The organism is Cellvibrio sp. pealriver (genome assembly GCF_001183545.1).
Lineage (GTDB): Bacteria > Pseudomonadota > Gammaproteobacteria > Pseudomonadales > Cellvibrionaceae > Cellvibrio.
Window position 1 is genome coordinate 1 of sequence record NZ_KQ236688.1, and the last position, 57671, is coordinate 57671.

General features: G+C 46.7%; 49 protein-coding genes and 1 other RNA gene (1 of these 50 running past the window's edge). 32 read left to right on the forward strand and 18 right to left on the reverse strand.

Going from position 1 to position 57671, the window contains the following annotated elements; all coding sequences use genetic code 11:
* Positions 1–141: 141 nt before the first annotated feature.
* Complete coding sequence (locus VC28_RS00015; RefSeq protein ID WP_049628857.1) at positions 142–891, forward strand: hypothetical protein; 750 nt, start codon at positions 142–144, stop codon at positions 889–891.
* 36 nt (positions 892–927) lie between these two features.
* Complete coding sequence (rimI, locus tag VC28_RS00020) at positions 928–1410, forward strand: ribosomal protein S18-alanine N-acetyltransferase (RefSeq protein ID WP_049628858.1); 483 nt, start codon at positions 928–930, stop codon at positions 1408–1410.
* A gap of 15 nt (positions 1411–1425) precedes the next feature.
* Here rimI and VC28_RS00025 read toward each other — a convergent pair whose 3' ends face one another.
* Positions 1426–1965 (reverse strand): response regulator transcription factor, encoded by a 540-nt coding sequence (locus tag VC28_RS00025; protein ID WP_082191335.1) that lies wholly within the window; start codon positions 1963–1965, stop codon positions 1426–1428.
* Between the two features lie 27 nt (positions 1966–1992).
* Positions 1993–3279, reverse strand: coding sequence for an ATP-binding protein (locus tag VC28_RS00030; protein WP_049628860.1), 1287 nt, complete (start codon positions 3277–3279; stop codon positions 1993–1995).
* Positions 3280–3504: 225 nt separating this feature from the next.
* Here VC28_RS00030 and VC28_RS00035 point away from each other — a divergent pair, with 225 nt between their 5' ends.
* From VC28_RS00035 to VC28_RS00050, 4 genes are all read left to right on the forward strand, one after another.
* Complete coding sequence (locus tag VC28_RS00035) at positions 3505–4863, forward strand: MATE family efflux transporter (protein ID WP_049628861.1); 1359 nt, start codon at positions 3505–3507, stop codon at positions 4861–4863.
* Between the two features lie 99 nt (positions 4864–4962).
* Positions 4963–6540, forward strand: coding sequence for a peptide chain release factor 3 (locus VC28_RS00040; protein WP_369799003.1), 1578 nt, complete (start codon positions 4963–4965; stop codon positions 6538–6540).
* 2 nt (positions 6541–6542) lie between these two features.
* Entirely contained in the window at positions 6543–6872 is a 330-nt protein-coding gene (locus VC28_RS00045; protein WP_049628863.1) for a hypothetical protein, read from the forward strand.
* Between the two features lie 71 nt (positions 6873–6943).
* Positions 6944–7504 (forward strand): hypothetical protein, encoded by a 561-nt coding sequence (locus VC28_RS00050; RefSeq protein ID WP_049628864.1) that lies wholly within the window; start codon positions 6944–6946, stop codon positions 7502–7504.
* A 77-nt stretch (positions 7505–7581) separates the two neighbouring features.
* Here VC28_RS00050 and VC28_RS00055 read toward each other — a convergent pair whose 3' ends face one another.
* On the reverse strand, positions 7582–8754 hold the full coding sequence (locus VC28_RS00055) for a TonB family protein (protein ID WP_049628865.1): 1173 nt from the start codon (positions 8752–8754) through the stop codon (positions 7582–7584).
* Between the two features lie 258 nt (positions 8755–9012).
* Here VC28_RS00055 and VC28_RS00060 point away from each other — a divergent pair, with 258 nt between their 5' ends.
* Both VC28_RS00060 and VC28_RS00065 read left to right on the forward strand, forming a co-directional pair.
* On the forward strand, positions 9013–9717 hold the full coding sequence (locus tag VC28_RS00060) for a cyclic nucleotide-binding domain-containing protein (protein WP_049628866.1): 705 nt from the start codon (positions 9013–9015) through the stop codon (positions 9715–9717).
* A 75-nt stretch (positions 9718–9792) separates the two neighbouring features.
* Positions 9793–10467: a flagellar brake protein gene (locus VC28_RS00065; protein ID WP_049628867.1), complete on the forward strand. Its 675-nt coding sequence runs from the start codon at positions 9793–9795 to the stop codon at positions 10465–10467.
* Between the two features lie 45 nt (positions 10468–10512).
* On the opposite strand, the gene VC28_RS19385 is transcribed toward VC28_RS00065, so the two are convergent.
* Together VC28_RS19385 and VC28_RS00080 are read right to left on the reverse strand one after the other, a co-directional pair.
* Positions 10513–11720, reverse strand: a protein-coding gene (locus VC28_RS19385; RefSeq protein ID WP_156184249.1) for an IS3 family transposase whose coding sequence is annotated in 2 segments (ribosomal slippage) — positions 10513–11378 and positions 11378–11720 — 1209 coding nt in all. Because the reading frame shifts where the segments join, the coding sequence is not laid out codon by codon here.
* Positions 11721–11825: 105 nt separating this feature from the next.
* Positions 11826–12716: a hypothetical protein gene (locus VC28_RS00080; protein WP_049628870.1), complete on the reverse strand. Its 891-nt coding sequence runs from the start codon at positions 12714–12716 to the stop codon at positions 11826–11828.
* Between the two features lie 1518 nt (positions 12717–14234).
* Here VC28_RS00080 and VC28_RS00085 point away from each other — a divergent pair.
* Complete coding sequence (locus tag VC28_RS00085; RefSeq protein WP_049628871.1) at positions 14235–14657, forward strand: ExbD/TolR family protein; 423 nt, start codon at positions 14235–14237, stop codon at positions 14655–14657.
* An 81-nt stretch (positions 14658–14738) separates the two neighbouring features.
* Here VC28_RS00085 and VC28_RS00090 read toward each other — a convergent pair whose 3' ends face one another.
* The 8 genes from VC28_RS00090 to VC28_RS00125 form a co-directional block, all read right to left on the reverse strand.
* Complete coding sequence (locus VC28_RS00090) at positions 14739–15263, reverse strand: aminoacyl-tRNA deacylase (protein WP_049628872.1); 525 nt, start codon at positions 15261–15263, stop codon at positions 14739–14741.
* 280 nt (positions 15264–15543) lie between these two features.
* On the reverse strand, positions 15544–16827 hold the full coding sequence (locus VC28_RS00095) for an aspartate aminotransferase type Ic (protein WP_049628873.1): 1284 nt from the start codon (positions 16825–16827) through the stop codon (positions 15544–15546).
* A 127-nt stretch (positions 16828–16954) separates the two neighbouring features.
* Positions 16955–18886 (reverse strand): M48 family metallopeptidase, encoded by a 1932-nt coding sequence (locus VC28_RS00100; protein ID WP_049628874.1) that lies wholly within the window; start codon positions 18884–18886, stop codon positions 16955–16957.
* Positions 18887–18963: 77 nt separating this feature from the next.
* Positions 18964–19557, reverse strand: coding sequence for a LemA family protein (locus VC28_RS00105; RefSeq protein ID WP_049628875.1), 594 nt, complete (start codon positions 19555–19557; stop codon positions 18964–18966).
* A 92-nt stretch (positions 19558–19649) separates the two neighbouring features.
* Positions 19650–20243 carry a BON domain-containing protein gene (locus tag VC28_RS00110; RefSeq protein WP_049628876.1) on the reverse strand — a complete coding sequence of 198 codons (594 nt, stop codon included), beginning with the start codon at positions 20241–20243 and terminating at the stop codon, positions 19650–19652.
* The gene (locus VC28_RS00115) at positions 20244–20828 is read right to left on the reverse strand and encodes an SIS domain-containing protein (RefSeq protein ID WP_049628877.1); all 585 of its coding nucleotides are present in this window, start codon (positions 20826–20828) and stop codon (positions 20244–20246) included. It lies immediately after the preceding gene.
* A gap of 49 nt (positions 20829–20877) precedes the next feature.
* Entirely contained in the window at positions 20878–21288 is a 411-nt protein-coding gene (locus tag VC28_RS00120; protein WP_049628878.1) for a YraN family protein, read from the reverse strand.
* 52 nt (positions 21289–21340) lie between these two features.
* On the reverse strand, positions 21341–23230 hold the full coding sequence (locus tag VC28_RS00125) for a penicillin-binding protein activator (RefSeq protein WP_082191336.1): 1890 nt from the start codon (positions 23228–23230) through the stop codon (positions 21341–21343).
* An 84-nt stretch (positions 23231–23314) separates the two neighbouring features.
* Here VC28_RS00125 and rsmI point away from each other — a divergent pair, with 84 nt between their 5' ends.
* On the forward strand, positions 23315–24172 hold the full coding sequence (rsmI, locus tag VC28_RS00130) for a 16S rRNA (cytidine(1402)-2'-O)-methyltransferase (protein ID WP_049628879.1): 858 nt from the start codon (positions 23315–23317) through the stop codon (positions 24170–24172).
* 181 nt (positions 24173–24353) lie between these two features.
* Positions 24354–26480, forward strand: coding sequence for a TonB-dependent receptor family protein (locus VC28_RS00135; protein WP_049628880.1), 2127 nt, complete (start codon positions 24354–24356; stop codon positions 26478–26480).
* A gap of 137 nt (positions 26481–26617) precedes the next feature.
* Here VC28_RS00135 and VC28_RS00140 read toward each other — a convergent pair whose 3' ends face one another.
* Both VC28_RS00140 and VC28_RS00145 read right to left on the reverse strand, forming a co-directional pair.
* A complete protein-coding gene (locus VC28_RS00140; RefSeq protein ID WP_231591603.1) occupies positions 26618–27535 on the reverse strand; it encodes a DMT family transporter in 918 nt (305 codons plus the stop codon).
* Positions 27536–27684: 149 nt separating this feature from the next.
* A complete protein-coding gene (locus tag VC28_RS00145; RefSeq protein ID WP_049628881.1) occupies positions 27685–30084 on the reverse strand; it encodes a TonB-dependent receptor in 2400 nt (799 codons plus the stop codon).
* 224 nt (positions 30085–30308) lie between these two features.
* On the opposite strand from VC28_RS00145, the gene rnpB reads away from it, so the two are divergent.
* The 21 genes from rnpB (at position 30309) to VC28_RS00245 (ending at position 56306) form a co-directional block, all read left to right on the forward strand.
* Positions 30309–30722: RNase P RNA component class A (gene rnpB, locus VC28_RS19380), an RNA gene on the forward strand.
* A 518-nt stretch (positions 30723–31240) separates the two neighbouring features.
* Positions 31241–31687, forward strand: a complete 447-nt coding sequence (mraZ, locus tag VC28_RS00150; protein WP_082191337.1) for a division/cell wall cluster transcriptional repressor MraZ — start codon at positions 31241–31243, stop codon at positions 31685–31687.
* A gap of 8 nt (positions 31688–31695) precedes the next feature.
* Complete coding sequence (gene rsmH / locus VC28_RS00155; protein ID WP_049628882.1) at positions 31696–32625, forward strand: 16S rRNA (cytosine(1402)-N(4))-methyltransferase RsmH; 930 nt, start codon at positions 31696–31698, stop codon at positions 32623–32625.
* 81 nt (positions 32626–32706) lie between these two features.
* Positions 32707–33066, forward strand: coding sequence for a cell division protein FtsL (gene ftsL, locus VC28_RS00160; RefSeq protein WP_049628883.1), 360 nt, complete (start codon positions 32707–32709; stop codon positions 33064–33066).
* Positions 33063–34904 (forward strand): peptidoglycan D,D-transpeptidase FtsI family protein, encoded by a 1842-nt coding sequence (locus tag VC28_RS00165; RefSeq protein ID WP_049628884.1) that lies wholly within the window; start codon positions 33063–33065, stop codon positions 34902–34904. Before ftsL ends, VC28_RS00165 begins: the two co-directional genes overlap by 4 nt.
* Positions 34904–36487, forward strand: a complete 1584-nt coding sequence (locus VC28_RS00170) for a UDP-N-acetylmuramoyl-L-alanyl-D-glutamate--2,6-diaminopimelate ligase (RefSeq protein ID WP_049628885.1) — start codon at positions 34904–34906, stop codon at positions 36485–36487. Before VC28_RS00165 ends, VC28_RS00170 begins: the two co-directional genes overlap by 1 nt.
* Positions 36484–37887, forward strand: a complete 1404-nt coding sequence (murF, locus tag VC28_RS00175) for a UDP-N-acetylmuramoyl-tripeptide--D-alanyl-D-alanine ligase (RefSeq protein ID WP_049628886.1) — start codon at positions 36484–36486, stop codon at positions 37885–37887. Before VC28_RS00170 ends, murF begins: the two co-directional genes overlap by 4 nt.
* Positions 37887–38969: a phospho-N-acetylmuramoyl-pentapeptide-transferase gene (gene mraY / locus VC28_RS00180; protein WP_049628887.1), complete on the forward strand. Its 1083-nt coding sequence runs from the start codon at positions 37887–37889 to the stop codon at positions 38967–38969. Before murF ends, mraY begins: the two co-directional genes overlap by 1 nt.
* A gap of 128 nt (positions 38970–39097) precedes the next feature.
* Positions 39098–40435, forward strand: coding sequence for a UDP-N-acetylmuramoyl-L-alanine--D-glutamate ligase (gene murD, locus VC28_RS00185; RefSeq protein ID WP_049628888.1), 1338 nt, complete (start codon positions 39098–39100; stop codon positions 40433–40435).
* Positions 40432–41652 (forward strand): putative lipid II flippase FtsW, encoded by a 1221-nt coding sequence (gene ftsW, locus VC28_RS00190; protein ID WP_049628889.1) that lies wholly within the window; start codon positions 40432–40434, stop codon positions 41650–41652. Before murD ends, ftsW begins: the two co-directional genes overlap by 4 nt.
* A complete protein-coding gene (murG, locus tag VC28_RS00195) occupies positions 41649–42752 on the forward strand; it encodes an undecaprenyldiphospho-muramoylpentapeptide beta-N-acetylglucosaminyltransferase (protein ID WP_156184250.1) in 1104 nt (367 codons plus the stop codon). The genes ftsW and murG overlap by 4 nt, the downstream gene beginning before the upstream one ends.
* 52 nt (positions 42753–42804) lie before the next feature.
* Positions 42805–44193 (forward strand): UDP-N-acetylmuramate--L-alanine ligase, encoded by a 1389-nt coding sequence (gene murC / locus VC28_RS00200; RefSeq protein WP_049632046.1) that lies wholly within the window; start codon positions 42805–42807, stop codon positions 44191–44193.
* 14 nt (positions 44194–44207) lie between these two features.
* Positions 44208–45179 carry a D-alanine--D-alanine ligase gene (locus VC28_RS00205; protein WP_049628890.1) on the forward strand — a complete coding sequence of 324 codons (972 nt, stop codon included), beginning with the start codon at positions 44208–44210 and terminating at the stop codon, positions 45177–45179.
* A gap of 18 nt (positions 45180–45197) precedes the next feature.
* On the forward strand, positions 45198–46304 hold the full coding sequence (locus tag VC28_RS00210; protein ID WP_049628891.1) for a cell division protein FtsQ/DivIB: 1107 nt from the start codon (positions 45198–45200) through the stop codon (positions 46302–46304).
* 62 nt (positions 46305–46366) lie between these two features.
* Positions 46367–47605, forward strand: a complete 1239-nt coding sequence (ftsA, locus tag VC28_RS00215; RefSeq protein ID WP_049628892.1) for a cell division protein FtsA — start codon at positions 46367–46369, stop codon at positions 47603–47605.
* Between the two features lie 50 nt (positions 47606–47655).
* The gene (gene ftsZ, locus VC28_RS00220) at positions 47656–48837 is read left to right on the forward strand and encodes a cell division protein FtsZ (protein WP_049628893.1); all 1182 of its coding nucleotides are present in this window, start codon (positions 47656–47658) and stop codon (positions 48835–48837) included.
* 102 nt (positions 48838–48939) lie between these two features.
* On the forward strand, positions 48940–49851 hold the full coding sequence (gene lpxC, locus VC28_RS00225; RefSeq protein WP_049628894.1) for a UDP-3-O-acyl-N-acetylglucosamine deacetylase: 912 nt from the start codon (positions 48940–48942) through the stop codon (positions 49849–49851).
* Between the two features lie 338 nt (positions 49852–50189).
* Positions 50190–51119, forward strand: a complete 930-nt coding sequence (locus VC28_RS00230) for a M23 family metallopeptidase (protein WP_049628895.1) — start codon at positions 50190–50192, stop codon at positions 51117–51119.
* Between the two features lie 161 nt (positions 51120–51280).
* Positions 51281–54019 carry a preprotein translocase subunit SecA gene (gene secA, locus VC28_RS00235; protein ID WP_049628896.1) on the forward strand — a complete coding sequence of 913 codons (2739 nt, stop codon included), beginning with the start codon at positions 51281–51283 and terminating at the stop codon, positions 54017–54019.
* Between the two features lie 100 nt (positions 54020–54119).
* Positions 54120–55340: a bifunctional glutamate N-acetyltransferase/amino-acid acetyltransferase ArgJ gene (gene argJ, locus VC28_RS00240; protein ID WP_049628897.1), complete on the forward strand. Its 1221-nt coding sequence runs from the start codon at positions 54120–54122 to the stop codon at positions 55338–55340.
* Positions 55341–55355: 15 nt separating this feature from the next.
* Positions 55356–56306 carry a Nudix family hydrolase gene (locus tag VC28_RS00245; RefSeq protein ID WP_197085459.1) on the forward strand — a complete coding sequence of 317 codons (951 nt, stop codon included), beginning with the start codon at positions 55356–55358 and terminating at the stop codon, positions 56304–56306.
* A gap of 65 nt (positions 56307–56371) precedes the next feature.
* Here VC28_RS00245 and yacG read toward each other — a convergent pair whose 3' ends face one another.
* The 3 genes in view from yacG to VC28_RS00255 are tightly spaced (at most 24 nt apart) and all read right to left on the reverse strand, a layout consistent with a single transcriptional unit that may run on beyond the window.
* Positions 56372–56584, reverse strand: coding sequence for a DNA gyrase inhibitor YacG (yacG, locus tag VC28_RS19390; protein ID WP_082191340.1), 213 nt, complete (start codon positions 56582–56584; stop codon positions 56372–56374).
* 24 nt (positions 56585–56608) lie between these two features.
* Positions 56609–57214, reverse strand: coding sequence for a dephospho-CoA kinase (coaE, locus tag VC28_RS00250; protein WP_082191634.1), 606 nt, complete (start codon positions 57212–57214; stop codon positions 56609–56611).
* A 4-nt stretch (positions 57215–57218) separates the two neighbouring features.
* Positions 57219–57671: the 3' portion of a prepilin peptidase gene (locus VC28_RS00255; protein ID WP_369799005.1), read on the reverse strand. 447 nt of this gene lie beyond the right edge of the window; the window shows 453 of its 900 coding nt (coding positions 448–900); its start codon lies off the right edge, out of view; the stop codon is at positions 57219–57221.

A 57671-nucleotide genomic window follows, 5' to 3' on the forward strand; every position in this document is an offset into this window, starting at 1 on the left:
TAATACAAAATCCCTGTCAGACCTCTGACAGGGATTTTTTATTTCTGTTTTTTCCCAGCTGCATTAATCCAAACTTGTTTCATTCTGCTTTTTTATCTCTTCAGACGTTATACTGTCATTCAGATCAGAGTGATTTAGACCATGAATGAACTGCAACGACAGACCTATTTATCTTTGCTTGGGATTGAGAGTTATATGCCGCGCTGGCATCTGCCCTCAGCGCAAATGTCCACTGCTTGTGTGTTGCCGGTTGCGGAGGTTTCAGCGGTATGCCCAGATGTTGGACTAGTATTTGATACTGTTGCAGATCTACCAAAAAACGTAACCATCTCACCGTCTTTGCTGGACTCGCTAATCAAATCTGACAAACCAGTAAGTTCTGCTCCCTCAGCGGTTAATACGGCATCTATCCTTCAGCAATTAGAGGAAAAGAAGGCATCGGTTATTAAGCCTTTTTCTCTGAGCCTTTGGCGGCCCGTGCCTGGTTTTTTAATTGTGGATGCACGTAATTCGCAATTGGCCTTACCCACAGAGTTATTGCTGGGAAATATTTTGCGCACTTATTTAGGCGCGGTATCTTTTACTCTGAATGAAGAAGTGATGCACTGGCCGATGATTGAAAATCGCTTTGTTTCGCATACTGAAGATGATGCGAGAAATGAATTGCAGACTTGGTTGGCTGTTGAAAATGAATTACGCCCTCTAAATAAACTCTGGTTAATGGGAGAGAATTCTGCCAATTATTTTTTACCAAAAGATGCTGCTTGGATTAATTGTTGTTGGAAAACGGTTGACCTTGATAATTTATCTATTCGGGCTTTGATTCTTCCTAATTTAATTAGCTTGCTACAGCAGCCGCAGCAAAAAGCTAGGTTATGGGCTAGTTTGTAGTGATTTTCTTGATGGCAGCACTTTCTTAGTAACAAAATGATTAATTCTCCTGCCTTATCTGATGTAACTGATTCAGGTTTATATCTGCACTATCGTTTACTTGATGAAAGCGACATTCCGCAAATAATGACACTGGAGCGAAGTGCTCATTCCCATCCTTGGCGTCAATCTAGTTTCGAGGATTGCTTAAATGGGCGGCAGAAATGTTGGCTGGCTGAGCATAAAGGTGTTTTGGTTGGTTACGTCGTTGTGACTCACGGCGGCGGTGACGCGGAGCTGTTAAATATTTCAGTTTCGCCTGCGTTTCAACGTAAAGGAATAGGACGGTGTTTGTTAAAGCTTGCTGTTGAATGTGTAAAAGAAAAAGCGGATATGCTATTTTTAGAAGTGAGAGTATCTAATCGTAAGGCTATTGCTCTTTATGAGAAGGAAGATTTTTTTGAGGTTGGTCAGCGGAAAAATTATTATCCGACTGTTAATGGCCATGAGGATGCGCTACTGATGGCTCGTCAGCTCTAATTGATAATATTGATTTTATTGTTTTACAGGGCGTTTTTGTAACTTTCGTTGTAATGTTCGTCTATGCATGCCAAGTACTCGCGCAGTAGCAGAAATGTTCCCTCCCTGCTCTTGTAGCACTTTCTGGATATGTTCCCATTCGAGGCGATCAACAGATATTGGCGTATAACTTTCAGCAGTTAATGGTGTTGTATTGTGCGATCCAAATGCCGCAAGAATGTCATCGATATCTGCCGGCTTGCACAAATAATTTACTGCTCCAGATTTTACGGCTTCCACTGCAGTTGAAATACTGGAATAGCCAGTTAGCATAACAATAGCTAATTTGGGCTGGCGTATAACCAACTCCTTTATTAATACCAAACCTGAATCTTTTCCCAGCTTTAAATCCACAATCGCTTTGGAAAACAAAGTGTCGCCTGTTAGCTGTAATGCTTGCGCACTATCACTTGCAATACGACAGGTGAATCCACGGCGATGCAAAACTCGCGCAAGCATTTCCGCTAGTGTGGGATCATCGTCTACGATTAGAAAGTCGATTAGCGTTTCATTCATAAGCATCATGTTTTGATGAGATCTTGGTTATTTGGGTTGACTAAAAGGAATTTCTAAATAGGTGCGAGTGCCTTTTTCTTTGCGATTTTTTAATTCAACTGTTCCTCCATAACGGTTGATAGTTGCTTGTGTTAATAATAAACCTATTCCCAATCCCTTGGTTTTTGTTGAAATAAATGATTTGCCAATGTGTGCGGTAATTTCCGCTGCTACGCCTGGTCCATTATCATCAATAATCCAATTTATTTTTTGTGCATCCCAGAAAATATGAATGCCAATATTGTCAGGGCTTGCATCAGCTGCGTTGTTTAGAAGGTTTATGATGGCTTGCGCAATTGTTGGATGAAACTGTCCATTAATACTTGGCAGTTGATCAGAAATAGAAATGGTTGCAGTGACATCTGGTCGCATGATTTGCCAGCGCTCAAGCAATGTGAGGCAATAGCTCCGTATATCCTGATCATGTAATTTTCCCTCCTTTCCCTGTTCCGCTGTGGCAACCAGCTCATGCAATGTTGCGGCACACTGATTGACTTGATCTTGTAAAATTTTTAAATCGTTCTGTAGTGCGGGCACATGAGCATAGTCTGTTTTTAGTTCACTCAGTAGCAGCTTCATGGTTGATAGTGGCGTTCCTAGTTCATGCGCTGTTCCTGCTGCCAGTGTGGCAACTGCCATAACTTGTTCATCTCGCAATTGATCTTCTCGCCAGCGATTCAATTGTGCTTCTTGTGCACGTAAATCACGCGCCATTTTTACAATAAAATAAGTAATCAAGCAGGCACTGATAAAAAAATTCAACCACATACCCAGCACGTGCAGGTTAAGTGAGTTATCGGCCTGATGGTGATGAGGCGAAAGAATCGGTAACGGAATATGAAAAAAAAGTAAGAGTGAATAGCTGACGACTCCCAGTATTGTAATCACCAATGCGTAGCGGCCATTTAGTGTTGCCGCACATATACAAATTGGGACAAGAAAATAAGAAACAAAAGGATTGTTCGCTCCACCACTGTAATAAAACACCACACTGAGGGCGATTAAATCCATCAGCAAGTGAATGAAAAACTCCATCTGCGTCACAGGTAAAGGGTTTTTCAAGCGGACAAAGGTGAGCAGGTTGATGCCCGTTAACACGATAAGCGCGGTCAGAATTTCTGAAAAAGGCAGATTTATAGTGCCATTCAATAAGAAAATAACAATTGCAGCTCCAAGACAAATCAAAATGAGTGTCCGGATAATGACCCAGTAGCCTAAATGCTGCGCATGACCGGCAAGCGTAAGTGAAGCAGAAAGAGTGGTGTTGTGGGACATGTGAGCCAAATAGGGAATAAGGTCAGGGATGGACGGATTATAGCGGACTCAGGTTTGATCGCGGCCGCCATATGAGTGATTATCCTGCGACACTTTGTCGCGGGATTAACGGCATCGTCCGGGGTAAAAGGCTCGACTGGTGTATACTGCTCGCCATTTTTTGATCTGGGTACGGCCCGGTTTCTCTGGATCGCTTCATTCGAACCACAACAATCGGCAGTGTTTATGGCAACCCCCTTACAAGCAACCCTTACAGAAGGACGGGTTTCTGAACAGCTGAAAAATCTGGCATTGCCTTTGGTGTGGGGCCTGATGGCGACTATGTCGCTCAATGCCATAGAGACATTTTTCATCGCCCAATTAGGGCGTGAGCCTCTGGCGGCGCTAAGCTTTACCTTTCCGATTATCATGGTACTAACTAGTCTGGGAATCGGTCTTGGAGCCGGTACGTCGTCTGCTGTTGCCAGAGCAATAGGAGAGGGTGATTCCGGCAAGGCACGTAGGCTCGCTACTGATGCGATGAGTCTGACCTTCATTATATCTGCGAGTGTGTGCTTGCTTGGCTGGTTTACTCTTGAACCTCTTTTCCTGGCGTTGGGTGCTACGCCCGATTTGATTCCCCTCATCCGATCCTACATGTCCATTTGGTATTTCAGTGCACCTTGCTTGATGGTGCCGATGGTATGTCTGTCTGCATTGCGTGCAATGGGCATGAGCCAGGTGCAAGGCTATTTGATGGGCGGTGCGGCACTGCTAAACGTAGTGCTGGATCCCATCCTGATTTTTGGATTATTGGGGATGCCCGCCCTTGGGTTACAGGGTGCTGCTGTCGCTACCTTGATTACCAGAGTCCTGATGCTGATAGTGGCACTGTATATTTTGCATGCCCGTGTACACATGTTGGTTAGTCCATTTTTACCTTGGCAAAAGTTAAAGCACTCCTGGCAAGCAATTATTGAGGTGGGCATTCCGGCGATGGTTGCGAATGTGATCATTCCATTTGCCAGCGCTATTGTTGTCGCTATGGTTGCTGCCTATGGCACAGATGCAGTTGCTGCCTTGGGTATTGTGATGCGCATCGAGCCTTTGGCTCTTATTGTTTTTTATGCATTATCCGGTGTTGTTGGTCCATTTTTTGGACAAAATTTTGGTGCAGGAAAGTTAGTCAGGCTTAACGAAGCATTGCGGGTTTTAACGGTGTTTTGTTTAGCTTTTGGGATCCTTCTTGCGCTGATTCTCGGCTTTTTTGGTGCGGAAATCGCCGGTCTTTTTGGTGATCATGGTGAAGTTGTCACTATTGCCGCAACCTATTTGATGATTGTGCCTGTGAGCTATGGTGCTTATGGCTTGGTCATGTCAGTTAATGCGGCGTTTAATGGATTGGGCCGGCCTTGGCCTGCGATGCTGTTATCGGCAGGGCGCGTTTTGTATATTTACTTGCCTCTCGCGTGGCTGGGGCAATATTGGTGGGGGATGACAGGGCTTTTTATCGCGACTGCGCTTGCCAATATTACGCTTGGACTCTGGGCATGGTTGTGGCTGAAAAGACATATCCATCTTCAGGCCGTATCTGCAGAGCCATAGCCTGTTAATTTGCATTGCCTGCCTTCAATTCACTCCGAAAATAAATACCGGAGTATAATTCCGCCAACTTTTTCTTCTTTTATATAGCGCGATATTTCTATGAGTAATTTGACTACTGAACTAGCCAAACGCCGTACCTTTGCGATTATTTCCCACCCTGACGCCGGTAAAACTACCGTCACAGAAAAACTGCTGTTGTGGGGTAATGCCATTCAATTAGCGGGGTCGGTAAAAGGTAAGCGCGGTCCACATGCCAAGTCCGACTGGATGACAATGGAGCAAGAGCGCGGAATCTCTGTAACATCGTCAGTAATGCAATTTCCTTATAAAGACCGAGTTGTGAATTTGCTCGATACTCCTGGTCACGAAGACTTCTCTGAAGATACCTATCGTACGCTGACGGCCGTTGACTCTGTATTGATGATGATCGATGGCGCTAAAGGTGTTGAAGATCGAACCATTAAATTGATGGAAGTTTGCCGTTTGCGCGATACGCCTATTCTGACATTCATCAACAAAATGGATCGCGAAAGCCGTGATGCAGTTGAGTTATTGGATGAAATTGAAAACGTATTAAAAATTACCGCCGCACCTATAAATTGGCCGTTGGGGAGTGGTAAGGAATTTCTCGGTGTTTATAATTTTTACACTGATGTAATTCATGTATATGAGCAAGGATTCGGCCATACCATTCCCGATGATGTTCAAATCAAAGGGTTGGATAGTGCTGAAGCTACCGAATTTATGGGCGCTTACGCGGATGATTATCGAGAGCAAATTGATTTTGTCCGCGGAGCAACCCATCAATTTGATCTGGAAGAGTATCTTGCTGGAAGAATGACCCCAGTATTTTTTGGAACAGCTTTAGGCAATTTCGGTGTGCGTGAAATGCTGGATGGTTTTGTTGAATGGGCACCGACTCCGCGTGCACGCGCTACGCATGAGCGTATCGTAGAACCGGGTGAAGATAAATTCAGCGGATTTATTTTTAAAATCCAGGCCAACATGGATCCTAAACATCGCGACCGTATTGCGTTCATGCGTATTTGTTCCGGAACCTATTCGCAGGGCATGAAAATGAAACATGTGCGTTTGGGTAAAGATATTAAGATTGCCGACGCAGTGACGTTTATGGCGGGTGATCGCAGTGCAGTTGATGAAGCGATAGCAGGCGATATTATCGGTTTACATAACCACGGTACTATCCAAATTGGTGATACTTTCACAGAAGGCGAAAGTTTAAAATTTACCGGTATTCCACATTTTGCACCCGAGCTTTTCCGCCGTATCCGTTTGAAAGATCCGCTTAAAATGAAACAGCTCCAAAAAGGGTTGCAACAGCTATCCGAGGAGGGTTCAACACAAGTGTTTTTCCCCATAAACAATAACGATATTGTTGTTGGTGCAGTGGGTGTGTTGCAATTTGAAGTGGTCGCCTATCGCCTTAAGGATGAATACAAAGTGGAGGCGATTTACGAACCTGTCAGTGTTAATACTGCGCGTTGGTGTGAGTGCGATGATGCGAAAAAACTGGAAGAGTTCAAGCGTAAATGCGCTGAAAATCTCGCGCTTGATGGCGGCGGCCATCTGACTTATCTGGCTCCGTCGCGGGTAAATTTATCCCTAACCCAAGAGCGGCACCCAGAGGTTGTCTTCCGCGCAACGCGTGAGCATTGATCATGGTGGTTTTCATTGTAAGTTTGCTGATATTCCTGAGTGTTATCGCAGTCTTACTATGGGTTAAAACCCCGCATTATCAAATGAGTAAGGGCGATGTTGTCCGGCTGTTGCAAAAGGTTTTAGTTGGGCAGGCAAGCGAGAATGATTGGGCAATTTTTTTGTCCTCTTCATTTCGCCACTGCCCTGAGCTAGAGCCTTTGCGAGATATATGTGCAGCAATCGATGAAAAGGAATATCTGGGGCATACCCGCTCTGGTTTTTTATTCAGTGAAAGCGGGCTTGTACAAATTCGCGAGGTTCTAAAACAACTTGAACAAATGGATTGCTGACGAATAGGTGAGTTGTTTATTGCTCGTCTATAATAATTACCTATTCCACCATCTAATATGCAGGCGCAATCTTGACAACACCCTCTGATAACAAGGATTTGATTTGGGATTTGGATGCCTTCAATCAACGCCAGCGAGCAGTTGATTTCGTAATGGGCTTTGAAAACAAATTGTGTGTCTATTCCAGTTCGGTGGAGCAACTCTACACCAATTACAATATCTTCTTTCCCAAAGAAGAAGCGCGCAAACTGGTTATTTTGCCTAACCCCTATATGCCACACGATACCTTTAACGGCATCAGTGAAACAGCAGTTACCCCCACCGGCATGGAAATTATTCCTGGCATTTATCAATCCCGCCCCTGTTTATTTTTACGTATTCCCTTTCGTAGCGGTACAGTGAAGTATCGCGCATTACCATTGCAAATGGGGTTGGATATTGTCAGAAAAAAACTGCCCCCTAATAAACCCTTTCTGCCTGTGTTGATGAAAGGGGATTTGCGCGAGCTGGACGCATCAACTCCTTGTTTACATCTACATGCAATACATCTGGATCGATTGGTCGAACATTCGGTACTGGAGCGTGGTGGAATTCATAAAGTGATTGAGCAACGATTGCGGCAATTGGGATAACCATTAATTACCAGAATGCTGGACTCAATAAAAAGCCACCCATGAGGTGGCTTTTTTATACGTATCAAGCGCGGTGTTTACTCCGGCAATGCCCAGCGCATGGGCACAGTAAACTCAAAGCGTGCTCCTGCAATTTCTGCGGGTAATGCAGGGAAGGGAGCTGAACGTTTAATCGCATCGAGTGCCTCTTTATTCAGCATATCGTACTGGCTCTTTTCCAATAAATCGGTGTTGAGGATATTACCTTGGCGATCAATAACAACCGCAACACGAACGTTTCCGGCATAACCACGATCGAGCGCCCGCTGTGGATATTTTGTTTTGCTCCGGATTTTTTTGATGGCATCAGAAACGTAAAATTGGCGTGCGAGAAGGGTTTGGGCAGTCAATGCAGGGCCTTCATCTTCTTCGGCTTCTTCCGGTTTTACAGCAGCCACAGCAACGGGTTTGGCTGGTGTGCTGCTAGCGGTAGAAGTTGATGAGGCGGTTGGTGCACTCGGTGCTGGAATATCCAAAGCAGGTTTTTCAATGGCAGGCACATCCAGTTTTGGCACCTCGACTTTGGCAGTCGGCTTTTCTTGCACCGCAACTTCTTTAGGTACTTCAGCAACTTTTGCCTCTTTTTCTGCCGCCACCGGTTCAGACCACGCTTTCACTTCTGCAATCCGTGCGCTGTCCGGGTTGATACTGTTAAAGCGGCTGCGTAATCCAGCATCAACATCACCCACTTTCAGCAAGCTATCGCGGTAGTCTGATGACAGTGGAATTTTTCCAATCCAGGTAGATAACAGCATAGAAAAGAAGAGGTTGTCTTTAATATTACCAAGCACTACACCATTGACTGCAATATCAACACCTTTGCCAGGAATATTAGTAAAGCTGACAAAGTCACCATTTAAAAAGCGCCCTTTAAACATGCCATCAAATTTCACCATGTTGTCAGCTTGGGCGGTCAATGCATCTGTTTTGCTGTTTACCGCCATACCTTCGATCCACATGCGGCTGAAGCGGCGGGGTGTTAAACCATCAGGTGCAACTATTTTGAGCTCCATCCTCATAGGTTGGATGTTATTAATAAGGGTGTCGGCATCATTACTGAGTGACTCGGAAAAAAGTGCTCCAATAAACACCTCTCTTCCTAACTCCTGATGCACGCCAATCCCATTGAGCATAGGTTCAGCACGGATAAATTGGCTGGATAAAAATAAGAAAATACTGATGAGAACTCGGAATAGATGGTTGAAGCGCATAGTCTTGCTACTCTCTATTTTTAGGGACTTTGTTGTGGTGTGATGTGTTTGTCCAAAGTTATAAGCTGGTCTTGTTATGACACATCAATATGATATAGAAAAAATGCGCAATAGCGTACTTTGCTGATAACTTGGCTATAGTTGTTCTATACATATTCGGTAGTATCATACCAGCCTAGGGATTTTGGGCGGTAATGGCACGTTTGGCTGCGTGCGTATAACAAATTATTAATAAAAAACACATATTACGGGTAAATGATGGAAACGAAACCTTTGCATAAGATACCTCGTGAAACCTTAGAGCATTTATTGTCAGGTATCCCCTTTTTCAAAGTTGTCAGGCAGCAAGATCTAAAACAATTTGAGTTACTGCTGCAAGCATCACGAGTAGTCTCATATCTACCAGGAGAGGTCGTTTTACAAAAAGGAGAGACAGGAAATTGGCTCTATTTTTTATTAAAAGGAAAGCTGGCCGTCTATGTTGACCAGGCATTAAAAGGGGATCTCATCAATTACGTGACACCGGGCGAAGTATTTGGCGATTTGGCCCAGCTGATGGGGCAGGCGCGCACAGCAACAGTTATTGCGGATTCTGGTGCGAAAGAGTCGATGGTGTTAGCTCTGGATTTTAATGTTTTCGGACCACTTAATTCGGTAAGTCCCATCTCTCGTCAGACCAAACTTGCATATTATCGGAATACTGCGCACAACTTGCGCTGGAAGCTGGAAGTATATCGCTCGCAACATTTACACCATGAGTTGGCCAATAAGCATCGGCAAATCAAGCTGTATGTGGGGCCAAAAGATACCTACGAAGAGCTGGCTTCACTTTACCAACAGTCGCAGTCGTTAGCGCTTTTGTTGTTGGAGTGGAACAAAGAATTTGGTGTTCTTTCCGCGGATGTATTGACCCAGACAAACGCCTCGCTGATGTCGTCTCCAGGTAGTCATCAGCTTGGATAGCAACATATAAAGCATTTGTTTTTTCTGCTGCTACACTTTCTAAAATAACATCCAATAATTGGTGCAGCCCTCATAATGAGATTCGAAGAATTAAAGCTGGCTTACGGTTATCCGTTGCAATTACAAACGACCTCTGCATCGGGTCAGCCAGAGCGTTTTTCTTGCCGACTCATTGGTTGCTTGCCTGGGCGCAGTGTTCTTTTATCTGTACCCAAGCAGGCTGGAAAATTACTTAAGTTCAGACCCGGCCAAAAAATCGTGGTTCGTTTGATGATTGATAATGGTATCGGTATCTTTGCCAGTATTGTCGAGATCCAGACCCAAGAGCCATATCCCATTCTGCATTTGAGCTATCCAGAATCAGTTACCTTTAAAGGTATCCGCAATGCGACCCGTGTTGCTGTTCGCGAAAAAATGACAATCGTGAATATCAGTATGGAAATAAAACCTTCAACCACAGGTTTTATTTCCGATATTAGCATCAGCGGTGCACGTATCGAGTTGGGAGACGATATTGCTGAGATAGGAGATATTCTTGAGCTTAGGGCTCATGTAGATATTCGTGGTATAGCGAAGGAATTAGTCTTGGTTGGTGCTATTCGCTCGCGAGTAGATCCAACTGATAATCTGGATGATGGTGTTTTGGTAAGTTACGGATTGGAATTTGTCGAGCAGACTGATGATCAGCGTTTGATAATGTATGCCTATGTGTTTAATCAAATGGCGCTCCAAGAGCACCCAAGCAATTGAGTTTGAAGAAATAAGTGTCCAGTCCTGAAATAAGTTGACACTGATTTATCCAAACGCCCGATGCACCTCATCGGGCGTTTTGTATTCTAGGGATAGATGCGGACGACGTTCGTTGTAGATCCGAATCGACTCGGCCACCATCACTTTTGCTTCTGCAAGATCCCTGGGTTTCCTTATCAAAAACTCACTTTTCAAAATACCATTCACACGCTCTGCCAGCGCATTTTGATAGCAGTCGTAACCATCCGTCATCGAACAATGAACACCGTATTGATAATGCAATTTCTGGTATTGCGCTGAACAATACTGAATACCCCGATCTGAATGGTGGATGAGCTCATCACCACTGCGTCGCTGCTGTAGTGCTTGTTTATACGCACCGATTACTGACTCAGCCTTCAGATTGTCATGGACGCAATGCCCCACAATCTTGCGCGAATAGGCATCGGTCACCAAACTCAAATAGGCCTCGCCCTGATGCACGGGTAAATAGGTAATGTCAGCCACCCAAACATGTTCTGGTCGTTGCGGAATCACTTGATGTTCACCAGGCTTCAGAAGATTGGGATGTTTGCGAAAGCGATGATGGCTGTGCGTTGTTTTGTGATAAGCCCGCTTGGTGGGAACCAGCAGGCGATGTTCGCGCAGCAAAGCAAACAGTCGATCTCGCCCCACAACCAATGCGGATTGTTGTAACAAGCGCTGTAGTTTGCGCGTTCCGATGCAGGGTTGTAATGCACGTTCACGCTGCACCGCATCAAGGAGTATCTGCGTGTGCACTTCTCGTTGTCGCACCCGCTTACATTGTTGATACCAGGCTTGCCGACTGATGCCGAGTAGCTGGCAACCACGGACAACGGATAAACCCGCTAACGTTTTCGTTTGGATGATGTTCCGTGCGGCTTTTTTACCACGCTGACTCCATAGTCGCGCTTGAGTACATCAACCACCGCTTCGAAAAAATCCGCTTTTTGTTGGGTTAGAGCGAGCTGCTGTTCCAGTTCTTTGATGCGCTGTTCTGGCGTTTGAGGGCGAGGATTATCGGACATGAGGAGGCCTTTTGCTGGTAAACCTAATGACCAATCCAGTTGACCATGCTTGCGCAGCCAACACAAGACTGTAGATCTGCCTTGTATACCGTAGCGAGACTGGGCTTGTTTATAAGTCATCTCTCCTTTTTCGATTTGATCGACAAGAGCCAATTTAAAGGCGAGAGAGTAATCACGCTGGGTGCGTTTAATAACGGGATTCATAACACTTTCCTCAGTAGAGAGTAGAAAAGTGTCAACTTTATTCAGGACGAGTCAAAGCAAATAAAAAAGGCACCCTGGGGTGCCTTTTCTATTTCATGCCAGTAATTAAGCAGCTGTTGGAGCAGCAGCTTTTGGCTTACGGCCACGTTTAGCTGGTGCTGATGCAGCAGGCTTTTTAGCAGCAGGTGCTTTTTTAGCTACCGCTTTTTTGGCAGCAGGCTTTTTAGCAGCAGGCGCTTTTTTAGCTACCGCTTTCTTGGCAGCAGGTTTTTTAGCGGCAGGCGCTTTCTTAGCTACTGCTTTCTTCGCGGCAGGTTTTTTCGCCGCTACTTTAGCTTTAGCCGCTTGCTTTTTTGCTGCTGCTTTAGCTTTAGCTGCTGCTTTCTTGGCTGCTGCTTTAGCTTTCAGCGCTGCTTTTCTATCAGCAATTTTCTTTTTCAGAGCTGCTTTCTTTGCAGCTGCCTTAGCCTTAGCCGCTTGTTTTTTCGCTGCTAATTTAGCTTTGGCTGCGGCTTTTTTTGCTGCCAGCTTGGCTTTGGCTGCAGCTTTTTTCTCTGCGGCTTTAGCTTTTACTGCAGCTTTTTTAGATGAAGCTTTCAGGCGTTTGGCAACTGCAGCTTCTGCTTTTGCAACAGCTTTGTCGTGAGCAGCTGCAAGCTTGGCTGCAGCTTTAGCTGCAGCGGCAGCTTTCTTGGCGCTAGCAACAGCAGCTTTAGCAGCAGCAGCATCTTTTTTGGCAGCTGCAACAGCGGCTTTAGCAGCAGCAACTTGTTTAGCAGAGCCAGGGGTTTTCTTTTTAGCAGCAGCGGTCAGCTTGCTTTGAGCAGCTTTCAATGCAGCAGCTGCTTTTGCAGCGTCTTTAACTAAACCAGCAACAGCTTTAACTGCGTCAGCTGCCTGAGCTGCACGAGCTTTTGACAGTTGGGTTTTCAGTTGGGCTAATTGCTGTTCCAAACTTGCAACAGTATTAACAGCGGTTTGTTTACGTGCAGCCATGGTGTGCTTCCTTTATAGTTTTCGAAAAGTCGTAAATGGATTAAAAAGTCCAACATGTATAAGTTAAAACTTTATTAAAAAAATTCAAGTTTTTTGCGCAAAATACTCAATAAAAATGCGTTTTTTTGACGGTTTTTAGTAAAAAAATGTGTTTTTCTGAGCTTTTGGGAAAGTTTTTCCATTTCTTTTTATCAATCACTGAAAAACACATATGAGTTTCATCTGGTTTTACCGATGGATGTGCAGGTGATTTTTAATTTTAAATTGCACTTTTATGTATTCGGTTAGTCGGAAAAGTTGTTCTTTAGCTTCGTAGCTTACATCTCCTTACAGCGCTTAATCTTCATGACGTATTACGTTTTGGGTGTTGCGTTTATGGTTTCTACCCGTCTTACGGAGGGCACAAAAGGAGATTTTTCTACGTAGGTAGAAAAATTGTCGTTGGCTGAATGCTGCTTTGGTCTTTTTGTTTGGGTTTGAATGGTGATGGTTTGCTGCATTAAATCTCCCGCCTTGATCAGAGCGAGATAGTTTTATGATTTCCTGCGGAGAAAGCTGACTCATTCGATGCGTATATTGTGTTTGGAGGTGAGGAGCGGATCGAGCACATCTCTATTACATGAGTTGAGGCGGTGTTTAACCGTTAATGTCCATTGGTTTGAGGTGTTTAATCTTCTGCTTAGGCAGAGTCAGGGCGTGTTGATTCGTTATAGACGCTCGAAAACAAATTTACCGCCAGCGTTTGCCTTGAGTAATTACGGCGAACAAATTGGTTGCGGGTGGTTTGTCTTTTGGAGCGTAAAAGAGAGGCATGTATTCGTTGTTTATCATCGTAATGTTTGTGAAAAATTGTCTGGGACTATTCAGAAGTGATGATTTGATTTTACGGTAAAGATGCAAGGCCTTTTTCTGTATGGTCAGTGTGCCGATTATTGGAGTTGAAAATAATTGTCTCGCCGATGCTTTTTTTGTATTGGACGGTGGATCTACGATAAGAAAATTATTCCCGCCTCATGCAGCTTATTGGTTTGATTGGGGGGCTTTGGTTTTATTGTTGTATTTGCTAGTCCTGCTCCTGGTATTCGATTTATTAGCAAGGAGGATCTCTCATTCAGAGTATTTTTATTGTGAGAGCTGAGATCGTTAATTCTTTAAGTTAACGTTTTGCTCGGTGTCAGGTGTGGCTTTGATGATTCTCTGTAAAAGCTTCGATAAAGATTGTTAGGGTTGCCTGAGGGGGCTTCAGCCGGTGGTTATTTTTCTGTATTGGGCTGAATGAGGTATGAGTTTCGGTTGATAGTGAAGGGGTGACTGATTATTGACGGATTTGATGCCCTTCGGTACCTGTAATGCGGCAGGCTCAAGAAATGAACATTCGCCCGTATGGGGTTGAATATTTCACGTAAATTCCTGTGGTGCGGGGCGATAAAGGTTGGTTTTTGTTTTGGCAAAACTGCTAGAATTGGTGTTTTACCCCCCTAGACTGACTAATAACGTTTAACACGAGGAGTACCCACAGTGAGCCGCAGAAAAAAAGGCCAAGCCGGTGATGATGGTAATGAAATTGACTTGACCCCCATGCTTGACGTGGTGTTCATCATGCTGATTTTCTTTATCGTAACTGCATCTTTCGTTAAAGAAGCCGGTTTTAACCCTAATGTGCCGGAAAAGAACGATAACCCTCCTCCAGAGAATGCTGATCCGAACATTCTGGTGCGTATCTCGCCTGATGACCAAATCTGGTTGATGGAAAAAGAAGGGGAGCGCCGTGTTGATGCACGTTCTGTTCGTTCAAATATTGAGCGTTTGCGTGCAGAGCTACCAAAAGCTGCGGTCATTATTCAGGCTAGCGGCCGTGCCAGTACTGGCACCTATGTTGTAGTGGCAGATGCTGCCCGTGAAGCCAAGGCACCCAACGTGGTACTGGTTCCAATAGAGTAATTATCCCCACCTGGGACTAAAAAGCCGCTTGGTTGCCCAAGCGGCTTTTTTTATGCCTGATGGATGGTTGGATGTGAGGGGTTAAAATTCGTATTCCTGCCGTACGTACTTTTTGGGGAGCTTGCTATGGCGATGGCGGTCCGCACTAAAATGATCGTGCAAGTGGGATTGCATCAGTTGCACGAAGTCGGGCTGCTTCAGGCGAATCAAATGACGATGATCTCCCGCTTCTACATAGACTTCTTCTACGCCCAATAATTCTTCATCCCATATAACATCCAAACCATACGCTTCACCTAAAGCGGGTATTGCCCCTTCGGCACAGTCTTTAAAAATTTCTGCCAGCTCTTCCTCTTCGACCAATTCCATATGTCGGTCAAAAATTTGATTGAGTGTATGTCGAAGAATTTTGTTGCGTGAAGGTAATACACAAAGTGTGTAGTGAAAATCTTCATCGCGTAAGAGAACGCCTTTTGCGAGACAGTGATCATCGATTCGTGCAACACGTGCAGTGTTGTAAGAACCTTCGCAATAGTCATGTTCCAGTAGCGTGAAGTCGATTTGCTTTGCTTTTAAATATTTTTCTACTGTTGCAGCGACACCCATACAAATATCTCCTATGGCGATAGCGCAGAGAAAAGGGTTTGATTTTATTTAAAGCATTACTCTCTTTTTTGGGTGATGGTTAATAGTTGAAAAAAATTTATATAAAGGTAAAAAACCTCTACTTATTCGAGTATAGAAAGGATTTTGATAAATGCGCCAAGTGTTTTGGAATTAATCCTGAGTTATTAGAACACTTGGTTGTGAAGCTTTTTGCAAGATGAAAGGCAGAAAAGCAAAAAGCCGCTGATGACAGCGGCTTTTGTGTGCGGTGACTAAGATATTAGCCTATGTTGGCAAGCTGCTGTTTTACTGATGCCAATTTCACGCAGGTGACAAATACTTCCATTGCGCCGACAACTTCCGGCACAGTGGGAACCGAAGGTGCGATACGAATATTGCGGTCTTCGGGGTCTTTGCCGTAGGGGTAGGTTGCGCCGGCAGGAGTTAACTTCACACCGGCTTCTGCAGCAAGGCGCACGGTTTCTTTTGCGCAGCCTTTGCGGGTATCAAAAGAAACAAAATAACCGCCGACAGGTTTTTCCCATGCACCTAAATCGGTGCCATCAAATGCACTGCTCAATGCGCTGAGCACAGCCTCAAAACGTGGATTCAACAATGCAGCATGTTTCTCCATATGCGCCATCAATGCTTCTTTATTGGGGAGCAAACGCGTGTGGCGGATTTGGTTTACTTTGTCCGGCCCAATGGTGCAACTGTTCAAAAACTTTTTGAAACCGGCCAAGTTGGCTGCGCTGGCAGCAACAAACGCAACACCTGAGCCCGCGTGGGTAATTTTGGATGTTGATGCGAATTGCACGACAGAATCTTCGGTGCCGTTGCGACGTGTTGCCTCCAAAATGCTGGCGAGTTGCGGTGCATTTGGAATCAAGTCATGTACTGAATAAGCGTTATCCCAGAATACACGGAAGTTCGCGCTGGCGATTTGGCCGAGTTTGGCGATACGCTCTACGGTTTCATCGCTGTACACAACACCGGTTGGGTTTGAGTATTTGGGTACGCACCACATGCCTTTAATAGAGCTGTCAGCTTTGATCAAAGCCTCGACGGCATCCATGTCCGGGCCGGTAGAGGTCATGGCAACGTTGATCATTTTGATGCCGAGTTGCTCGCACACTGTGTAGTGACGGTCGTATCCCGGTACTGGGCAAATGAACTTGACTTCACCTTCGTTTTTCCAGGCGCTTGCGCTGTCTTTCAAACCAAATTGATATGCAGTCAGCATCACCTGAAACATCAAGGTCAAACTGGAGTTGCCGCCGACCAGTACATTGGCAGGCTCAACACCCATGATATGCGCACCCAATTGTTTGGCTTCTGGCAGGCCGTCCAATCCACCGTAGTTGCGGGTATCGGTACCATCGGCTGCAATGTAGTCGCCTTTCAAGAATCCATCGAGTGCATCGGAAAGATTCAATTGCTCGGCGGATGGCTTGCCGCGGGTTAAGTCGAGGTTGAGTTTTTTAGCGAGGATAGCCTGGTATTGGGCGGTCAGTTGGCTTTCCCATTCGCGCAGTTGAGCTACAGATGCGTTGTCCAGTTGCAAGGTAATTACCTCATTTGGTTAGCGGAATTTTCAGTTAGCGAGATTGTTCAATTGGCAGAATAACGTGCGGCGCATTATACCCGTTCATGACGGTGTTGTTGTAGAGCGATTGGCTGTAAAGGCGTGCTTAGTTGGTGGCCCGTGGAATGAGTGGCGGGATTGGGCAGTCAAGGCTATCAGCGATAGCGCGGAAGATTTCTGTTTCAACAGTACTGACACGGCCGTCGAAATGAATGCAGGCGCTCATCGCTTTCAGTAATTGGGGTTTTTGTAATGGTTTAACCCGATTCAGTTTTTCCAATGCGATGTCCGCATCGGCCAACTTGATTTGACCGCGAGGCAAAAGCGTTTGTGCGGAAAATGGCAGCAGTGTTTGTGAGTGTGCAAATGCGGCATTTGCATCTAGATCACTATCGGCTCCTGCATAGGCAAGTAGCGATAACAAAAGTTGGCATTCGGTATGTAAATCGCGCAGTGACAAGCTGCGCTGGATATTGGGTTTGTATTCGAGATTGTGCTGCACTATGCGATAAAAGGACCACTCCAACAGGCTCACTTTTTTATCGGAATGAATCAAGGTATTCAAACCAGCGAGAAATTGCTGACGTTGGCTGGATGATAATTCTTTTAATGCGGGCATGCAGAGCTCAAGCGCAGGCAAGCGCAAATGGGTTTCCAGCATTGCACTGTTATTGATGACGCGTTGTAAATTATCCAGCTCATCGTCAGATACATGGTTGTTGAGCAGGGCGAGTTGTTGCGTGCGTAAGTCTGGTTGACGGTCAAGTAATAGGCCGAACACAACCGCGCGAGCACTGAAGGCTTGAAGTGTTGCTTCTTTTATATAGTGTGGGATTTCACTTAAACGCTCTTGCGCTACGCCAATCTGTTCAACAGTTGGCTGCGCGATTTGCTGGAGGGTTGCATCTATATCGATAGCGGCGTTATCGGCAGTACTGTCGTGTAATCCCATCGCACCTTCAGCAGCATCCAAAGTCTTCCTTCCTTTATATGTATTTTCTGCAAAGCGACCATCCCAATAGGGATTAATGCGTTTGATTCGCTCTGCTAATGGCGGATGTGTGGCCATTAAATTGAAAAACAACTTTACGCCTTGGCTGAAATACATATGGCTGAATTCGGCTGCATGTTCATTATGCAGTTCCGAACCATTACTACTCCCACCAATTTTTTTGAGCGCGCCGGCGATGCCATCCGGATTGCGCGTGAATTGCACGGCCGATGCATCCGCTAAAAACTCGCGCTGCCGACTAACGGCTGCTTTGATCAGGTTGCCAAAAAAGGTGCCGGTGTAGCCGATAATTAATAATCCCAAACCCAACACCAGCATTACGAAAGGCGAGTTATCTTTGCTGGAGCGGCGAATATTGCGGTTGCCAGCATGACGAATGAGAAATTCCCCGATCAAACCAATAAGTAAAATACCGTAGAGTAGTGCGATCAAGCGCATGTTCAGGCGCATATCGCCATGAAAAATATGGCTGAACTCATGGGCGATCACCCCCTGTAGTTCATCGCGCGTGAGTTGGTTGATGCAACCGCGGGTAATGCCGATCACGGCATCTTGTGGTTTATAGCCTGCAGCAAATGCATTGATTGCATCGTCTTCAATTAAATAAACGGGTGGGACTGCAGTGCCTGAGGCAATTGCAATCTCTTCAACAACATTCAGGATTTTACGTTCATCCGGATCTTGCGTATTGCCATGCAAAAGGCGTCCGCCCATCGCTTCTGCAACCGCTCTGCCACCGGATTTCAATTGAAGAAAGCGAAATAAACTGCCTAACAACACAACACTGGTAATTCCTATAGCAATCCAGACAATAGCTTGCGGAGATAATGCGTGAGAAACCCCTGCCCAAAAACTTTGCGGCGATGCGTTGCCGTATGCATCGGTATTTCCGTGTTGCGAAATGTAAATCAGCGTGGCAAATAACAAAACGGTTATGGCCACTAATGAGGCGACCGCAACAGCGAGAAGAAAAATGAGCTGTTTGGATTTGCGTTTGGCGCGGTCTTGATGCTCAAAGAAATTCATTCGGGCACACCCCAAAAGAAAAACAGAGGCAGGCTTGCAACACGAGTGGTTGCAAGCGCTGAGTAATAGTTGGCGAGTTAAAATTGCACTTTTGGAGCAGCTTGAATCTCTGCGCTATCAGCGAATACCAATAAGCTTGCGTCGTCGATGTGACCAAAACTCTTCGCAAAAACGACGGGAGGGAAACTTTGTTTATAGGTGTTATAGGCAGTTACTGCATCGTTAAATGCCTGACGTGCAAACGCGACTTTGTTTTCTGTGCTGGTTAATTCTTCCGACACTTGCATCATATTTTGTGATGCTTTCAAATCCGGATAAGCTTCCATCACGACATTCAAGCGGCTCATCGCGCTAGTCAGCAAGCCTTCTGCACCAGCAAGTTCGGTCATTGCTGCGGCGCTGCCAGGGTTTGCAGCAGCGGCTTGCAGGCCGGTCATTGCCTGATTGCGCGCACTGATAACGGCTTCCAATGTTTCGCGTTCGTGTTTGATGTAACCTTTGGCAGTTTCAACCAAATTGGGAATCAGGTCATAGCGGCGTTTCAGTTGTACTTCAATTTGCGAAAACGCGTTTTGATAGCGATTTTTAAGTGCAACCAGCTGGTTGTAAATCCCGACTACGTAGAACACCAGTACGGCAGCAATCACAAGAATAATGACGGTAGAAATCATGAGTGGTTTCCTTTGCGTGTATGGAGCAGCCAGCGTTGCTTATCTGTTTTGCATGATACTAGCAGGATGAATCCAGATTACCAGTAGCGGATTTAATCAACATACTCAAATACTTTGATGACTTGTGCGACGCCGCGAGTATTTTTCGCCACGTTAGTAATGCGCTCTGCCTCATAGCGAGATACCAAGCCCATGAGATAAACAGTTTTTGCTTCGGTAATGATGCGAACCCGACGGCTCTGGATGCTGCTGGCAATCAGCTTGGTTTTGATTTTGGTGGTAATCCAACTGTCTTTGCTTTTCGCTTGGAGATCGCTATTGGCGGCGACCGATAGTTCATTGTGCACTTGGCGGACGGGATTGATTTTCCCCAGAATTTCGCCCGCCTGCTGTTTTAATTGCTCACTGGGGACTTGTCCGCTGAGCAGCACTATGCCGTTAAAACTATCGATATTGATATTGGCTTCTTTCAGAGCATCCCCACCTTTATCGAGGTTGACGCGTGCCACCGTTTCTATTTGTTGGTCATTAATTTTAGTGCCGAGAGTACGTTTATTATTGTTGATTTGGATGGGCTCGCTTGTGGTAACACCAATAATTTTGGCGCAACCTGCCAGAGTCATTGCAATGACAAGTAACACAAACACATAGGTGAGTTGGTGAAACGTCTGGCGGAAGTGGCGCATCTAGAATCCTCCAAATAATTGCTGATCGATAAGATCACACAGGCAAAATAGACTGAGTAAGTGCACTTCATGGATACGGGGTTTGGCCACTGAAGGAATACGAAGTTCCATATCCCGCTGATCAAGTAGTGCCGCTACATCACCGCCATCACCTGCGGTAAAGGCAATAACGTGCATATCTTTATCGTGTGCAGCGCTAATCGCTTGCAGCAAATTTGAGGCTTTGCCCGTGCTGGTCAGCAGCACCAGAATATCCCCGGGCTGGCCAAGTGCACGTATTTGTTTTGCGTAGATATCATTAAAGCTGTAATCGCTGCCAATCGCGGATTGGGTAGTGAAATCGGCTCCCAAATGGAGTGCAGGTAAACTGGGGCGCTCTTGTTCAAAATGATTGACGAGGCAGGCGGTAAAAATTTGCGCTTGCGCAGAGCTGATACCATTGCCGCAGGTAAGTATTTTCTTTTCACTTAACAATGCGTGAACTATCAGCTCGCTGGCTTGTGCGATGAGTGGAGCCAGTTCTTCTCCTGCCTGCATTTTAGCTTCAATACTTTCGTGAAACAGGGTGATGACGCGTTGTTCCATAGCAAATTAACTTCTGTGTCTACAAAGATAAAAGAGTTGCCAATGAATTTTATGCACCAAACGCATTTTGAATCCATTGGATGGGTGGGGCAGTGCCAGTTTGGTCTAATGCTATCACATCAAAGCGACAGGCGACCTTATCGTAAAGCCGCTGTTCCTGTAAAAAGCGCATAGCTGTTTTTATAATTTTTTGCTGCTTGCGGTAATCGACAGTTTCAGTGGCGGGTGCAAAACGCTTGTTGGTGCGTAAGCGTACTTCAACAAATACCCAGGTTGTACCCCGGGTATTTTTGTGCAACATAATCAGATCAATTTCGCCCAGTTTGCAGCGATAATTTTTCATCCGTGTGATTAAGCCTTGCTGGTGCAAAAACGCTTCTGCTTGCGTTTCAGCTTGTACCCCTAGCGTGAGGTGAGTTGGGCTATCGCTGGGGGTGGCATCCTTGTCGCGGTTATACATTCGTACTTCCTTGATTTAGCGTGTTTTTAAAATTTTTTAAAACCGACGGAACTTAGTAAGCCAATTCGTTTTCGTTAATCACCATGGGCAAGGGTTGTGCTTCGCCATTGCGGAATCTTACCCATATTTGTTCGCGCTCGATGCGCCCATCACCCAACATATGCAGGGCTCCGGTCGCGCCATAAATACGCATATTGGGAACCTGCTCCAGTTGCGGTAAGCGTGCATAGAGACGAAATGCATCGGCACCCAACGCGTGCAAACGGCCGTAAACAGCAGCGGATTTGGTGTGTTGTGCAACCGCTTGTTTTTCACTACTGGTGGTATCGAACAGCCAGGGCATAGTATTAAAACGCACGCCGTTTAAATCGCGATCCGCTTTGGGATTCGGCTGCCCAGAATACACTTGACTGGTGGCGTATACGGGAATATTGCCTGCATAGTGAAATGCAAATGTGGGTTTGATCTGCCGCGCTTGTGCGGGGTCGGCGATTAAAAAAATCATATCGACATCACCGCGGCTGCGCGGTGATGATTGCAGTTGCACACCCAACAATTGTTGTAATTCACGCGTGCGGATTTGGCTTTGCTCAATGAGCATTGCATCTTTTACCAGCCCGGAATAATTCGCGCCGGCCTGAAATTGTGTGCGATTAACAACAATGCCGCCGAGTTTTTCCCACTCATCTGTGAAGGCGCGCGCACTGCGCTCACTCCATTCTTGCGTAGGGATAATAATCATTGCCTGACGATGCCCTTCCAAAAATGCTTGCCGTGCAACTTGTCGCGCCTCGTCTTCTACTGCCAATCCAAATTGATAAAAACCTTTCAGTGGCTGTGCAGGTGGTGCATCCGGATAATTCAGCGAGAGCATTGGCACTTGAAGTGAGGGCATTAAACTCAATTCAGTCACTTTTTCTTTATCGATGGGGCCAATCACTAAATCAGCGCCCTCATTAACTGCTTGTTGATAAGCAGCAAGAGCATCGGAGCTACTATCGTATTGCCGTACTTCTGGCGTGTGGCGGCCATTACTTAATGCTTGGTAATAGGCGGCAAAAAAACCATCGCGCACCGCTTCGCCTGCTTCGGCAAGCTTGCCTTGCATAGGTAATAACAGGGCGATTTGTTTGGGTTGTTGGTCGATCAAACTTTGCAGCAAGCGCAAATCACTGGGCAAATTACCGTGCGCAGGATGGCCGCGCCATTCACGCAACCAGTTTTGCAATTGCTCGCGCTGTTGCTCCAAATCAATTTGGTTATTTTTATTGATTGCCGCGAGGCTATACCAACCACGCGCTGCTTGTCCGTGTTCGTTCTGGCTCAGTTGTTGTAATTCGGCAAAGGGGATACTCATTAAATTTTGCCAGAGTGCATCCTGATTTTTTTGTTGCTGCGTTTTATTGTCGATGAGCCCGGCTAATTGAATCCGCTCGTTTACGCTTTCTTGCGCTTCACCTAAAAGTGCAAATACTTGCGCACGTTTTTCACGCAATGACACCTCCATGAAAGGTTCCATGTTTTGCCATTGTTGTTCCAACCGTGGCTTGGTTAAAATGCCGTGCGCTAAAAAGTTGGAGCCTTCATGCAGTGCAATCGCACTCAATAAATCGGTGTGTTTAATATAGGCCTGGTCAGCAAGGATGTCGGTATCCATATCAACCAGCAAATCGCGCGCGCGGTTAAATTTTTGGTTTGTGATGTACACTTGCGCCGCCTGCAGCACCAAACTTTCACGTTCAGGTGAGGGCGCTTGATTTGCCATCTCCAATAGTTTGCTTGCACTGATAGCCTCGGTCTGGGTTTTTGCCGGAGGCTGTTTAGGTTTGTTTGGCTGGGGAGGGTTACTGCCACAAGCGGACAGACTTAGCGCCAGTGAAACTGCCGTCAGGGTGATGAATGAATGGGTCGATAAAGTGCGCAACAGTGGCCGTATCGGCATGAAAACCTCGGTAAAAACCTGCGTAAATGTGTAATGTCACGGCCGATATCGCTGGCCTCAACCTGATCTTTTCCGGAGCCTCTTATGACAACTGTAGCCTCACATTCAGGCATTCTTTATGTCGTGGCGACCCCGATTGGTAACTTGGGCGATATGGTACCGCGAGCGGTAGAAACTCTACAAACGGTCGCATTAATTGCCGCTGAAGATACGCGACACAGTTCCCGTCTATTATCCCATTTCGATATCAAAACTCCCTGTATCGCCTATCACGATCACAGCGATGAAGCGCGGGTGGAGCAACTGGTAAAACGCCTGCTTGCGGGTGAGTCCATCGCATTAATTTCTGATGCAGGCACGCCGCTGGTGTCTGACCCAGGCTATCGGCTGGTGCGCAGCGCGCGTCAGGCTGGTGTCCAGGTTGTTCCGATTCCGGGGGCTTGCGCCATGATTGCAGCGCTCAGTGCAGCAGGTTTGCCCTCTGACCGTTTCGCGTTCGAGGGATTTCTGCCCGCTAAACAAGTTGCCCGTTGCGCCCAGTTGCAATCACTTGCGGCTGATCCGCGCACCTTGATTTTTTACGAAGCGCCGCACCGTATTCTGGAGACGCTGCAAGATATGGCGCAGGTGTTTGGCCCGGAGCGGGAGGTCGTCATCGCCCGTGAAATCACCAAAACCTTTGAAACTATAAAGGGCGATCAGGTTGGTGCACTGGCTGCTTGGGTGGAAGGTGATAGCAACCAGCAGCGTGGTGAAATTGTGCTGTTGGTGCATGGTGCCCCCAAGATTGAAAGCGGTGCCATTACACAAGAGCAAATCCATATCATGACCGTGTTGCTGGAGGAGTTACCGGTCAAACAGGCGGCAGCTATAGGGGCGAAGCTGACCGGTTTAAAAAAGAACTTTCTCTACGATTGGGCCTTGCAACAGGGTGATAAGTAACGCCTTGTTTCCTATTTTTGCTTAGCAGAAGGGCGGTCAAGTGGATGTATATTTGATGTAAATTATTCTTATTTGTTATAGTGGCGCATCTGAAAAATTTTTGCGTGTGTATCTGATTGGCATAATCAATCCCATACGGCGCGCGTAAAAGGTCAAATCACTGTAACTGAAGGAATCTCTAATGCATCATTTTCCGCGTTCTGGCGCTATTACCAGTCATTCTTTACCTGCCTCTTTACGTAATCCCTTGGCTGTCGGCATTGCGCTGGTATTTGCTGGTAGCCTGATCACCGCCGTGCCTGCGATTGCACAGGCCGAAACCAAAACCTTGCCGAAAGTGGTTGTTGTGGGCACGGAAGAAGGTGATGCCGAGCGCCAGCCCGGAGCGGTGGCGATAGTGACCGAAGAAGAGTTGCAAATTCGCCAGCCGCGTTCCACTGAGGAGGCACTTAGAGCCGTTCCAGGTGTGGCGATCAAGCCTGAGGAAGAGAGTGCGATTGTGGCCAATATCGGCATTCGCGGCTTGAGTTCAGCGGATTACAAAACCTTGATCCTCGAAGACGGTGTGCCCATCGCGCCGGGCTTATTTGTGGGTAATGGTCGTTACTATAACCCTCGTATCCAGCGCATGGAGAGCATCGAAGTGCTCAAGGGTGCGGCTTCCCTGCGCTATGGCCCCAGCACGATTGGCGGCGTTATCAACTACATCACCAAACAACCGGAAGATGGCGTACAAGTCGAGGCGCGCGCCGGTTCGTTTAATAGCCGTGAAGCGACCTTGGAAGTAGGTGGCTCAACCCCATCGCAAGAAGCGCAATTCGGTGCCTTCATCACTCATGCAAGCAGCGATGGGTTTATGGACAAAGGTTATGACATGACCGATGTGATGATCAAAACCGGTTTGGCGTTGGGTGATAACCAATGGCTGAGTGTGAAGTTTAGCGATTACGACAGCGAGGCCAATATTTCGTATCGCGGCCTTTTCCTGCAGGAATTCAAAGACGGTGCAGACTATAACCCTGCGCCGGATGATTATTTCATCAGTGGCCGTCGCGCGCTGGACATCAACCACGAGTGGGACATCAATGCGACTGCCAAACTCAGCACCCTGGTCTTCGGCAGTGAAACCTATCGCGATTACTGGCGTTACAACACCAACAATGCGGCTTCTGCCGCCGCAGGTCAGTGGGTCTATTTGGATACTCTGAACGGCAATAATCGCAGTTTTGATCGCTTTGGTGTGGATAGCCGCCTGAAGCTGCAACATCAATTGTTCGGCATTGCTAACGAAGCAGAAATTGGCGTGCGCGTGATGAGTGAATCCATGGATGATGTGACTATCGCAGCTACCCGTGCGACACCGCGCACCGGAACCATCAGTAAAGATGCGGTAGAGTCTGCGGACAGCCTTGCGCTCTACTTGCAAAACCGCTTTGTGGTGACGGACCGCTTGGCTGTGACAGCCGGTTTACGTACCGAAAGCTACGAGCAATCCAGCAAAAACAAACGCGCTGCCACTAACAACGAGGCCGACAGTTCAAATACCGAGGTGTTGCCGGGCATTGGTGCTACCTACCAAATCAACACGGGTTTGCAAGCGTTTGCCAGCGTGTACAAAGCCTTCTCGCCTGCATTGAATGGCGATGCACTGAATGGATTGCAGGACCAAAAGTTGGATGCAGAGCGCTCTATTAATATCGAGACCGGTGTGCGTGGTGCTGCGGATAAGCTGAGCTATGAGTTGACCTTCTTCCGCATGGATTTCGATAACCAGATTATCCCTGCCAACTCCAACAGCCAATTCCAGCGCACCAATGGTGGTGAAACCTTGCATCAAGGTTTGGAAGCAGCATTGGCGTGGGAGTTGGGTGGCGGTTTTACCGTGAAATCCAGCGCGACTTATATTCCGGATGCGGAGTTTGTTGGCGCGCGTCGCGATGCCAATGGCAACATCACCACGCCGGATGGCAATCGCGTGACTTATGTGCCTGAATGGGTAACCAACTTGAGCCTTGAGTACAAAACCGGAAAGCTGCGCACAGCGCTGGCGTTGCATCACACCGGCGAGCAATACACGGATGTGCTCAACACCAAGCCGATTACTGAGAGTACATCCGGCTTCTTTACCGGCCAGATTGACAGCTACACGCTGTTGGATCTGAATGCGATTTATGAACTCACCAAAGATCTAAGCTTCAGTGCCAGCGCCAAGAACCTGACCGACGAACGCTATATCGCCAGCTTGCGCCAGGGTATCTACGTGGGTACCGAGCGCAGCCTGGATGTGGGCGTGAAGTTCAAGTTCTAAGGTTCGCTGTCAGGCGTTTGCAAGCTAACAATCCCGCCCATGTGCGGGATTGTTTTTTTTAAGGCGATTTTTTTAAGTGCGAGTGTTTTTAGGTGCGATTGTTTTTAGTGAGTGGCTGAGTTGTAGCGAGCTAATGATTAGCGTGATTTAAGCGCGATGATCAGGCCGGACGCCGCTACGACTGCCATGCCTAACAGGCTCATGCCGTCGGGAACAGTGCCAAAAACCAACCACCCCAATAAACCTGCCCAGATCAACTGCAAGTAAGTGGTCGGTGCCAGCATAGAGGCTGGAGCATGGCGGTAGGCAAGCGTGAACAAGTAGTGCCCAAGCCCGCCGCTGATCCCCATACTCAGCAGCAATATGACTTCAAGCTTGCTGGGTGCATCGTTTTCCCAGAACCAAGGCAAAGCAATGCCAAAGGCAATCGACCCCACCAGAGCGGTATAAAACAGCAATGTAATCGCTTTTTCGGTGCTGGCTAACAAGCGCGACAAAAGTTGATAAGTCGCATTTGCGGCAGCGGCTCCCAGCGCAAATAAAATGCCGATCGTATCCAGCCCGCCACCGGGGCGCGCGATCAGCAATACCCCCATAAAACCGGTGATGATCGCCGCCCAACCCCAGCCGCCAATTTTTTCATTCAGCATGGAACCGGCAAGCAAAGCCACTAGCGTCGGCGCAAGAAAATTAATGGCCGTGGTTTCGGCGAGTGGCATCCGGCTCAGCGCCATTCCCATGCAGAGTGATGCAATCGTGAGTACCAGCCCGCGTGCAATCACAAGCCCGGTGCGTTGTGTATGGATCAGCTGTGTGGAATGGCGCGGCGCGAGAATGATGAGCATCAGCACAAAATGAACGATATAACGCATCGCCACTACAAAAGGCACGTTGTAGTGGGTGGTCAGGTATTTGGTGGTGCTGTCCATACAGGCGAACAAAAACAGACCGGCGGCGGCGAGCAGGAATCCTTTGAGGGCATTGTGCTGCAGAGGGGTGATGGTATGCGGGGTGCTCAGAGGTGATGCTGGTTGCCCTGAAGGGGAGTCGCTCATTGCCATTGATCCGATAGGTAAAGCCTAAAATAAGTCATATTAATGGTAGCAGGAATGTGCGAGCTCGGCACGAATAAGTCTGACAAATGGGGTGGCACCAATAAAAAAGGCATCCAGTGGATGCCTTCAGGGTGAATAACAGAAGTTACTTAGAAGCGGATCGTACCTTGTACTGCAATGCTTCTTGGGCGCTCGTAGAAGGCGTAATAACCCGTACCGCTGGAAACGGTGGTCGCTACCGGTAGCCCGTTTGCGTAAGTCACAATGGATTCATCGCTCAGGTTTTTACCGATCAGGGCCAGTTCCCATTTGTCGTCCTGATCGCTCAATGCGATGCGCGCATTGAGTTTGGTGTAGGACGGTTGTTCAAATTTGGGATCCAGCGATGGTGTGGTCAGGTACTCTGCGCTGTAAATAACATCCAGCGTGTTCACCAGTTTTAAGCCGTTGCTGAAGTTGATGGTGTAATCGATGCCAGCATTACCTTGCAGTTCCGGCGTGAACTCGCGGCGTTTGCCGGTGGCATCGCACACGGTTGGATTGTCTTTATTGCGCTCATCATCCGGCTGGCCGAAGTAGCACTGTGAATTTTTGAAATCGGTGTATTCAAAGTCGATATAAGCAGCGCCGCCGCGAACCAGAATGTTATCGGTCAATGCCCAGCGGCCATCGACTTCCACGCCTTGCACCACTGCCTCACCGGCGTTGGTGACATTAAAGCTCAGGCTGCCATCGAACTGGCTGGTTTGCATATCGGTAAATTCCGAGCGGAAGAGGGCGACATTCAGTTCGGCTGATCCCCCGGCCAATACGAACTTTCCGCCTAATTCGTAGTTTTTGACTTTTTCTTCTTCAAACTCCCAAGTGCCCTCAATATTGGTCACGACACCTGTTGGAAAAAATGCATTGGGCGTTATGGTTTGGCCATTATAAATACCGCCTTGCTCATTAGAGGCGGAGTTGGCGCGCACATCAAACCCTCCCGACTTGAAACCAGTGGTAAAGCTGGCGTAGAGCATATCGGTATCGTTGATGTCGTATTGGAAGGTGAATTGTGGCGTGAAGCCGGATTCATCTCTATCGCCTTTTATCCCATGCGGGTCAATCTTGAATTGGCTCCACAAAAAGTTATTGGGCTCGGTTACTGCGGTTGATGAGAGTTCAACACCGGCATTGCTGACATGATACTGGCGACGGTTCGCCTCTTTGGTCTCTTCGGTATAGCGCGCACCGACAATCGCGCGGGCAGAATCGGTGAAATTCCAGGTCACTTGGGCAAATATCGCCGCCAAATCCGTGGTTTGGTCGAAATCGCGCTGGGTTGATGCTCCACGCAATACGCTTGCTAAAGAGCCGCCAAGCCGTGCGCCAAGAGCTGTAGGGATGAAGCTGTCGGCGGGTACGCGGACGGTGTCATGGAAGTCCAGATCACTGGACTGGAAGAACAGGCCGCCGAGATAACTGATGGTGCCATCTTCCGGTGATGTTATACGCAGTTCCTGACTGACCTGGCTGTAATCCTCATCAGACAAAATATTAAAGCCGGATGCGCCGGTGAAATCACAATCGCAAAGCTCTTGGTAGGTATAGGCGTTATAACCTGTGACCGAGGTCAGGGTGTGCTCGCCAATTTCCCGCTCAACTGTCAGGGTCGCGTTTTTGGTGTCGTTGTAGCTGTAGTCACCGTTGGACTGACGTTTCCAGTCGTGGGTGGTATCGAGCTGGTATTGGCCATTGGTAAAGAATGACAAGGCATTGGCATAAGAGCCGCCGACGGGTTTAACCACTTCAATATTGCGGCCATCGCTATCAAATGAGCCGTCTTCCATCTTCAGGATAATGTCCCACAGATCGCTTGGTTGCCATTGCAAGGTGGCGCGCACTACACGATTTTTATCGCCCGATTCATCGCGCCCCAGCGTGGTGTTTTCCATGAAGCCATCAATGCTGCTATCCAGCACCGCCAAGCGGATGCCGACGGTGTCACTCAAGGGGCTGGAGAACACGGCACGAATGTCTTTTTCGCCATGCTCAGGCTCATAAAGCGCCGTGATCTTGGCCTCGGTTTCATCGCCGGGTTTGGCGGTGGTGATGCTGATAGCACCAGCAGTGGAGTTCTTGCCGAACAGAATACTTTGTGGTCCACGCAGAACTTCTACGCGTTCAATATCAAGGAAGGGTGCACGCGCCAATTGCGCGCGGCCGTAATGGATACCATCGATAAATTGCGCTGCCGATTGTTCGAACCCCTGGTTTACCCCGGAGCTGATGCCGCGAATCGCGATATTGGTACCTATGCCCGTTTGGGTCATATTGAAGCTGGGAATGTAATCGCCCATGGTTTCAATGTTAGTGATCCCGGCGGATTCAATTTTCTCGCCCCCCAATGCATTTACCGACAAGGGAACATCGCGCAGGCTTTGTTGACGTTTTTGCGCCGTGACCATGACCTCTTCCAGCGCGGGGCTGTCGTCTGTTTGTGCATATGCAGGTACAGCAAACGATAAGGCGATAGCCATTGAGAGAAGGTTAACTCTGTACTCTTTCACGGAAACTCTCCTGAGCTTTTATTGTGGGGGGCGTGAAATCTTGGATGTCCAAGTTGGGGCAATAAATACTTGTTAATTAATAGCGTAAAGTGGCAAAAATACCAGCTCCACGCATTTTTTGCCCCAACTTGGCTATAAGCCTGCCACTTTTGGTGACGTGGTTAGCAAAAGCAGACGATGTATTGCGCTTGCGCTATCAGTCACTGGCGAGTAATGTGCGCGCCGGAGTTGGTCAGACAGTCGCTCCGCGCATACCTTCCCGCCGCTGGCAACAGCGCAGGATAAGGTGCGTCGGGGAGGAAAGTCCGGGCTCCATAGGGCAGAGTGCCAGGTAACACCTGGGAGGCGCGAGCCTACGGAAAGTGCAACAGAGAGCAGACCGCCTAAGTTCAAGGTGCCGGATCACGTTTGTGCGAAGGCAAACCAGAACCGGTAAGGGTGAAAGGGTGCGGTAAGAGCGCACCGCGCAACTGGCAACAGGCTGCGGCATGGTAAACCCCACTCGGAGCAAGACCAAATAGGAATCCATTGGTGCGGCCCGCACTGGATTCGGGTAGGTTGCTTGAGGCTAGTGGTGACACTAGTCCCAGATGAATGACTGTCCACGACAGAACCCGGCTTACAGGCTGACTCCGCTGAATTACAAAAGCCAAACGGTATCCAGTATCGTTTGGCTTCTTATTTTGCGCGACAACTCCATGTGGCGAAATTTTTATCGAAGAGTACGCAGCTAACTATTGTTTCCTGCATTTGACTTGCGTTAGTCTGCGCCAGCTGTTTTAGCGAGGGAGGTTTGTATCTGGCTCACTCGTTGATTCCCTCTAATTGAGATATCCGCTGTTTGTTTTTCTGCTGTATAGATCCAAAGCTTCTATTAATTTCACCTTATTACCGCAAAATAATTTCAAACTTAATGTATTACATTAAGTTTGTGCTCTATTGCTTTGTTTTTGTTATTTAAGTTGTTTTTCATGCTCTTTGTCTCGCGCTTTTTCCCTTCCTGTTTGACGAAATTTCCCGATTTTTCCTGTGATTTTCCGCGTCTTTCGGCAATTGCTCGCTTGACTTTGCACTGCCCCGATTTATAGTGAGCAGCGTGGGAAAAAGTGGGTATTTGTGGATTTTTGTGGAAAATAAACCCAGCAAGTGGTGAAGCGTGTCCAATCTAACCGGTAGTTACTCCATCAGCATGGACCCCAAGGGTCGCATGGCGATACCAGCGCGCATCCGCGAATCGCTGGAGTCGTCTGGTGCTGCGCGTTTGTGGATAACTGCACACATGTATGAACGCTGCTTGTTGGTCTACTCCGAAGAAGAATGGCAGCCTGTTCTCGCCAAAATTCAAGCATTACCCGCCGGAAACGAGCATGTCCGCCGGATTCAGCGCCGCTTTATAGGCCAAGCGGTGAATCTTGAGATGGATGCAAATGGCCGCCTTCTGGTTCCTCCCACCCTGCGTGACTTTGCGCATCTGGATAAAAAACTCATGTTGGTTTGCCTGGGCAACAAAATGGAGCTGTGGAATGAAGACAGCTGGAATGCCTTTATGGATCAACCACTTGAGGGCGATATGCCAGCCGACTTACAAAATCTTTCTTTCTAGGTGCTGGCGTGTCTGATTCACAACATATAACCGTCCTTCTCAATGAGGCGGTCGAGGCGCTGATCACTGATCCCGCCGGATTCTATGTCGATGGCACTTTTGGTCGCGGTGGACACAGTGCTCTGGTGCTCCAGCAGCTGGCTTCTAACGGTCGTTTACTGGGTATCGATAAAGATCTGGCGGCAATCGCTACCGCTAATACCCGATTTGCCAATGACTCACGTTTTGCGATTGCACATGGTTCGTTTGCCGAATTGGCGCAGCTGGTGGCTGAGCGGGGTATGACCGGAAAGGTGTCTGGGGTGCTGCTGGATTTGGGGGTGTCATCGCCACAGTTGGATGAAGCCGAGCGCGGTTTCAGCTTTATGCAGGATGGCCCTCTGGATATGCGTATGGACCAAACCCGCGGCCAAAGTGCGGCAGATTGGATCAACAGCGCGAGCGAAGACGATATTACCTGGGTGTTTAAAGAGTACGGCGAGGAGCGTTTTGCCAAGCGTATGGCGCGCGCGATTATCGCTGAGCGAGAAAAAGCGCCATTTACCCGTACCAAACATCTGGCTGAAGTGATTAAAGAGGCGAACCCGGCATGGGAAAAGGGTAAGCACCCTGCAACCCGTGCATTCCAGGCAATTCGCATTCAGGTGAATAACGAACTGACAGATCTGGATTCTGTGCTGGAGCAAGCGTTGGCGGTGTTGGCACCGGGTGGCCGCCTTGTCGTCATCAGCTTCCACTCTTTGGAAGATCGAGCTGTAAAACGATTTATTCGCCGCCAGGAGCAAGGGGATCCGATACCCAAAGGGCTGCCAGTGCGCGACGACCAATTAAACCGACGCATGCGTTCGATTGGTAAGGCGATTAAGGCAAGCGATGAAGAAGTTAGTGCCAATGTGCGTTCCCGTAGTGCCGTTATGCGAGTAGCAGAAAAATTGTAGATCCCGGTTTTGCGGCTTCATCAGTGCCTGAAAAGCCTGATACCAAATCAACCCGATAAACTTATAAGCTCCAGGGATTCAATGAACAGACGTCACCCTTCACAACAAAAAGCCATCTCACCGGGCATGCTCCTGGTGATTGCGGTTTTATGGGTGGCAACCATCGCGTCTGCGCTGGGCGTTGTGGCGACAACGCAAATTGTACGCCGCGATGTAAACAGTCTTGAAACGCTGCGTCGTGAAGCGTCCCAATTGCAGGTGGAGTGGGGGCAGTATCTGCTGGAACAGAGCACTTGGGCTGCGTATAGCCGTGTTGAGCATGCCGCAGTTTCCGAATTAAACATGATGGCACCTACGCCTGAAGAAATCGTGATGATTTCGGGCAATCGCGTGCTTGATGACCATATTCAGGCGGTTGAGCCTGCGGCGGGTGGGCAATGAAACGCGCCGCTCCATCGAAGCCTTCTTCTGCATTTGAGCCGCGTCAGGCGCGCGCTGTAGCGCAACCATCACGCAAGCCGTTAAAAGTCGCGCAGTGGCGCTTTTATAGTGTTGGCATTTTGTTGGCGATTCTGGTGGCGACGCTGATTTTTCATGTGGCCAGTTTGCAAGTCTTGCCTAACGCCGATAAGGGTTATGAATTTTTACAAGATCAGGGTGAATCGCGCACATTGCGCACGGATGTTATCCCTGCCTATCGCGGTGTAATTACTGATCGTAACGGTGACCCGCTGGCGGTCAGTACACCTGTTTCGACTCTCTGGGCAAATCCAAAAGTGCTGTTGCAAGCACCGCATCGCTGGGCTGAATTAGCTCAAGCGTTAAAGCTCAACAAGGCTGAATTGGAAGCGCGTCTTGCGCGTTATAGCGCTAAAGAATTTATGTATCTCCAACGCCAGATGTCACCTGAAGCGGCGCAGGCAGTATTGGCATTGGATATTCCCGGCGTTTACGAACAAGTTGAATACCACCGTTATTACCCCGCTGCAGAAGTGGCTGCACATTTAGTGGGTATGACCGATGTTGATGATCGCGGCCAGGAAGGCATGGAGTTGGCATATGATGCCTGGCTAACTGGTGAAAACGGTGCGAAAGAAGTATTAAAAGATTTGCGTGGCCGTACCGTAAAAGAATTGCGCTTGGTAAAAGCCGCGCGCCCTGGTCAAAACCTTACGCTCAGTATTGATTTGCGTTTGCAATATCTTGCGCACCGCGAATTAAAAAAAGCCGTTGAAGAAGCGGGCGCGATTGCGGGATCAATTGTGATTCTCGATGTGCTGACTGGCGAGATTCTCGCTATTTCCAATTTGCCTTCGTACAACCCGAATGACCGCAGCCGTGCGCGCGGTGCAGGTTTGCGTAACCGTGCAATTACCGATTTATATGAACCTGGTTCAACAGTTAAGCCTTGGGTCATTCTTGCTGCATTGGAAAGCGGCAAATTCAAACCGGAAGATATTATCGATACCAACCCGGGTTATTTCATGGTGGGTAGCAAGCCCATTAAAGATCATCGCAATTACGGTGCGATGGATTTAGCGATGGCGATTGCAAAATCCTCCAACATTGCGATGACCAAAATTACTTTTGCGTTAGATACAAACACCGTGCGCGATATGTATGAGCGTTTGGGTGTTGGTCAGCCTATCGGTACCGGATTTCCTGGCGAAGCTGCAGGCCGTCTTCCTGTGTTAAAGCCTGCTCAAAAAATTGAGCGCGCTAACTTTTCTTATGGTTATGCACTTAACAGTACCGTGTTACAAACGGTACAAGCGTACGGTGTTATTGCGACTGGCGGTATCAAGCGCCCTGTGTCTTTATTGCGCGTAGATACTCCGCCTGAAGGTCAACGCGTTGTTGAGAAAAAATACACCGACCAAGTAAAAGAAATGCTGAGGCGAGTAGTGTCTGCTGAGGGCACAGGTAGTAAAGCGCAGGCGATTTCTTATTCTGTGGCGGGTAAAACCGGCACTGCATACAAAGCGGTAAATGGCCGCTATTCCAGTCTGCAAATGAGTTCATTTATTGGTATGGCTCCCATCGAAAATCCACGCATCGTGGCAATGGTGGTTATCGATGAACCTAAAGGCGGCGGCATTATGGGTAACGGCGGCATTGTCGCTGCGCCAGCGTTTTCAAAAGTCGCTGAAGATGCCCTGCGTATGTTGCAAGTGCCGCCAGATAATATCCGCAAAAAAAATGAATCGCTGGTAGCAGAACCAGCGAACAAGACCAATCCTAAAAATAGTTTGGCCAAAGACGAGAGGTCAGATACCTGATGACCACTCCATCCACAATGCGCAGTGTTGCGCTATCGCATTTGTTGCCTGATCTGGAATTGGGCGATGCGGCTTCTTTGGTTGTACGAAATCTCTGTTTGGATACGCGACAATTAAAAACGGGCGATGCGTTTATTGCGCTTTCCGGAGTGAAAGTCGATGGACGGAATTTTATTGCAAAAGCGGTTGAGCTGGGTGCTGCGGTAATTTTGGTTGAGGCTGATAAAAATTGGCAGGATTTGGCTTGGCTTGGTGGTGTACCGGTTATTGCTATTGAAAATTTGCCTGCACGAGTCAGTGAAATTGCAGGAAATTTTTTTGGTGAGCCCAGTAAAAAAATGCAGCTGATCGGTATTACCGGTACCAACGGTAAAACAACTTGTACTTTGCTTGCTGCGCAAATGCTGGCGCACTTGCAAAAAAAATCCGCTGTTATTGGCACAATTGGTTATGGATTATTGGATGCATCGGTATTGGCACCTTTATCCCAGCAAATTAATTTGCTCACATCCACGGGCCTGACAACTCCAGATCCTATTACATTGCAACGTTTGTTGGATGAATTGATCCAGCAAGGCGCTGTATCTGCTGCGATTGAAGTTTCCTCCCATAGCTTGCAACAAAAGCGCGTCGCAGGATTAACATTCGCAACAGCAGTCTTTACCAACCTGACGCAAGATCATTTGGATTATCACGGCGATTTAACTACCTATGGCAATGTAAAAGCGCAGCTGTTAGACATGCCAGGTTTGCGCACGGCGATTATTAATCTTGATGATGCGTGGGCTGCCAGTTTGCAATCCAGAGCACCAGCGTCTGTGAATGTATTGAGCTATTCAATCGAAAAAAATGCTGATGTTTGTGCAACCAATATTGAGTTGCATGCGGGTGGTGTGCGCGCACACATTGTCACTCCTTGGGGGGAGGGCGATATTGATGTACCGCTACTCGGAAAATTTAATTTAAGTAATGTGTTGTCGGTTATTGCGGTTGTGGGTGCGCAAGGTTTTAACCTGGCGCAAATGCTGCCATTGATTACGCAGTTAGAGCCTGCACCAGGGCGGATGCAACTAGTCACTGTTGATCAGGCTGCGCAAGAAGTTCAAGTGATTGTGGATTATGCCCACACACCTGATGCGTTGGAAAATACGCTCAACGCAATCCATCAACATAAAGCAGGTCGTGTGTGGACTGTGTTTGGTTGTGGTGGTGATCGCGATAAATCAAAGCGCCCGCAAATGGGAAAAATTGCCGAACGTTTTAGTGATTATGTGATTGTCACCAATGACAATCCCCGTTCAGAAGATCCAGCGGCAATCGCAGCAGAAATTGTACGCGGTATGAATCATCCCAATGGTTGTCTGGTAATTGCTGATCGTGCACAAGCGATTGATTTTGCAATCCAGCAAGCAAAAGCAGGTGACATTGTGCTGATTGCCGGTAAGGGGCATGAGGATTATCAAATATTTGCCACCCAGACTTTGCCATTTAGCGATAGCAAACATGCGCGCATTTCGTTGCAGCGTCGTATCGCCAAACGTGAAAGCCAGCAAGATAATTTGGAAAAAGGGGCTCCCGTATGATCAAGCCTCTTTCATTAAAGTGGGTTGAAGAATTTGTTGCGGCGCAAACACTACTGCGCCCGGTTACCATGCAGCGTTACGGAGATACTGAATTCACTGCTGTGAATTCCGATACACGTAGCTTGGTTGAAGGTGAATTATTCGTAGCTATTCGTGGGGAGCGTTTTGATCCGCACGAATTTATTGAGCAAGCAGTCGATAAAAAACCTTGTGCATTGATTGTCGAACAATATTTCCCAAACATTCATTTGCCTCAATTAGTCGTGAGCGATTCCGTGCTCGCGCTAGGGCAGATTGCTGCGCTGAACCGCAGTTTGTTTACAGGGAAATTAATCGGAATCACCGGTAGCAGTGGTAAGACTACAGTAAAAACCATGGTTGCCAGTATTTTGGCTGAGTGCGGCAATACTCTCGCCACTAAAGGCAATCTCAATAATCATATCGGCGTACCATTCACGTTGTTGCAAATATCGGCAACCGATGAGTTTGCGGTAATTGAAATGGGCGCAAGCGGCCCCGGCGAAATTGAATACCTGTGTTCACTCGCCAAGCCACAAGTCACTATGATCAACAATGTCATGCCTGCACATATCGAAGGCTTCGGTTCTATCGAGGGCGTTGCCAAAACAAAAGGCGAAATATATAGCTCACTTGCTGCAGATGCTGTTGCAGTTGTTAATGTGGATGATGTGTTTTCATCTTCATGGTTGGTGAAACTGCAAGATAAAAAAGTCATATCAGTTAGTTTGCAAAATGAGAACGCAAAGTTTTATGCGCGCCGTATTGAATTAGGCTGTAATGAATCAGATAGTACTGAAATACGCTTTGAATTAGTTGCATTGGGTCAATCAATTGATGTTGTTCTAAACGCGCAAGGCGAACACAGCGTACGCAATGCACTAATGGCTGCTGCTTGTTCTTACGCAGCGGGTGCAAGTTTGCAAAAAATAAAAAGTGGTTTGGCAAATTTTGCTCCAGTGTCTGGTCGTATGAGTAAACATACGGGTATTAATCACGTTCAGATCATTGACGATAGTTACAATGCGAATCCCGGATCTGTCCGCGCTGCAATTGACGTGTTGGCACAGAAAACTTGTGGCGTGTTAGTACTGGGCGATTTGGCTGAGCTAGGCGCTAATGCTGCGCAGCTACATGCGGAATTGGGTGAGTACGCGCAGAGTAAAAACCTTCCTCACATTTTTACACTCGGACATTTGAGCCAAAACGCAACGGCTGCATTTGGTGATGGCGCTTTGCATTTTACTGAAAGAGCTGATTTGGTTGCGCATTTAAAATCGATTGCCAAGGCAGACATGACTTTATTAATTAAAGGTTCGCGCAGCTCCAAAATGGATCTGGTCGTGCGTGAGCTTTGTAACCTGGCAGGAGAATCACACTAATGCTGTACTGGTTGTCAGAATACTTACAAGAATACCTGCGCAGCTTTGCAGTGTTTCAATATTTGACCGTGCGTGCGATTTTTGGCGTATTAACGGCGCTTGGCTTTTCGTTGTTACTCGGCCCCTGGTTTATACGTCGCTTGACAGAATTGCGTATCGGACAAGCAGTGCGTACCGATGGTCCACAATCCCATCTTTCAAAATCAGGCACCCCGACAATGGGTGGCGCACTTATTCTATCGGCCATTTTTTTCAGTACTTTATTGTGGTCAGATCTTTCCAATCGATACGTCTGGGTGTTGTTGATTGTCACTGCCGTTTTTGGTGCTGTGGGTTGGGTAGATGATTATCGCAAGGTGGCGAAACGCGATCCAAAAGGATTGCCCGCACGCTGGAAATATTTTTGGCAATCCGTTGCAGGTTTTGGTGCAGCAATTTTTCTTTATATGACCGCGCAAAATCCTGCTGAAACGCAACTGTTTATTCCATTCTTCAAAAATGTTGCGCTCAATATGGGTTTGTTTTACATCGTGTTCACCTATTTTGTGATTGTCGGGACAAGTAATGCAGTGAACTTAACCGATGGTCTGGATGGTTTGGCCATTATGCCAAGTGTAATGGTCGCAGGCGCACTGGCATTAATTGCATATCTCGCAGGACACTCACAATTCTCGCAATATCTAAATATCGCTTACATTCCCGGTGCTGGTGAGTTAGTTATTTTTTGTTGTGCTCTTGTGGGGGCGGGCCTTGGTTTCTTGTGGTTCAACACGTATCCCGCGCAAGTATTTATGGGCGATGTAGGCGCGCTCGCTTTGGGTGCTGCGCTGGGTTTGATTGCCGTTATCGTTCGCCATGAATTTGTACTGTTCATTATGGGCGGTATTTTTGTGTTGGAAACCGTATCGGTTATTTTGCAAGTTGCCTCATTTAAATTAACTGGTCGCCGTATTTTTCGCATGGCACCCATTCATCATCATTTTGAATTAAAAGGCTGGCCAGAACCGCGTGTGATAGTTCGTTTCTGGATTATCACCTTGGTTCTGGTGTTGATTGGTTTGGCAACTTTGAAGTTGCGTTAATCAATAGATACAACATAGACGAATAAATAGGTAAATGAATTGCGATATTAGCGCGACAAAAAAAGTAAGCGCTTAAGTTAAGACCCATATTAACGATGTAACCTGAAGAGAGAACTGCTGTGTCCCAAATGATTGCCACCAGTAAAGTAAAAGCAGTAATCGGCACCGGAATTACCGGACTGTCGGTTGCCCGCTTTTTGGCGGCACAAAAACAAGCATTTGTTTTGTTAGATACTCGTATTGCGCCGCCCAATTTGGAAAAAGTGCAGCAGGAATTTCCTGGGGTTGCTATCGAGTGCGGCGAGCTGAATCCAGCCACGCTGTTGGCGTGTGACGAAATTATTGTGAGCCCTGGCGTCGCTACCGCAACACCTGCCATTGAGCAAGCAAAAAATGCAGGTATCCCTATTGTTGGTGACATCGAATTATTCGTGCGTTATGCCAAAGCTCCAATTGTTGCTATCACGGGGTCTAATGCAAAAAGTACCGTAACAACCTTGGTAGGTGAAATGGCAAAGACTGCCGGTATAAAAGTTGCCGTGGGTGGCAACTTGGGAACGCCTGCTTTGGAACTGCTTGATGATGCTATTGAACTGTATGTAATGGAACTATCAAGCTTTCAGTTGGAAACGGTAACCAAACTGAATGCAAAGGTCGCGACTATTTTAAATATCAGTGCGGATCATCTGGATCGCTACGACAATATGCGCGCTTATATTCTTGCCAAGTTGCGCATTTATTTTGGTGCTGAACATATTGTGGTAAACCGTAAGGATGTGTTGACCCATCCTCCATTCGCTGCAGGTGTTAAACCGGTTTATTTTGGTGGTAATGCTGATTTTGGCAGTTTTGGCTTGACTGAACAAAATGGCGAGGAGTTTTTAGCGAAAAATTTGACTCCACTAATGCCGTCGCGCGAGTTAAAAATACGTGGTCGTCATAATGTCGATAATGCGTTAGCTGCTTTGGCATTGGGTGATGCAGTGGGTATTCCTATGGCCGCGATGTTGGAGACGCTGAAAAACTTCAGAGGATTAAAGCATCGCTGTGAATTTGTTGCGACTAAAAATGGTGTTGAATTTTATAACGATTCAAAAGGTACCAATATTGGCGCAACCCTGGCAGCAATTCAGGGGCTCGCACGTGATCCGCAACAGTTAATTGTGATTTTGGGCGGCGAAGGAAAAGGGCAAGACTTTACCGAATTGGCTCCTGCGCTTAAATCAATCAATAGCCAAGTGGTATTGATCGGGCGTGATGCTCCTGTTATCGAACAAGCAGTTGCTGCGGCAACAAAAATAACGCATGCCAATAGTATGCAAGATGCGGTTAATAAAGCACTGCAATTAGCAACCCCTGGCGATGCCGTGTTGCTTTCACCTGCATGCGCCAGCTTTGATATGTTTAAAAATTACGAAGATCGTGGCGATCAATTTTGCAGTGCCGTGCAGGAGTTGGTCATATGATTCGTGCAGCCACTCCTGTATCCCAATTGCCATTAAGCCAGCGTACTGATTGGACACTGTTGTGTTTGTGGTTTGCGTTGATGTCAATTGGTTTGGTGATGGTGGCATCTGCTTCGGTCTCTTTTGCTGCACTGACTTATGACGATGCCTGGTTTTTTGCCAAACGTCATGCCATTTATATGTTGATGGGTATTGTGCTTGCCATGTTTGTTGTGTGTGTACCTATGAGCGTATGGCAACGCTACTCAGGACATTTTTTATTGATTACGCTTTTTCTTCTGGTGATTGTATTGATTCCCGGTATTGGCAAGAAAGTGAATGGAAGCCAGCGTTGGTTTAGTTTGGGCGTTATTTCTATTCAGGTATCGGAAATTGCCAAATTTTGCGCAGTGGTATTTTTTGCCAGTTTTTTTGCTCGTCGTTATCAGGAATTGCATTTTGGTTGGCAAGGTTTTTTGAAGCCGTTATTGGTTGTCGGTATCTTCGTTGCTTTGCTCTTGTTAGAGCCGGATTTTGGTAGCTCAGTTGTGCTTTGTGCAACTGTGTTTGCCATGATGTTTATTGCAGGTGTTCGTATCCTGCATTTCCTTCTATTAATAATCATTGGTGTGGGTGGTTTGGCTGCTGTTGCTATTTTATCGCCTTACCGTATGCAGCGTTTGATTACCTTTCTTGATCCATGGGCAGACCAATTCAATACCGGCTACCAACTAACACAATCATTAATTGGTTTTGGACGCGGTGAATGGTTTGGCTTGGGCTTGGGCAATAGCCTGCAGAAATTATTCTTTTTGCCTGAAGCACATACGGATTTTATTTTTGCGATTATTGCAGAAGAGTTTGGTTTGATTGGCGCAGTGTTACTAGTCGCTTTGTTCGCCGCACTGATTATTCGTATCTTCAAATTAGCTAAACAAAATTTGGCAGCGGGGAAAATGTTTCCAGCGTTGGCGACTTTCGGTATTGCTATTTTGTTTTCCTTCCAGGTCTTTATCAATATGGGGGTCTCGTCCGGATTATTGCCCACTAAAGGATTGACCTTGCCATTTATCAGTTATGGTGGAAGTAGCTTATTAATTTGTTGTGTTCTGATGGCATTTGTTATGCGCGTGCAATGGGAGCTGGCGGGCTTTACTCCGGCAATTCCAGATCTTCCTAAAACACCGCGCACGCCAGCCAATATTGCGCGCACTCCAATTGTGGAGGCAGCATCGTGAACACAAAAAAAATATCTGTACTGATCATGGCGGGCGGAACCGGTGGGCATGTGTTCCCCGCATTAGCGGTTGCAAATGAACTGCGTAATCGTGGTGCGACTATTCACTGGTTAGGTACTGCGCGTGGAATTGAAATGCGACTGGTTCCAGCTGCTGATATTCCTCTGCATCTTATTAAGATTGAGGGCGTGCGCGGTCGTGGTGTGTTGGGTTTGATTAAAGCTCCTTTTTTGATTGCCTATGCAGTACTGCAAGCATTAAAGGTTATTCGTGCTATTAAACCTGATGTGGTATTGGGGTTCGGTGGTTTTGCATCTGGCCCTGGAGGTGTTGCCGCTAAATTATCTGCCACGCCATTAATTATTCATGAGCAAAATGCTGTTGCGGGAACCACTAATCGATTATTGGCAAAAATAGCGACAAAAGTTCTGGCTGCATTTCCTGATGCCTTTAGCAAAATCAATATTAAACAGGAAGTAGTAGTTGGTAATCCGGTGCGTGAACAAATTAAAAATTTGCCATCTGTAACAGTGCGCTATTCCCGGCGCATGCAGCAGCAATTACCGCTGCAAGTCCTTGTTGTGGGTGGTAGTTTGGGTGCAAAAGCAATTAATGAATTAATTCCTGCTGCACTTGCTGAAATGCCACGTCATCTGCGTCCTGTTATTCGTCATCAAACAGGAAAAAATCACGCGCAAGCGACAACAGCGTTGTATATGCAGCATCAGGTGGATGCAACTATAGAAGAATTTATTGACGATATGGCTGCTGCTTATGCATGGGCAGATTTGGTTATTTGCCGCGCTGGTGCATTGACGGTCTCGGAATTAATGATGGCCGGTGTCGCAGCGATTTTAATTCCCTTACCAAGTGCAATTGATGATCACCAAACATTTAATGCCAAAAACCTGAGTGATACTGGCGCGGGTATTTCATTGGTTCAGAAAGATTTAACCGCAGCAAAATTAGCTGCTTTATTGTTAACCGAATTAGCTGACCGCCAGCATTTAATGTCGATGGCGGAAAAAGCGCAGCAGCTGGCAAAACCTGATGCTGTTGCCCAAGTAGCTGATATTTGTGAGGAGGTTGTCCGTGGATAATTCTACGCAACAATCCATAAGTGATCGCGCCATCGGTCACTGTGTTCCAGAAATGCGCCGTATCCGTCGTATCCATTTTATTGGGATTGGCGGTGCAGGTATGAGCGGTATTGCAGAAGTGTTGTTGAACCAGGGCTATGAAATTTCTGGTTCGGATATTAAAGAATCAAGTGTTACTGCTCGCTTGGCTGCTAAAGGAGCCAAAATTTTTATCGGTCACTCGGCCGATAATGTGCGCGAAGCTGATGTCGTTGTTAATTCCAGTGCGGTTAATGCGAGCAATCCGGAAATGCTGGGCGCACGTGAGCTGAGAATTCCAATTGTTCGCCGTGCAGAAATGTTAGGTGAATTGATGCGTTATCGCCATGGTATTGCAGTAGCGGGCACGCATGGAAAAACTACTACGACCAGTTTGTTAGCTTCTATTCTTGCGGCGGCAAAATTGGATCCGACGTTTATTATCGGTGGTTTAGTTAACAGTACAGGGACCAACGCACAGCTAGGGCAAAGTCGTTATTTGGTAGCGGAAGCGGACGAAAGTGACGCATCGTTTTTGCACTTGCAGCCGATGGTGGCGATTGTTACCAATATTGATGCCGACCACATGGAAACTTACGGTGGCGATTTTTCCAAATTGAAAAAAACGTTTATTGAGTTTTTGCACAATCTTCCATTTTATGGCTTGGCAGTATTGTGCGGCGAAGATCCGGTCATTCGCGACATTATTCCTGATGTTTCACGCCCGATTTTGACTTACGGTTTTGCAGAACATTGCGATTTCCGTGCGGTGAACATCAGGCAAGACAAAATGCATTCCGAGTTCGATGTTATCCGCCCGGGACATGACAAACCGTTGCATATTCGTATCAATATTCCTGGAATCCATAATGTCTTGAATGCAACGGCAGTTATCGCAGTTGCAACAGATGAAGGTATTAACGATGACGCAATCCAATCCGGTCTAGAAAATTTCCAGGGGGTAGGTCGCCGTTTTCAGGTGTACGGCAATTTTCCTATTGGTAACGGTGAAGCCATGTTGGTGGACGATTATGGTCATCATCCGCGCGAAGTGGCTGCCGTTATTAAAGCGGTTCGCGATGGTTGGCCGGAGCGTCGGTTGGTCATGATTTATCAGCCACATCGCTATACCCGTACCCGCGATCTCTATGAAGATTTTGTTGAAGTGCTTTCAACTGTTGATGCATTGGTTATGTTGGAAGTGTACAGCGCGGGCGAAGAAGCAATTCCTGGTGCAGATAGTCGTCATTTGTGCCGCAGCATTCGTGCACGTGGTGTTGTGGAGCCTATTTTTGTTGAAACAGTTGATGGTGTTCCAGCCATTATCAAAGACATCGTACGTGCAGGTGACATTGTGATTACACAAGGTGCGGGCAACGTAGGCGTTCTCTCTCCTGAATTAGCAAAAAGACAATTGTGTTAGAGGTTAAAAAAGAGATGCAAGCAGTCACTCTGCCGATCAGTGAATCATTTAAAAAACAATTGGGCCGCGTAGGTGTGCTCTTTGGTGGCTTGTCGGCCGAACGGGAAATTTCGTTGCAAAGCGGTGCTGCCGTTATTGCGGCATTAGTAGAAGCGGGTATTGATCATGTCGCGATAGATGTTGGCGATAACATTCTTGCTGATATTCAGGCCGCTAACATCGATCGCGCTTTTATTATTCTGCATGGCCCCGGTGGTGAAGATGGTCGCATCCAGGCTTTATTGGAATTTTTAAACATTCCTTATACGGGTAGTGATGTGGCCTCATCAGCATTGGCAATGGATAAATTGCGCACCAAGCAATTGTGGCGCGGCGTTGATGTCAACGGCGAACAAGGTTTGCCAACGCCAGCGTTTGCTGTTTTATCCCAAGGGTCAGATTTTGCACAGGTGTTGGAGAGTTTGGGTGGCGAAGTGATGGTGAAGCCAGCAAATGAAGGCTCCAGTATTGGTATGTCGCGGGTGAATAGTGCCGCTGATTTGGAAACCGCTTTTCAAAAAGCAGCGCAATACCAAGGCAGTGTGTTGGTGGAACGGTTGATTGTGGGCGGTGAATATACGGTTGCCATCCTTGATGGTGAGGCTTTGCCTCCAATCAAACTGGAAACTAACCATAGTTTTTATGACTTCAATGCAAAATACATTGCTGAAGATACGCGTTACTTGTGCCCTTGTGGCTTGTCATCTGAAAAAGAGTCGGAGTTAAAAAAACTCGCACTCAACGCATTTAATGCGATTGGATGTCGCGGTTGGGGGCGTGTAGATGTAATGGCGGATGCACAACAAAACTTTTATCTATTGGAAGTTAACACAGCACCCGGTATGACAAGCCATAGCCTGGTGCCCATGGCTGCTAAAGCGGTTGGGCTGTCGTTTACCGAATTGGTTTTGACAATTTTGCGCGCAAGCCTCGCGGTAAAAGTGTAAGCGCCATGTGTACGAACTATGCGTGATATGAAAGGAGAGCGGATTGAACCTCGCATCGGAAATGAGGGGTTTGATCCTGTTGCAGATAAACCGGCGCGGCGCAACCGTGCCGACGATTCAGGGCGCACTAGCCGCAAAGAGTCTGGTGTAGAAGCTCGCGTAGTGCGCGATGTATTAATGGATAGCCCGACATCGCGTTATGTTGCGCCGGATTTACCGGTTGTGCGGACAGAACTGCCAACAAAACGTGAGCGTGGTTACAGCAAAGTGTCTCCTCAAGGACAAAGAACAGAGGGAAATCGACAAAGAAAAGTGCGTGCGGCATCACTTGATACTCCCAAATGGAATTTTTCCTGGGTGAATCGCAAATTAGGTGCTGGATTACTGGTGTTAGGGATTCTCTTGGGTGGGTATTGGGTCAGTGAACCGGTTGCCAAAATTTTTGAACGTCCAATTAAAAGTGTAGTTGTTGAAGGTGATTTTAATTTCATTTCAAAACAGCGTGCCACTGAGCTTATCGGGAATGAAATTAACGGTGATTTTTTACAGTTGGACTTAATGCAACTGAAAAACGCGTTATTAAATGATCCTTGGGTTGAAAAGGTTACGCTAAACAGACGTTGGCCTGACACATTAGTGGTAAAAATTACCGAACAGAAACCGATTGCTCGCTGGGGTAATGGATTTCTGAATCAGCGCGGAGAAATTGTCCGCATTGAAGATGCAAGCCAGTTATCGGGTTTGCCTTGGCTACAAGGAAATGAAGCAGATGCGCCCGAAATTTTGCAGCAATATCAGGATTTATCCCAGATTTTGCGCTCGCGAGGGTTGGAAGTTATCGCGTTAAAGTGCGATAACAAAAAATCTTGGCGATTAACGATAAAAAATCACGTAGAAATTGCACTTGGACGCGATCAAGTGATGGAAAAAATACGTAGATTTGTTACTGTATACGACACGCACTTAAGTAATGTCTGGATGGATGTAAAAGCGATAGATGCGCGGTATACAAATGGAGTTTCAGTGCGTTGGGTTGCAGATTCTGCCATGGCGAAAAAATACATAAAAAGCCCGGCGCTAGAGAAACTTCCTGCACCCTCAATATTGGCTACTCCAAAAATTTAATTGATTAAAAAGAATCGCCAGTTGCTCAGGAATTGGCAACTAACTGGTAAATGAGGTTATGAATGGCAAACGCTAGCGACAACAAAATGATTGTAGGCCTGGATATCGGCACATCCAAGGTTGTAGCTATCGTTGGTGCTATTACTCCAGAAGGCCAATTGGAAATCGTGGGAATCGGTTCCCATCGCTCAAATGGTTTGAAAAAAGGGGTGGTAGTTAATATTGAATCGACTGTGTTATCGATTCAGCGCGCAATTGAAGAAGCTGAGCTGATGGCAGGTTGCCAGATTCATTCGGTATATGCGGGTATTGCAGGTAGTCATATCCGTAGTTTGAACTCGCATGGAATTGTGGCAATCCGTGATCGTGAGGTTTTTCCGCAGGACTTGGAGCGTGTTATCGATGCTGCCCAAGCCGTTGCTATACCGGCAGACCAAAAAATCCTACACATTTTGCCGCAAGAATTTTTGATTGATGATCAGGACGGTGTCAAAGAGCCACTGGGAATGTCGGGTGTGCGTCTGGAAGCCAAAGTTCATCTTGTTACTTGTGCCGTCAATGCTGCACAAAACATTGAAAAATGTATCCGTCGTTGTGGTTTGGAAGTAGAAGACATCATCCTTGAGCAACTGGCCTCCAGTTATTCGGTATTAACTGATGATGAAAAAGAATTGGGTGTATGTGTAGTGGATATCGGTGGTGGCACTACCGACATCGCTATTTTTAAAGATGGTGCAATCCGTCATACAGGGGTTATCCCGATTGCGGGTGATCAGGTGACAAATGATATTGCGATGGCATTGCGCACACCGACTCCAAACGCAGAAGAGATAAAAATCAAATACGCATGTGCACTGGCCAAGCTTACCAGCCCTGATGAAACCATCAAGGTTCCCAGTGTTGGTGACCGGCAGCCGCGCGATCTGTCCCGCCAAGCATTGGCTGAAGTGGTTGAGCCTCGTTACGACGAGTTATTTACTCTCGTACAAGCTGAATTGCGTCGCAGTGGTTACGAAGATCTGATTGCCGCTGGTATCGTCCTGACTGGAGGCACTTCCAAAATGGAAGGTGTTATTGAATTGGCGGAAGAAATTTTTCATATGCCTGTGCGTTTGGGATCACCGCAAAATATTCGCGGGTTATCAGATATCGTGAACAATCCCATTTACTCGACAGGTGTTGGCCTTCTTATATATGCAATGAAACAAAATCAGGGTAGTGGCCGGGCAGTTGCCGGTACGAAAGAAGCTCAAGGGTCGTTGTTTAGCAAAATCAAAAAAATATTTCAGAGTAATTTTTAACCAAATTTAATTTTCACAAATTGAGTCAAAGGAAACAAAGGGGTGTGGCCATGTTTGAACTAGTTGATAGCATTCATCAAAACGCGGTAATCAAAGTGATTGGTGTTGGCGGCGGTGGTGGTAACGCAGTCAAACATATGATCGCCAGTAAAATTGAAGGCGTGGAATTTATTTGCGCTAACACTGACTCGCAAGCATTGAAAGACATCGATGCCCGAACAGTATTGCAATTAGGTAATTCCATGACTAAAGGTTTGGGGGCAGGTGCCAATCCTGAAGTTGGACGTCAAGCTGCAATGGAGGATCGTGAGCGTATCGCGGAAGTATTGCGCGGCGCGGACATGGTTTTTATTGCTGCTGGTATGGGTGGTGGTACCGGTACAGGTGCAGCGCCTGTCGTTGCAGAAGTTGCCCGTGATCTGGGTATTCTGACAGTTGCGGTTGTGACCAAGCCTTTCCCGTTTGAAGGCCGCAAGCGTATGGTGATTGCGGATGCAGGAATCAAAGAGTTAAGTGAACGCGTTGATTCACTTATTACAATTCCTAACGAAAAATTGTTATCAGTACTGGGAAAATCCACCAGCTTGCTTGATGCATTCAAGGCTGCAAACAACGTATTGCTCGGTGCAGTACAAGGTATTGCGGATCTGATTATCCGTCCGGGTATGATAAACGTTGACTTTGCTGACGTGCGTACTGTGATGTCTGAGATGGGCATGGCGATGATGGGTACTGGCCGTGCAACCGGTGAAAACCGTGCACGTGATGCGGCTGAAGCGGCTATCCGCAGTCCACTACTTGAGGATGTAAATCTGCAAGGTGCCCGCGGTATTCTGGTTAACATCACTGCCGGTATTGATTTGTCTCTGGGTGAATACTCTGAAGTAGGTAGCATTATTGAAGAATTTGCATCAGGCGACGCTACTGTAGTGGTAGGTACCGTTATTGACCCAGAACTGACTAACGAGCTGCGTGTTACAGTAGTAGCAACGGGTTTGGGTGTGGCTGAGAAAGCAGCGGCTCCCGTGAAAGATACAAAGCCAGCGCCAACCAAAGTTGTCGACAATACTCGTCGTGCAGCACCAGCGGTAGATTACTCTACGCTTGATCGTCCTGCGCATTTGCGTGCAAACGCACATTCATCAAATGCGGCTGCGTTGGCTGCGCCATTGGGTGATAAAGAGCTCGAATACCTTGATATTCCAGCATTTTTGCGTCGCCAGGCTGACTAACATAGGTAATTGGCTATAGGGAAGATTGTCAGTTTTAACTGGTTGGCTTCTTCCCCGGTTGATAACATGCCCGCAATTAATAGATGTACAAAGGGTATGCAAATGATTAAACAGCGAACGCTTAAAAACGCGATACGCACAACAGGTGTAGGGCTTCACACTGGTGACAGGATTCATCTGACGTTGTTACCTGCTCCCGTTGATAGCGGAATTGTGTTTCGTCGGGTTGATTTGGATCCCCCTATCGAAATCAAAGCGACCGCGAAAAGCGTAGGAGAAACGACACTTTCTACCTGTCTGATCAAAGATGATGTCCGGGTGTCAACTGTAGAACACTTGATGTCTGCTATGGCCGGACTGGGTATTGATAATGCGATCGTCGAGTTAGATGCTCCTGAAATTCCGATCATGGATGGTAGTGCCGGCCCCTTTGTATTTTTGATTCAATCTGCTGGTGTTCAGGAACAGGAAGCACCTAAAAAATTCGTTCGCATTAAAAAGGAAGTAACCCTGAGAGATGGCGACAAATACGCTACATTCTTGCCTTTCGATGGTTTCAAAGTGTCGTTTTCGATTGAATTTGATCATCCTGTATTCAAAGACCGCCGACCACAAACTGAACTAGAGTTTTCCAGTTCGACCTTTGTGAGGGATATTAGCCGCGCACGGACTTTTGGTTTTATGCACGAAATTGAATACTTGCGATCTAAAGGATTGGCTCGCGGAGGCAGTATGGATAATGCCATTGTAGTAGACCAGTATCGTATCCTTAACGAAGATGGATTGCGTTTTGAAGATGAATTTGTAAAGCACAAAGTGCTGGATGCAATTGGTGATTTATATATGTTGGGTAACAGTTTGCTTTGTGAATATCGCGCCCACAAGTCGGGGCATTCACTAAACAATCGTGCACTGCGTTTGTTGCTTGATCAGCCCGATGCTTGGGAAATCGTGACTTTCAATGAAAATCAAGACTTGCCAATTACTTATACCCCTCCGATCGCTGCCGCCTAATCTGGTTTTAGGCGATGTTTAAATTGTGAACATCGCCTAAATTTCTACTTGTTAAACCCTTCTAAACTGTGCGATATTTCGGACAAGTATCCTTATGAATGTCTTGCAGGGAATCTCCGTACTACCCATTTCTCCTCAGGAGATTTGCGTAAACTGTTGTTTTATAACGCTTTTTATTTGTTGTCTAATAACGTAAAAGCGTTTTCAATGGATGTCTTGTCCGCATCTTGCCAAATGGTGAAATGCATCTGAAAGTCGAAATTTTTACCAAAAGCCTGTTTGGGTTGCATATCCCACTAACAGGTTTTTTCATCAATAAAAAAGTAGATTTCTGAATAATGAAAATTATTATCGTCAACAAAGATCATGCGCAGGCTCGCAGTTTTACCCTTGGCGGGTGGACGCGTGCGTTCCTGTCTGTCTGTTTGTTGGGGATTCCCACTTTTGTTGGGGCATGGGGTTACAGTTGGCTCGTTTCGGATGAAAAGGGCGGCTTTTTTAATTCAGATACTAAAGCTTGGATGGACATACTCTCAGCGCGAGAATCTGAGATAGAGCAAGAACGCGAGGCATCTGAAGCCCAAATTGCGGCTCTCACCAGTAAAATGGCTGAATTGCAGGCGCGCCTCATGCGTCTGGACGCTCTTGGGGAAAAGTTGACATCTGCTGCCAACCTTGAGCAGGGTGAGTTCGATTTTGGTCAAGTTCCTGCCTTGGGGGGACCGTCGGCTGCTACACCGGATGCAGCTTATGCCAAGCCGGATTTTTTTGCTGCGATTGACCAACTTTCAGCGCAGGTGGATAGCAGAGAGCAACAACTTAATACTATAGATGCATTGTTAGCCAATCGTAGTTTACAACAAGAAACTTGGGTTTCTGGTGCACCTGTTGCGAATGCTTGGGTGTCATCACGTTACGGTTACAGAAAAGACCCTTTCACAGGTAAAACTGAATTCCATTCTGGAATTGATTTTACCGCTCGCCAAGGTAGCAAGGTCAGTACGGTTGCAGCGGGTATTGTGAATTGGTCCGGGCGTCATCCCGAATATGGCAATATGGTTGAGATCAAACATGGAGATGGTTTGGTTACCCGGTACGCGCACAACAAATCCAATCTTGTAAAAGCGGGTGATGTTGTCAAAAAGGGGCAGGTTATTGCCTTATCAGGGTCAACAGGTCGTTCAACTGCCCCTCATGTTCATTTCGAAGTCTACAAAAATGGCAGGGTAGTTGACCCTGCAACATACATTCGACGTACCAACCGATAATATCCCCCCTCTTCTTTGTTGGCAGCAGATTTCTTACTTGCTTTAGTCAACGCCTTCCTATTTACTTGCCAGCCTTTATTCTCGGCAATTCACCGCTATTTCGTGGATATTCGCTGCGCAAAATATATTCAGTTTATTAGATTTTTCATGGTGTTAAGAAAATGATCGGTAAGTTAATCAAGGCAGTATTTGGTTCCAAAAATGAGCGTGAATTAAAGCGCATGAATAAAGTGGTTGTGCGCATCAACTCACTTGAACCAGATATGCAAGCGCTCAGTGATGAGCAACTCAAAGCAAAAACGATTGAATTTCGCGAGCGTTATCAAAAAGGTGAAACGCTTGATCAGTTGTTACCAGAGGCATTTGCAACCGTTCGTGAGGCTGGACGCCGCGTTTTGGGAATGCGCCATTTCGATGTGCAAATGATCGGTGGCATGACGCTGCATGAAGGTCGTATTGCTGAGATGCGTACAGGGGAAGGTAAAACATTAGTATCGACTCTTCCTAGCTATTTGCATGCGTTGACAGGCAAAGGCGTGCATGTAGTAACGGTGAATGATTATCTGGCAAGTCGTGATGCCAATTGGATGATGCCGCTTTATGAATTCCTTGGGATGACAGTGGGCGTAATCCAATCTATGCAACCGCAAGCAGTGAAGCGCGCAGCATATGCGGCTGATGTGACTTACGGGACTAATAACGAATATGGTTTTGATTACCTTCGCGACAATATGGCTTTGAGCAAGCGCGATAAAGTCCAGCGTGCGCTTAATTTTGCCGTAGTCGATGAGGTGGACTCTATTCTGATTGATGAGGCGCGTACGCCGTTAATTATTTCCGGTGCTGCAGAAAATAGCTCTGAGCTGTACAAACGCATGGATCAGTTAGTGCGTAAGTTAAAACGCCAAATTGATAACGGTGAAGACGGCGAGCGTCGTGTTATATCCCAGGCTGGAGACTTCACTGTTGATGAAAAATCGCGTCAGGTTGAGCTAACGGAAGATGGTCATCAAAAAGTAGAAGATTTATTGGTGCAAGCGGGACTTTTACAGCCTGATCAAAATCTTTATGCGCCAAACAATCTTGCGCTCCTGCATCATGTTAATTCTGCATTGCGCGCACATGCGTTGTTTCATCTCAATGTTGAATACATTGTTCAAGACGGGCAGGTTGTGCTCATCGATGAACACACCGGTCGTACTATGCCGGGGCGTCGTCTTTCAGAAGGGCTGCATCAGGCCATTGAAGCGAAAGAGGGTGTATCCATTCAAAGTGAAAGCCAGACATTAGCATCGACTACATTCCAGAATTATTTCCGTCTCTATCCGACACTGTCCGGCATGACGGGTACGGCCGATACTGAAGCGTACGAATTCCGGGAAATTTATGGTTTGGATGTTGTTGTAATCCCGACAAACAAACCTGTCCAGCGCCTCGATCTTAACGATAAAGTGTATTTATCGCTGGAAGAAAAATATGAAGCGATTGTTGCTGACATCAAAACGTTTCAAGCTAAAAATGCGCCGATTCTTGTGGGCACTGCGTCAATTGAAACATCTGAGGAGATGTCTCGTCGATTGACCAAAGCGGGAATCGCCCATCAAGTGCTCAATGCCAAGTTTCACGCACAAGAAGCTGAAATTATTGCGCAAGCAGGTCGTCCCGGTACGGTGACCATTGCAACAAACATGGCTGGTCGTGGTACCGATATTGTGCTCGGTGGACGCTGGGAGTCAGATGTTGCCAAGCTCGAAAATCCCACCCAAGAACAAATTGATGCCATCAAAGCCGAGTGGAAAGTCCGTCATGATCAAGTAATGGAAGCGGGTGGTTTGCATATTATTGCTACCGAGCGTCACGAATCTCGACGTATTGATAACCAGTTGCGTGGACGCGCGGGCCGTCAGGGTGATCCTGGCTTGACTCGTTTTTATCTGTCATTGGAAGACAACCTGATGCGAATTTTTGCCTCCGAGCGTGTACGCAATTTTATGCAGGCCTTGGGGATGGAAAAGGGCGAAGCGATTGAGCATCGCATGGTGAACAACGCAATTGAAAAAGCCCAGCGCAAAGTAGAGGGGCGCAATTTCGATATACGTAAGCAACTTCTGGAATTTGATGATGTTGCCAACGATCAGCGTCAGATTATTTACCATCAGCGCAACGAATTGTTGGATGCAGATTCTATTCGCGACACCATCACTGCAATCCGTGCAGAGGTAGTTGAAGATCTTATAAGTGGCTTCATTCCACCGCAATCTATTGAGGATCAATGGGATATTGCTGGATTGGAAAAGCAACTTGAAATGGACTTTGGCCTGCGTTTGCCAATTGGAAAATGGTTGGAAGAAGATAACCATTTACATGAAGAGACATTGCGCAAGAAAATTCTTGATGATGTTCAAGGAGCTTACGATGCGAAGTGTGAGCGCGTTGGCGAGATAATGTTTGAAATTGAAAAACAAGTGATGTTGCAAGTGCTGGACAATGCTTGGAAAGATCATCTCGCAACTATGGATCACTTGCGTCAGGGAATTAATTTGCGCTCTTATGCACAAAAAAATCCTAAGCAAGAATACAAGCGCGAGGCATTTGAGTTATTCCAAAGCTTGCTGTTTACCGTGAAGCGGGAAACTGTACATTTAATGGCTCGTGTTGAGCCAATAACGCGCGAGCAAATGGAAGAGATGGAAAATCAACGCCGCGAGGAGCTAGCGCGCCAAAAGATGCAACTGCGTCATGATGAGCTTTCTGCCCTTGGCCAACCAGAAGAGCCCCAAGCAGCTACCCAGCGCGCACAAGCACCTGTTGTTCGCGAGGGGCGTAAAGTCGGCCGTAATGATCCATGTCCTTGCGGGTCAGGTAAAAAATATAAAAGCTGTCATGGTGCACTGGAATAATTGTTGCGAATTGTTGGCCCGTTATTAGTGTGAAATAAGTTTATATCGGCTTTTAAAAACTAATTGCTGATGAAGTCATTGAAAATGTGAGAGTAAAACTATGGCAGTTGGTGAATATCCATTTCCGCATATGCATCCTGTGAAGGGCGTTAAATTAACTGCAGTTAGTGCTGGAATTAAAAAAGTTGGCCGACGTGATGTGGTTTTATTTGAGCTGGCAGAAGGTAGCTCTGTTGCCGGAGTTTTTACGAAAAATGCATTTTGCGCGGCACCGGTTACAGTGTGTCGTGAGCATCTAGCTGCTGCGCCTATTCGTTTTTTGGTGATTAACTCCGGTAATGCAAATGCTTGTACCGGTGAGCAAGGTCTACAAGACGCTAAGGCAACTTGCACTGCAATTGCCCATCTGGCTGGCGTTGAGCCAGAGCAGGTTTTACCTTTTTCTACAGGTGTTATCGGCGAGCCCCTGCCAGTGCAAAAGATTATTGCAGTGGTGCCAGAGGCATTGGAAAAGGCCAATGAAAATGGTTGGGATGATGCAGGTGCTGGCATTATGACGACCGATACTCGTCCTAAAGGATTTAGTCAGCAGTTTGAATATCAAGGTAAGACAATTACCGTAAACGGTATCTCCAAAGGTGCTGGAATGATTAAGCCAAACATGGCAACTATGCTTGGTTATATCGCGACAGATGCAAAGGTATCGCAAAATGTTTTGCAGAATCTTGCACGGGAGGCCGCAGATAAGTCGTTCAATCGGATTACTATCGATGGTGATACCTCTACGAATGATTCATGTATCTTGATGGCTACAGGGCAGGTGGACCTCCCTGAGATTTCTGAAGCCAGCGGTGAGCTGTACCAGAAGTTGCGTGACGTTATCCTTGCTGCGCATGTGCATCTTGCAAAAGCAATTGTCAGTGACGGAGAAGGCGCTACTAAATTCGTTACTGTTGCTGTGAGTGGTGGTGCTAATCGCGATGAGTGTTTGGATGTAGCTTATGCTGTTGCACATTCTCCTCTCATCAAGACCGCGCTTTTTGCATCAGACCCTAACTGGGGGAGAATTGTTGCTGCTATTGGTTATGCAGGTGTTTCCAATCTTGATGCTACTAAAGTCAGGGTTCATCTTAACGATACCTTGATTGTTGAGAATGGTGGGCGTGCAAAAAGCTATACAGAAGAGCAAGGCCAGGCAGTAATGAATCAGGCTGAAATTGCTATCAACATTCATTTAGGTCGCGGTGATTTTGCAGAAACAGTATGGACTACAGATTTATCCTATGAGTATGTTCGTATTAATGCGGATTATCGTTCCTAGTAACGTGTTTTTATTGTGAAATTAATACATGTTGCCGTTGGTGTTATTGTAAATGCTGACGGAAAAATACTGATTGCTAAACGGCCGCTCTCTGCACATCAAGGCGGCTTGTGGGAATTCCCAGGCGGCAAAGTTGATGCAGAGGAGACTGTTGAGAATGCATTGAGGCGAGAGCTCTACGAAGAGCTGGCAATTCATGTAGAGTCGAGCAGTCCTCTCATCCAGATTCGTCATCATTACCCTGATAAATCAGTTTTGCTGGATGTTTATAAAATTACACAATTTTCTGGTGAGCCTGTAGGTAACGAAGGGCAGCCAATTCAGTGGGTTGATGCTGATAATTTAAAGAACTTCGAATTTCCTGCTGCTAACCAACCAATTATTTCAGCAATTAATCTCCCACAAAAATATCTAATCACGGGCAGCTACAATAGTCACGCTGATTTTGTTTCACGCTTGACGCTTGCGTTATCACATCACATACGTTTGGTTCAGCTGCGCATTGAAAATTTTTCAATGCTATTGCATGGCGAATATATCGAATCTGCTATAAATCTAATTGCTCGTGAAAATGCGCAGTTAGTTCTTAACTGTTCGGTTGATGAGTTTCATCATGTAAAAGAAATGTACCCAGGTAAAAATATAGGATTGCATTTGAATCGACATCAGGCCAGACTTTTAAATAATCGACCTGTTGATAAGCAAATTTTGTTTGGAGTTTCTTGTCATGATGCAGATGAAATTTTGCATGCACAAAAAATAGGTTCTGATTACCTTTCGCTCTCTCCTGTGTTACCCACATTATCTCATGTAGATGTACAGCCTATGGGGTGGCAACAGTTTGCTGCACTTGTAGAGCTTGCCAATATTCCCGTTTATGCTTTGGGCGGCGTCAACGATGAGCATATAGCGATTGCTCAATCGAATGGAGGGCAGGGGGTTGCAGGTATCAGCGCGTGGTGGTGAGTGTGGTGCGGGAAATATCTTCAACTAGATAATATCTCCCATGTTTTTGTTGTAGTCTCAACTATTTAGAACTCATGCTTGTCCTCTGAGTTAATGTCCAAATTATCTCCTGCAATACGATGGTTTTCACTTGCCCATTCTCCCAAGTCAATTAGCCGGCATCGGTCGCTGCAAAATGGCCGATGAGGGAAGCTTTCGTTCCATAAAATCATCTTCTTACAGGTTGGGCAGCTGATTTTTAATGTATTTAAGTCGGTGTTATTCAGGGATTCTTGCATATGGAATATTGATGTTGTCGATAATTAGGAATTCATTTCAAGATAGCGTTGGTGTAGTTTTTCTATTTGTTCGTCAAGCTCATCAAGGTTGCCGTGGTTTTGGATGATATCATCTGCTTTTGCACAGCGATCTTGTCTTGATAATTGTGTATTCATGATTGCTTTAATTTGGGCCGTATCATTACGGTCACGCGTACTTGCTCTTTCTATTTGTAGCTGTTCGCTGGCATCAATCACCAAAATGCGATCAGTTAATTCAAATTGACGTGTTTCCAATAACAGAGGCGATGCCAGAATCACATAAGGGCTTTCTGCATTTGCCAGTTTATTGCGTATTTCCAAATTGATGATAGGGTGCAGCAAATTTTCAAGCCATTTTTTTTCGTGTGGATTGGAAAAAATAATGTCGCGGAGTTTACGTCGGTCGAGCTCCCCGCTCGTTGTCAGTATTTCCTCGCCAAAATGAAGGCTGATGCCATGTAGTGCTGTGCTACCGGGTAAAACAACGTCACGCGCAATATTGTCCGCATCAACAATAACTATTCCTCTCGCAGCAAAGAGTCGGCAAGCCTCTGATTTTCCGCTGCCAATACCGCCTGTAAGGCCAACAATTAGTTTGGTATTTTTCACTGATTTAATGAGGAACAAAGAGTTTCAAATAGGTTTGGTTGATGACATCGCCCCATATAAATGCGATCCAACCTGCAATGGCCAAATAGGGACCAAAGGGTATAGGAATATTTTTATCGCGACCACGTATCAGTATCATCGATATTCCAATGACTGCCCCAACAAGCGAAGACAACAAAATAATTTGCGGCAACATTTGCCAGCCCATCCAAGCTCCGAGCGCGGCAAGCAACTTAAAATCGCCATAACCCATACCTTCTTTGCCTGTGAGCATTTTGAAGAGCTTATAAACAGACCACAGTGATAAGTAACCTGCAATAGCTCCCCAAAGCGCGCTTGGTAAATCGGTAAATGTGCCGAAGCTATTTACAATCAAACCAAGCCACAGCAGTGGAAGCGTAATGTCATCGGGTAATAAGTAGGTGTCGAGGTCAATCATGGTTAATGCGATGAGCGA

What these genes read in the sequence shown, in the direction of transcription:
- VC28_RS00015 (WP_049628857.1), top strand. Translation starts at nt 142, where the DNA reads ATGAATGAACTGCAACGACAGACCTATTTATCTTTGCTTGGGATTGAG.
- rimI (WP_049628858.1), top strand. Translation starts at nt 928, where the DNA reads ATGATTAATTCTCCTGCCTTATCTGATGTAACTGATTCAGGTTTATAT.
- VC28_RS00025 (WP_082191335.1), bottom strand. Translation starts at nt 1,965, where the DNA reads ATGAATGAAACGCTAATCGACTTTCTAATCGTAGACGATGATCCCACA.
- VC28_RS00030 (WP_049628860.1), bottom strand. Translation starts at nt 3,279, where the DNA reads ATGTCCCACAACACCACTCTTTCTGCTTCACTTACGCTTGCCGGTCAT.
- VC28_RS00035 (WP_049628861.1), top strand. Translation starts at nt 3,505, where the DNA reads ATGGCAACCCCCTTACAAGCAACCCTTACAGAAGGACGGGTTTCTGAA.
- VC28_RS00040 (WP_369799003.1), top strand. Translation starts at nt 4,963, where the DNA reads ATGAGTAATTTGACTACTGAACTAGCCAAACGCCGTACCTTTGCGATT.
- VC28_RS00045 (WP_049628863.1), top strand. Translation starts at nt 6,543, where the DNA reads ATGGTGGTTTTCATTGTAAGTTTGCTGATATTCCTGAGTGTTATCGCA.
- VC28_RS00055 (WP_049628865.1), bottom strand. Translation starts at nt 8,754, where the DNA reads ATGCGCTTCAACCATCTATTCCGAGTTCTCATCAGTATTTTCTTATTT.
- VC28_RS00060 (WP_049628866.1), top strand. Translation starts at nt 9,013, where the DNA reads ATGGAAACGAAACCTTTGCATAAGATACCTCGTGAAACCTTAGAGCAT.
- VC28_RS00065 (WP_049628867.1), top strand. Translation starts at nt 9,793, where the DNA reads ATGAGATTCGAAGAATTAAAGCTGGCTTACGGTTATCCGTTGCAATTA.
- VC28_RS00080 (WP_049628870.1), bottom strand. Translation starts at nt 12,716, where the DNA reads ATGGCTGCACGTAAACAAACCGCTGTTAATACTGTTGCAAGTTTGGAA.
- VC28_RS00090 (WP_049628872.1), bottom strand. Translation starts at nt 15,263, where the DNA reads ATGGGTGTCGCTGCAACAGTAGAAAAATATTTAAAAGCAAAGCAAATC.
- VC28_RS00100 (WP_049628874.1), bottom strand. Translation starts at nt 18,886, where the DNA reads ATGAATTTCTTTGAGCATCAAGACCGCGCCAAACGCAAATCCAAACAG.
- VC28_RS00105 (WP_049628875.1), bottom strand. Translation starts at nt 19,557, where the DNA reads ATGATTTCTACCGTCATTATTCTTGTGATTGCTGCCGTACTGGTGTTC.
- VC28_RS00110 (WP_049628876.1), bottom strand. Translation starts at nt 20,243, where the DNA reads ATGCGCCACTTCCGCCAGACGTTTCACCAACTCACCTATGTGTTTGTG.
- VC28_RS00115 (WP_049628877.1), bottom strand. Translation starts at nt 20,828, where the DNA reads ATGGAACAACGCGTCATCACCCTGTTTCACGAAAGTATTGAAGCTAAA.
- VC28_RS00120 (WP_049628878.1), bottom strand. Translation starts at nt 21,288, where the DNA reads ATGTATAACCGCGACAAGGATGCCACCCCCAGCGATAGCCCAACTCAC.
- VC28_RS00125 (WP_082191336.1), bottom strand. Translation starts at nt 23,230, where the DNA reads ATGCCGATACGGCCACTGTTGCGCACTTTATCGACCCATTCATTCATC.
- rsmI (WP_049628879.1), top strand. Translation starts at nt 23,315, where the DNA reads ATGACAACTGTAGCCTCACATTCAGGCATTCTTTATGTCGTGGCGACC.
- VC28_RS00135 (WP_049628880.1), top strand. Translation starts at nt 24,354, where the DNA reads ATGCATCATTTTCCGCGTTCTGGCGCTATTACCAGTCATTCTTTACCT.
- VC28_RS00140 (WP_231591603.1), bottom strand. Translation starts at nt 27,535, where the DNA reads ATGAGCGACTCCCCTTCAGGGCAACCAGCATCACCTCTGAGCACCCCG.
- ftsL (WP_049628883.1), top strand. Translation starts at nt 32,707, where the DNA reads ATGAACAGACGTCACCCTTCACAACAAAAAGCCATCTCACCGGGCATG.
- VC28_RS00165 (WP_049628884.1), top strand. Translation starts at nt 33,063, where the DNA reads ATGAAACGCGCCGCTCCATCGAAGCCTTCTTCTGCATTTGAGCCGCGT.
- VC28_RS00170 (WP_049628885.1), top strand. Translation starts at nt 34,904, where the DNA reads ATGACCACTCCATCCACAATGCGCAGTGTTGCGCTATCGCATTTGTTG.
- murF (WP_049628886.1), top strand. Translation starts at nt 36,484, where the DNA reads ATGATCAAGCCTCTTTCATTAAAGTGGGTTGAAGAATTTGTTGCGGCG.
- mraY (WP_049628887.1), top strand. Translation starts at nt 37,887, where the DNA reads ATGCTGTACTGGTTGTCAGAATACTTACAAGAATACCTGCGCAGCTTT.
- murD (WP_049628888.1), top strand. Translation starts at nt 39,098, where the DNA reads ATGATTGCCACCAGTAAAGTAAAAGCAGTAATCGGCACCGGAATTACC.
- ftsW (WP_049628889.1), top strand. Translation starts at nt 40,432, where the DNA reads ATGATTCGTGCAGCCACTCCTGTATCCCAATTGCCATTAAGCCAGCGT.
- murC (WP_049632046.1), top strand. Translation starts at nt 42,805, where the DNA reads ATGCGCCGTATCCGTCGTATCCATTTTATTGGGATTGGCGGTGCAGGT.
- VC28_RS00205 (WP_049628890.1), top strand. Translation starts at nt 44,208, where the DNA reads ATGCAAGCAGTCACTCTGCCGATCAGTGAATCATTTAAAAAACAATTG.
- VC28_RS00210 (WP_049628891.1), top strand. Translation starts at nt 45,198, where the DNA reads ATGCGTGATATGAAAGGAGAGCGGATTGAACCTCGCATCGGAAATGAG.
- ftsA (WP_049628892.1), top strand. Translation starts at nt 46,367, where the DNA reads ATGGCAAACGCTAGCGACAACAAAATGATTGTAGGCCTGGATATCGGC.
- ftsZ (WP_049628893.1), top strand. Translation starts at nt 47,656, where the DNA reads ATGTTTGAACTAGTTGATAGCATTCATCAAAACGCGGTAATCAAAGTG.
- lpxC (WP_049628894.1), top strand. Translation starts at nt 48,940, where the DNA reads ATGATTAAACAGCGAACGCTTAAAAACGCGATACGCACAACAGGTGTA.
- VC28_RS00230 (WP_049628895.1), top strand. Translation starts at nt 50,190, where the DNA reads ATGAAAATTATTATCGTCAACAAAGATCATGCGCAGGCTCGCAGTTTT.
- secA (WP_049628896.1), top strand. Translation starts at nt 51,281, where the DNA reads ATGATCGGTAAGTTAATCAAGGCAGTATTTGGTTCCAAAAATGAGCGT.
- argJ (WP_049628897.1), top strand. Translation starts at nt 54,120, where the DNA reads ATGGCAGTTGGTGAATATCCATTTCCGCATATGCATCCTGTGAAGGGC.
- yacG (WP_082191340.1), bottom strand. Translation starts at nt 56,584, where the DNA reads ATGCAAGAATCCCTGAATAACACCGACTTAAATACATTAAAAATCAGC.